42 protein-coding genes are annotated in these 49,142 nt (G+C 70.4%); 11 read left to right on the plus strand and 31 right to left on the minus strand.

The genetic code is table 11. The features are described from left to right. From ACFXK0_RS27255 to ACFXK0_RS27265, 3 genes are all read left to right on the plus strand, one after another. The coding region (locus ACFXK0_RS27255) for an AMP-binding protein (protein ID WP_379413828.1) at nucleotides 1-737 on the plus strand (737 nt) is incomplete at its 5' end. Further along, nucleotides 734-1,405, plus strand: coding sequence for an LON peptidase substrate-binding domain-containing protein (locus tag ACFXK0_RS27260; RefSeq protein ID WP_379413829.1), 672 nt, complete (start codon nucleotides 734-736; stop codon nucleotides 1,403-1,405). The genes ACFXK0_RS27255 and ACFXK0_RS27260, both read left to right, overlap by 4 nt. A 78-nt stretch (nucleotides 1,406-1,483) precedes the next feature. Next, nucleotides 1,484-1,894, plus strand: a complete 411-nt coding sequence (locus ACFXK0_RS27265) for a ubiquinol-cytochrome c reductase iron-sulfur subunit (protein WP_379413830.1) — start codon at nucleotides 1,484-1,486, stop codon at nucleotides 1,892-1,894. A gap of 67 nt (nucleotides 1,895-1,961) precedes the next feature. Here the strand turns inward: ACFXK0_RS27265 and ACFXK0_RS27270 are convergent, their stop codons facing one another. Next, nucleotides 1,962-2,432, minus strand: coding sequence for a VOC family protein (locus ACFXK0_RS27270; protein ID WP_379413832.1), 471 nt, complete (start codon nucleotides 2,430-2,432; stop codon nucleotides 1,962-1,964). A 119-nt stretch (nucleotides 2,433-2,551) separates the two neighbouring features. Here ACFXK0_RS27270 and ACFXK0_RS27275 point away from each other — a divergent pair, with 119 nt between their 5' ends. Continuing rightward, the gene (locus ACFXK0_RS27275) at nucleotides 2,552-3,406 is read left to right on the plus strand and encodes an LLM class F420-dependent oxidoreductase (protein ID WP_379413833.1); all 855 of its coding nucleotides are present in this window, start codon (nucleotides 2,552-2,554) and stop codon (nucleotides 3,404-3,406) included. 22 nt (nucleotides 3,407-3,428) lie between these two features. Here ACFXK0_RS27275 and ACFXK0_RS27280 read toward each other — a convergent pair whose 3' ends face one another. Further along, nucleotides 3,429-4,130, minus strand: a complete 702-nt coding sequence (locus ACFXK0_RS27280) for a hypothetical protein (protein ID WP_379413835.1) — start codon at nucleotides 4,128-4,130, stop codon at nucleotides 3,429-3,431. Further along, complete coding sequence (locus tag ACFXK0_RS27285) at nucleotides 4,127-5,080, minus strand: hypothetical protein (RefSeq protein ID WP_379413836.1); 954 nt, start codon at nucleotides 5,078-5,080, stop codon at nucleotides 4,127-4,129. The genes ACFXK0_RS27280 and ACFXK0_RS27285 overlap by 4 nt, the downstream gene beginning before the upstream one ends. 87 nt (nucleotides 5,081-5,167) lie before the next feature. Here ACFXK0_RS27285 and lspA point away from each other — a divergent pair, with 87 nt between their 5' ends. From lspA to ACFXK0_RS27300, 3 genes are read left to right on the plus strand one after another with little or no spacing between them, the layout of a single operon-like run. Continuing rightward, complete coding sequence (lspA, locus tag ACFXK0_RS27290) at nucleotides 5,168-5,791, plus strand: signal peptidase II (protein WP_379413838.1); 624 nt, start codon at nucleotides 5,168-5,170, stop codon at nucleotides 5,789-5,791. Continuing rightward, nucleotides 5,788-6,714 (plus strand): RluA family pseudouridine synthase, encoded by a 927-nt coding sequence (locus tag ACFXK0_RS27295; RefSeq protein ID WP_379413839.1) that lies wholly within the window; start codon nucleotides 5,788-5,790, stop codon nucleotides 6,712-6,714. Before lspA ends, ACFXK0_RS27295 begins: the two co-directional genes overlap by 4 nt. Next, complete coding sequence (locus tag ACFXK0_RS27300; RefSeq protein ID WP_379413841.1) at nucleotides 6,707-7,444, plus strand: hypothetical protein; 738 nt, start codon at nucleotides 6,707-6,709, stop codon at nucleotides 7,442-7,444. Before ACFXK0_RS27295 ends, ACFXK0_RS27300 begins: the two co-directional genes overlap by 8 nt. A 20-nt stretch (nucleotides 7,445-7,464) precedes the next feature. On the opposite strand, the gene ACFXK0_RS27305 is transcribed toward ACFXK0_RS27300, so the two are convergent. Both ACFXK0_RS27305 and ACFXK0_RS27310 read right to left on the minus strand, forming a co-directional pair. Then, a complete protein-coding gene (locus tag ACFXK0_RS27305) occupies nucleotides 7,465-8,283 on the minus strand; it encodes a PhzF family phenazine biosynthesis protein (protein ID WP_379413842.1) in 819 nt (272 codons plus the stop codon). A gap of 79 nt (nucleotides 8,284-8,362) precedes the next feature. Further along, entirely contained in the window at nucleotides 8,363-10,786 is a 2,424-nt protein-coding gene (locus ACFXK0_RS27310) for an HAD-IC family P-type ATPase (RefSeq protein WP_379413843.1), read from the minus strand. 35 nt (nucleotides 10,787-10,821) lie between these two features. On the opposite strand from ACFXK0_RS27310, the gene rarD reads away from it, so the two are divergent. Next, a complete protein-coding gene (gene rarD / locus ACFXK0_RS27315; RefSeq protein WP_379413845.1) occupies nucleotides 10,822-11,748 on the plus strand; it encodes an EamA family transporter RarD in 927 nt (308 codons plus the stop codon). Here rarD and ACFXK0_RS27320 read toward each other — a convergent pair. Beyond that, nucleotides 11,745-12,911 carry a hypothetical protein gene (locus tag ACFXK0_RS27320; RefSeq protein ID WP_379413846.1) on the minus strand — a complete coding sequence of 389 codons (1,167 nt, stop codon included), beginning with the start codon at nucleotides 12,909-12,911 and terminating at the stop codon, nucleotides 11,745-11,747. The genes rarD and ACFXK0_RS27320 overlap by 4 nt on opposite strands. A gap of 120 nt (nucleotides 12,912-13,031) precedes the next feature. On the opposite strand from ACFXK0_RS27320, the gene ACFXK0_RS27325 reads away from it, so the two are divergent. Continuing rightward, entirely contained in the window at nucleotides 13,032-13,952 is a 921-nt protein-coding gene (locus ACFXK0_RS27325; protein ID WP_379413847.1) for an ADP-ribosylglycohydrolase family protein, read from the plus strand. 116 nt (nucleotides 13,953-14,068) lie between these two features. Here the strand turns inward: ACFXK0_RS27325 and ACFXK0_RS27330 are convergent, their stop codons facing one another. The 3 genes from ACFXK0_RS27330 to ACFXK0_RS27340 form a co-directional block, all read right to left on the minus strand. Then, a complete protein-coding gene (locus ACFXK0_RS27330; RefSeq protein ID WP_379413848.1) occupies nucleotides 14,069-17,305 on the minus strand; it encodes an arabinosyltransferase domain-containing protein in 3,237 nt (1,078 codons plus the stop codon). Between the two features lie 107 nt (nucleotides 17,306-17,412). Further along, the gene (locus tag ACFXK0_RS27335; protein ID WP_379413849.1) at nucleotides 17,413-17,913 is read right to left on the minus strand and encodes a hypothetical protein; all 501 of its coding nucleotides are present in this window, start codon (nucleotides 17,911-17,913) and stop codon (nucleotides 17,413-17,415) included. A gap of 58 nt (nucleotides 17,914-17,971) precedes the next feature. Continuing rightward, complete coding sequence (locus ACFXK0_RS27340) at nucleotides 17,972-19,270, minus strand: DNA polymerase IV (RefSeq protein WP_379413871.1); 1,299 nt, start codon at nucleotides 19,268-19,270, stop codon at nucleotides 17,972-17,974. A 170-nt stretch (nucleotides 19,271-19,440) separates the two neighbouring features. Between ACFXK0_RS27340 and ACFXK0_RS27345 the strand changes: the two genes are divergently transcribed. After that, nucleotides 19,441-20,316 carry a UTP--glucose-1-phosphate uridylyltransferase gene (locus ACFXK0_RS27345; RefSeq protein ID WP_379413850.1) on the plus strand — a complete coding sequence of 292 codons (876 nt, stop codon included), beginning with the start codon at nucleotides 19,441-19,443 and terminating at the stop codon, nucleotides 20,314-20,316. Nucleotides 20,317-20,319: 3 nt separating this feature from the next. Here ACFXK0_RS27345 and ACFXK0_RS27350 read toward each other — a convergent pair whose 3' ends face one another. The 9 genes from ACFXK0_RS27350 to ACFXK0_RS27390 all read right to left on the minus strand — a co-directional run bounded on the left by ACFXK0_RS27350 (nucleotide 20,320) and on the right by ACFXK0_RS27390 (nucleotide 31,554). Next, nucleotides 20,320-20,835, minus strand: coding sequence for an NlpC/P60 family protein (locus tag ACFXK0_RS27350; protein WP_379413851.1), 516 nt, complete (start codon nucleotides 20,833-20,835; stop codon nucleotides 20,320-20,322). 351 nt (nucleotides 20,836-21,186) lie between these two features. Continuing rightward, the gene (ileS, locus tag ACFXK0_RS27355) at nucleotides 21,187-24,336 is read right to left on the minus strand and encodes an isoleucine--tRNA ligase (protein WP_379413852.1); all 3,150 of its coding nucleotides are present in this window, start codon (nucleotides 24,334-24,336) and stop codon (nucleotides 21,187-21,189) included. A gap of 272 nt (nucleotides 24,337-24,608) precedes the next feature. Beyond that, entirely contained in the window at nucleotides 24,609-24,809 is a 201-nt protein-coding gene (locus ACFXK0_RS27360) for a hypothetical protein (protein WP_379413853.1), read from the minus strand. An 87-nt stretch (nucleotides 24,810-24,896) separates the two neighbouring features. Further along, entirely contained in the window at nucleotides 24,897-25,757 is an 861-nt protein-coding gene (locus ACFXK0_RS27365; RefSeq protein ID WP_379413854.1) for a DivIVA domain-containing protein, read from the minus strand. A gap of 60 nt (nucleotides 25,758-25,817) precedes the next feature. Continuing rightward, nucleotides 25,818-26,120, minus strand: coding sequence for a YggT family protein (locus ACFXK0_RS27370; RefSeq protein ID WP_379413855.1), 303 nt, complete (start codon nucleotides 26,118-26,120; stop codon nucleotides 25,818-25,820). An 89-nt stretch (nucleotides 26,121-26,209) separates the two neighbouring features. Further along, the gene (locus ACFXK0_RS27375) at nucleotides 26,210-26,965 is read right to left on the minus strand and encodes a cell division protein SepF (RefSeq protein WP_379413856.1); all 756 of its coding nucleotides are present in this window, start codon (nucleotides 26,963-26,965) and stop codon (nucleotides 26,210-26,212) included. 107 nt (nucleotides 26,966-27,072) lie between these two features. Then, nucleotides 27,073-27,804 (minus strand): YggS family pyridoxal phosphate-dependent enzyme, encoded by a 732-nt coding sequence (locus tag ACFXK0_RS27380; RefSeq protein WP_379413857.1) that lies wholly within the window; start codon nucleotides 27,802-27,804, stop codon nucleotides 27,073-27,075. Beyond that, the gene (pgeF, locus tag ACFXK0_RS27385; RefSeq protein ID WP_379413858.1) at nucleotides 27,801-28,532 is read right to left on the minus strand and encodes a peptidoglycan editing factor PgeF; all 732 of its coding nucleotides are present in this window, start codon (nucleotides 28,530-28,532) and stop codon (nucleotides 27,801-27,803) included. Before pgeF ends, ACFXK0_RS27380 begins: the two co-directional genes overlap by 4 nt. Before the next feature lie 94 nt (nucleotides 28,533-28,626). Then, complete coding sequence (locus tag ACFXK0_RS27390) at nucleotides 28,627-31,554, minus strand: LuxR C-terminal-related transcriptional regulator (protein ID WP_379413859.1); 2,928 nt, start codon at nucleotides 31,552-31,554, stop codon at nucleotides 28,627-28,629. Between the two features lie 167 nt (nucleotides 31,555-31,721). On the opposite strand from ACFXK0_RS27390, the gene ACFXK0_RS27395 reads away from it, so the two are divergent. Then, nucleotides 31,722-32,264: a hypothetical protein gene (locus ACFXK0_RS27395; protein WP_379413860.1), complete on the plus strand. Its 543-nt coding sequence runs from the start codon at nucleotides 31,722-31,724 to the stop codon at nucleotides 32,262-32,264. 72 nt (nucleotides 32,265-32,336) lie between these two features. On the opposite strand, the gene ftsZ is transcribed toward ACFXK0_RS27395, so the two are convergent. The 13 genes from ftsZ to mraZ form a co-directional block, all read right to left on the minus strand. Next, a complete protein-coding gene (ftsZ, locus tag ACFXK0_RS27400; RefSeq protein ID WP_379413861.1) occupies nucleotides 32,337-33,596 on the minus strand; it encodes a cell division protein FtsZ in 1,260 nt (419 codons plus the stop codon). Between the two features lie 132 nt (nucleotides 33,597-33,728). Then, complete coding sequence (locus tag ACFXK0_RS27405) at nucleotides 33,729-34,406, minus strand: cell division protein FtsQ/DivIB (protein ID WP_379413872.1); 678 nt, start codon at nucleotides 34,404-34,406, stop codon at nucleotides 33,729-33,731. Between the two features lie 8 nt (nucleotides 34,407-34,414). After that, the gene (gene murC, locus ACFXK0_RS27410) at nucleotides 34,415-35,926 is read right to left on the minus strand and encodes a UDP-N-acetylmuramate--L-alanine ligase (RefSeq protein WP_379413862.1); all 1,512 of its coding nucleotides are present in this window, start codon (nucleotides 35,924-35,926) and stop codon (nucleotides 34,415-34,417) included. Continuing rightward, nucleotides 35,923-37,062, minus strand: a complete 1,140-nt coding sequence (murG, locus tag ACFXK0_RS27415) for an undecaprenyldiphospho-muramoylpentapeptide beta-N-acetylglucosaminyltransferase (protein ID WP_379413863.1) — start codon at nucleotides 37,060-37,062, stop codon at nucleotides 35,923-35,925. Before murG ends, murC begins: the two co-directional genes overlap by 4 nt. Continuing rightward, entirely contained in the window at nucleotides 37,059-38,474 is a 1,416-nt protein-coding gene (gene ftsW / locus ACFXK0_RS27420; protein WP_379413864.1) for a putative lipid II flippase FtsW, read from the minus strand. The genes murG and ftsW overlap by 4 nt, the downstream gene beginning before the upstream one ends. Further along, nucleotides 38,471-39,907, minus strand: coding sequence for a UDP-N-acetylmuramoyl-L-alanine--D-glutamate ligase (murD, locus tag ACFXK0_RS27425; RefSeq protein WP_379413873.1), 1,437 nt, complete (start codon nucleotides 39,905-39,907; stop codon nucleotides 38,471-38,473). The genes ftsW and murD overlap by 4 nt, the downstream gene beginning before the upstream one ends. Nucleotides 39,908-39,957: 50 nt before the next feature. Continuing rightward, nucleotides 39,958-41,034, minus strand: coding sequence for a phospho-N-acetylmuramoyl-pentapeptide-transferase (gene mraY / locus ACFXK0_RS27430; RefSeq protein WP_379413865.1), 1,077 nt, complete (start codon nucleotides 41,032-41,034; stop codon nucleotides 39,958-39,960). A gap of 52 nt (nucleotides 41,035-41,086) precedes the next feature. Then, nucleotides 41,087-42,583, minus strand: coding sequence for a UDP-N-acetylmuramoyl-tripeptide--D-alanyl-D-alanine ligase (gene murF / locus ACFXK0_RS27435; protein WP_379413866.1), 1,497 nt, complete (start codon nucleotides 42,581-42,583; stop codon nucleotides 41,087-41,089). Continuing rightward, nucleotides 42,580-44,172, minus strand: coding sequence for a UDP-N-acetylmuramoyl-L-alanyl-D-glutamate--2,6-diaminopimelate ligase (locus ACFXK0_RS27440; protein ID WP_379413867.1), 1,593 nt, complete (start codon nucleotides 44,170-44,172; stop codon nucleotides 42,580-42,582). Before ACFXK0_RS27440 ends, murF begins: the two co-directional genes overlap by 4 nt. 102 nt (nucleotides 44,173-44,274) lie before the next feature. Then, on the minus strand, nucleotides 44,275-46,155 hold the full coding sequence (locus ACFXK0_RS27445) for a peptidoglycan D,D-transpeptidase FtsI family protein (RefSeq protein ID WP_379413868.1): 1,881 nt from the start codon (nucleotides 46,153-46,155) through the stop codon (nucleotides 44,275-44,277). Further along, nucleotides 46,152-47,120 (minus strand): hypothetical protein, encoded by a 969-nt coding sequence (locus tag ACFXK0_RS27450; protein WP_379413869.1) that lies wholly within the window; start codon nucleotides 47,118-47,120, stop codon nucleotides 46,152-46,154. Before ACFXK0_RS27450 ends, ACFXK0_RS27445 begins: the two co-directional genes overlap by 4 nt. Further along, complete coding sequence (gene rsmH / locus ACFXK0_RS27455; protein WP_379413870.1) at nucleotides 47,117-48,115, minus strand: 16S rRNA (cytosine(1402)-N(4))-methyltransferase RsmH; 999 nt, start codon at nucleotides 48,113-48,115, stop codon at nucleotides 47,117-47,119. Before rsmH ends, ACFXK0_RS27450 begins: the two co-directional genes overlap by 4 nt. A gap of 185 nt (nucleotides 48,116-48,300) precedes the next feature. Further along, nucleotides 48,301-48,732, minus strand: a complete 432-nt coding sequence (gene mraZ, locus ACFXK0_RS27460; RefSeq protein WP_336086006.1) for a division/cell wall cluster transcriptional repressor MraZ — start codon at nucleotides 48,730-48,732, stop codon at nucleotides 48,301-48,303. Nucleotides 48,733-49,142 lie beyond the last annotated feature (410 nt).

Here is a 49,142-nt window from a genome sequence, read left to right on the forward strand (position 1 = left end):
AAGTCATCGGCGCAGGCACAACCCCCATCGTCGACACCTGGTGGCAAACCGAAACCGGCGCCATCATGATCTCGCCCCTGCCCGGCGTCACCACCCCCAAACCGGGTGCCGCCATGGCCGCCCTGCCCGGGATCTCGGCCAAGGTCGTCGACGACGACGGCAGGCCGCTCGGCAAGGACGAATCCGGTCTGCTGGTACTGGATCGGCCGTGGCCGTCGATGCTGCGCGGCATCTGGAACGACATGGACCGCTACCGCGAAACCTATTGGCAGCGTTTCGCCGCCGACGGCTGGTACTTCGCCGGGGACGGCGCGAAACTCGACGCCGACGGCGATCTGTGGGTGCTGGGCCGGGTCGACGATGTCATGAACGTCTCCGGGCACCGGATCTCCACCGCCGAGGTCGAATCCGCGCTGGTGGGTCATCCGGCGGTCGCCGAGGCGGCAGTGGTCGGCGCCGCCGACGACACCACCGGCCAGGGCATCGTCGCGTTCGTCATCCTCACCGGCGCCGGCGTTCCCGGCGACGCGCTGGTGACCGAATTGAAGGCGGCCGTCTCACTCGAGATCAGCCCGATCGCCCGCCCGCGCGAGATCCATCTCGTGCCGGAACTGCCCAAGACCCGCAGCGGCAAGATCATGCGGCGACTGCTGCGTGACGTGGCCGAAGGCCGCGAACTGGGCGGCACCTCGACACTGGTCGACCCGACCGTCTTCGAGGCGATCGCCAAACCATGACGGACTTCGCACCCGGCAGCGGGCATGCTGTGACGGTGGAGATGCCTATGTTCCCGCTGGGTGCGGTGTTGCTGCCCGGCGAGCCGTTGTCGCTGCAGATCTTCGAACCGCGCTATGTCGCGTTGCTCGAGGACTGCCTCGACGGCCGCCGGGAGCCGGAGTTCGGCGTGGTACTCATCGCGCGCGGACACGAGGTGGGCGGTGGCGACGTGCGCACCGATGTCGGTGTTCTCGCCCGGATCACCGATGTGGTGGAGCTGCGCGGTTCCCGGTTCCGGCTGCGCTGTCTGGGCACCGACCGGATCCGGGTCGACAGCTGGCTCGACGACGCGCCGTATCCGCGCGCGCGGGTCACGCCGTGGCCGGACGGTCCGGCCACCGAGGACGCCGATCTGCTGGCCGGGCTGCGCGAACGCGCCGACCGGCTGCACGAGCTGACCGCCGGTCTGGCCCGCAAGTCCGGTCTCCGCAGGCCACCGCCGTCGGCCTCGCTGGACGGGCTCTCCGCCGACCCGAGTGTGCGGTCCTTCGAGCTCGCGGCGCGGCTGCCGATCGGGCAGACCGACCGGCAGGCCGCACTGTCCGCGCCCGACCCGCGGGCCCGGCTGGACACGCTCACCACCGCCATGGACGACGCGATGGCGGTCATGGAGTTCCGGCTGCTCTGAACCGTGTCGAACCGTGGGCGCTCGCTGCTCGTTGACCTGAGAAGAAGCGAGTCAGGGCGCACAGAGAGCGACACGGCGATGGATGGCAACGAGTTGGCGGTCGACCGGCGGACGCTCTTCGCCGGCGTGGCGGTACTGGCGGGCGCGGTCACCCTGCCTGCCTGCGCCGAACGGGACGCGCCCGCGCCCGCGGCGGCCGAGCCCGCCCCGGACGGGGCGTTGACGACCATCGCCGCGGTACCGGTCGGCGGCGGGGTGGTGGCCGGTGACACGGTGGTCACCCAGCCGGCGGCCGGGACCTTCGTCGGCCTGTCCTCGACCTGCACGCACGCGGGCTGCCGGGTGACCACGGTGGCGAACGGCACCATCAACTGCCCCTGCCACGGCAGCCGCTTCACCCTCGACGGCGCCGTCCACAACGGCCCGGCCCGCGACCCGCTCCCCCCACGCCCCGTCCGCGTCGACAACAACGCCATCTACCCGGCCTGATCCGGACGGGCGCTCCGGTGGCGGCATCGCCTCAGCGGCGGACGCCACCGGAGCGTGGTGATCTCGATCAGCCGGCGGACTCCATCATGGCGTCCATGCGGCGTTGCATCTCGGCGGGTTCGATGTCTTCGATGTGGGTGGAGACGGTCCAGCGGTGGCCCCACGGGTCGGTGAACGAGCCGGTGCGGTCGCCGTAGAACTCGTTGGTGAGCGGCCTGTTCTCGGTGGCGCCCGCGGCGAGCGCGGCGGCGAAGGTGGCATCGACATCGGGGACGAAGACCATCAGGTCGACCGGGGAGCCGCCGACTGTTTTCGGGTCGAGGAAGCCGAGATCGGGGACGGGGTCGCCGACCATCAGCACCGCGTCGCCGATGAGTAGTTCGCTGTGCATGACGGTGCCGTCCGGCCCGGCCATCCGCATGCGTTCGGTGGCGTCGAAGACGCTGAGATAGAAATCGATCGCCGCGGCCGCGCCCGCGCACGCGATACCGGGACAGATTCGCGGGTAACCGGCGGGAATGGGGGAAACTTCGGACATCGGGTACCTCCTGGTCGAAGGTGACGCACGGACGGTTCCGAGCCTATTCCTCTTACCTTCACCGCGAAAGGCTGGTAGAACTTGTTCTAGTTTTAGCTGTCTAGCCGGAGGTTCGGGGCATGCGGTACGGGGTCGTGTTGTTCACCAGTGACCGGGGCATCGCCCCGGCCGACGCGGCGCTGGCCGCCGAGAACGCGGGATTCGACGCGTTCTACGTGCCCGAGCACACCCATATCCCGGTCGTGCGGGCCGCGGCACATCCACAGACCGGCGACTCCTCCCTGCCCGACGACCGCTACCTGCGCACCATCGATCCGTGGGTCGCGCTGGCCGGCGCCGCCGCGGTGACCGAGCGGATCGCCCTGTCCACGGCGGTGGCGCTGCCCGCCGAACACCACCCGATCACCCTGGCCAAGACCATCGCCTCACTCGATCACCTCTCGGGTGGGCGCGTGGAACTCGGGGTCGGATTCGGCTGGAACACCGACGAACTCGCCCACCACGGCGTGCCGCCGAAGAAGCGGCGCACGGTGCTCGCGGAGAATCTCGCCGCCATGCGCGCACTCTGGTCGCAGGAAGAAGCCGAATTCGACGGTGAGTTCGTGAAATTCGGGCCGAGCTGGTCGTGGCCCAAGCCGGTGCGCGCCGGCGTGCCGGTGCTGCTGGGCGCGGGCGGCACCGAGAAGAGTTTCGGGTGGCTGGCCAAGCACGCCGACGGCTGGATCACCACCCCGACCGAGGGCGACCTCGACGAGAAGATCGCCCTGCTGCACCGGGTCTGGACCGAAGCGGGCCGCGAGGGCACGCCGCGGGTGATCGCGCTCGCCGGTCGCCACAATGCCGAGCAGCTCGCGCAGTGGGCCGCGGCGGGCGTCACCGAGACCGTGTTCGGGCTGCCGGACAAGTCGGCCGACGAGGTCCGCGGCTACATCGGCTACCTCGGCAGCAAACTGACCGCCGCCGCGGCGGTCTGATCGATACTGCCGCGCCAGGTGGTCAACCGCGCAGTTTGCGGACCTGTGCGGCGGTGAGATCGGTGAGCACGCCGGGGTCGACCTCTTCGGGTGCGGTGACCACCACCTGGACCAGCGTGTTGCCGACCTGGACGAGCGAGGTCGCGGAGGTGAGGGTGAGGCCGTCGCTGGTGGCCGTCAGGGTGAACGCCGAACTCGCGTCGCCGGCCGGCGGCTGAGCCAGCGGTGCGGTGCGGTAGTCGATGTGCACGCCCGCGTCGTCGCCGGTATAGGTGGCGCAGCGGCGGACCTGGGCCTGGAGCGCGTCGAAGGCCTGCGCGAGCGCGGTGTCGAGGTAGCTCGCCGCGTCGATGTCGATGGTGGCGAAACTCGGTCCGGCGAACTGCACCGAGGCCGAGGCCGCCGAGCCGGGCCACTGTGTCGCGATCGGGGTCAGCAGGCGGGCGCAGTCGGCGGGGTCGGTCAGGGCCGCGGGCGGAACCGCGGTGTCGTCGGTGTCGTCGCGGGGTGGGACGGCGGCGAAGGCGCCGGGCAGGTCGGGCGCCGCGAGCAGGGCCGCCGACAACTTCGCCGAATCCCGCACGGGCGTCCCCGATCCGGGGGCCGCGGTCGCGGCGGGCGGGAAGGCGGCGGGCGCGTCGTCGGAGCCGCAGGCGGCGACCCCGGTCAACGCGGCACAGGCCGACGCGGCCGCGCTCACGCGCAGCAGGGCGGCACGCATCATTCGGTCCAGGACAGGCGCGTCGACTGCGTCTGCACCAGGGTGCTCACACTGCGCTCGTCCCGGTAGATCTGCTGACCGCCGACCTCGATCGCCCCCGACACCGGCAGCGGCAGACCGAGATCGACGATGATGGTGCCGGTGCCCTCCATGACGTAGCCGTCGATGTCGAGCGCGCCCGCGTCGTTGGGCAGCATCCAGACCGTGTCGGTGGGGGTCTGGCTCACCTGCAGGTCGATGGTGAGCCGGTCGCCCTCGCGGCCGACGAGGGTGGCGGTGGTGATCTGCTCGAGGGTCACCCCGCCGGTGATCTCCTGGCTCACCGTCCACACCGCGCCCACCCCGACCGGTTCGTCGGGGAACGCGATCGAGCGGTACACAGCCTGGTAGAACGCCTGTTCCAGGGCGGCGCGGGCCGAATTCGGGGTCTCCGGCGACGGGGCCATCCGCAGTTCGGTGATCGCGCCGAGATCGCTCATCTCCAGCCCGGCGTGCGAGCCGTCGGCGGCGGTGAACGCCTTGTTCAGGGCCGGGTCGGGCGTGGTGACGGTGCCGACGGTGACATCGACACCGTCGGGGCCCGCCACGGCGGTCATCGGGATGGTCAGCGCGGCGGGTGAGAAGTCGCGCGTCGGCTGATCGTTGACCTGTTGCTGGATCTGATAGTCGGTGCGCAGGGTCACCTCCTGCGTGGTGCCCAGCGGATAGCTCGGGCGCAACGCGGCGCGCGGTTCCTCGCCGGGCGAGATCATCGTGGTGACCGCCGCCGAGATCGGCACGGTCACTTCCTTGCCGATGCCCAGCGGCTCGGTGCCCTCGGCATCGGCGGGCGCGGACGACCGGTCGGCGCACCCGGCACCGAAGGACGCGAACCCGAGCACGAGCGCCACGAGCAACACTCCGGGACGCGCGATGCGGGGTAAGCGAGGACTAGACAACACCGTCACAGCCATCAGGGTACGACCGCTTCCTGAGTAACACCTGGGACCGCCTCACCCACCGCGGCGCAGCGCCGATCACGACTAGGGAATGATGGACGCGTGAGTGAAGACCGGCCCACCGACAACGCTGCCGACCCCGAGACGGGCGAGGGCTCGCCGGCCGCGGCTCCCGACGCCGTGCCCGAGCCGGCGAAGCAGGCCGAACCCGCCGGTCGCCGCAGGTTGACCACACTGCTGGCGATCGCCGTCGTGCTGTTCGGCCTCGACCTGCTGACCAAATGCCTCGCCGTCGCCTTCATCGACCCGGGCGAATCGGTCCCGATCATCGGCGATTTCGCGCGCTTCACCCTGGTGCGCAACCCGGGCGCGGCGTTCTCGATGGCGACCGGCATGACCTGGCTGCTGACCCTGATCGCGGCCGCGGTGGTGGTCGGCGTGATCCGCATCGGTTCCACCCTGCGCTCGCTGTGGTGGGCGATCGGGCTGGGCATGGTGCTCGGCGGGGCGCTGGGCAATCTGGTCGACCGCCTGTTCCGCTACCCCGGCCCGCTGCAGGGCCACGTGGTCGACTTCGTCGCCATCGGCTGGTGGCCGGTGTTCAATGTCGCCGACTCGGCCATCGTGTGCGGCGCGATCCTGCTGGTCGCGCTCACGGTGTTCGGCTTCGAACCCGACGGCACCCGCACCGGCCGCAAACACACCACCGGCGAGGAGACCCGATGAGGGAGACCAGGACGATGCCCGTACCCGACGGGCTGGACGGGATGCGCGTGGACGCGGGCCTGTCCCGGCTGCTCGGGTTGTCGCGCACCGCCGTGGCCGCGCTCGCCGAGGAGGGCTCGGTGCAGCTCGACGGGATCGCCGCGGGCAAATCCGACCGGCTCACCGCGGGCGCCTGGCTGGAGGTGATCTTCCCCGAACCCAAGCGGGAAGTGACCGTCGAGGCCACCCCGGTGGACGGGCTGAACATCCTCTACGCCGACGACGACATCGTCGCGGTGGACAAGCCGATCGGCGTGGCCGCACATCCCGGCGTCGGCTGGACCGGACCGACCGTGGTCGGTGGCCTGGCCGCCATGGGTTACCGCATCTCCACCTCCGGCGCGCACGAACGCCAGGGCATCGTGCACCGCCTGGATGTGGGCACCTCGGGGGTGATGGTGGTCGCGCAATCCGAACACGCCTACACGATGCTCAAGCGCGCCTTCAAGGAACGCACGGTCGACAAGCAATACCATGCACTCGTGCAGGGACACCCGGATCCGAGCAGCGGCACCATCGATGCCCCGATCGGGCGCGCACGCGGCAACGACTGGAAGTTCACGGTCACCGGCGACGGCAGGCCCAGCGTCACCCACTACGACACGATCGAAGCCTTCCAGTCCGCCAGCCTGCTCGATGTGCACCTCGAGACCGGCCGCACCCACCAGATCCGGGTGCATTTCTCCGCGGTCCGCCACCCCTGCGCCGGTGACCTCACCTACGGCGCCGACCCGACCCTGGCCAAGCGGCTCGGCCTGGAACGGCAGTGGCTGCACGCGCGTCAGCTCGGCTTCCACCATCCCGCCGACGGCCGCTGGCTCGAGATCACCAGCGAGTACCCCGCCGATCTCGCGGGCGCACTGGACGTACTACGCCATGCCTGAGGACCCGCGGTCGTCCACTCCGGCGCCGGATGCGGCGCCGGACGACCGCGGGGATGCCGGCCACGACTTCGACCGGAACCGGATCATCAAGACCGTTGCGCTCGGCGCGGCGGCGGTCCTGGCGGTCGTCCTGCTGGTGTTCGCCTTCACCGCCCCCCACCCGTCCTCGGGCGTGGCGACCGACCGGCTGGGCCCCGCACCCGGCGAGCAGGTCGAGGAGTACCTGAACCAGGCGCGTGCCTCCCTGGACGGCACCGACACCGATCTGCACTGGGCCCTGGTCTCTTTCACCGAATACCTGACACCCCAGCAGATTCCGGCCGCCGCCGACGGGCTGCGCGTCGCGGGCGTGATCCAGCACGTGCCGATCGACCGCGTGCAGACCCCGGTGATCACCGTCGCCACGCCCGCAGGCGAGGAACCCGCGGTGAAGTCGGCCGAGGCGGCGGCGGGTTTGCTCGCCGCCCAGGAGTTCCACGACGAGCGCAGTGCCGAGATCGCCCGCGTGGTCGAGTCCCGGCTGCGAGCGGGCTGCGCGTGCACGGCCGGTCTAGTCGTGCGCGGCACTCTCCCCCAATTGCGTGCGTTGGCAGCGCAACCCGGCGTCCGGGCAGTGCAGGCACTCCCCGCCGACGCGCTCGCCGGACGATTCGCGGTGAGCCCGTTGCTGCCGGGCACCATCGGCACCATCACCCCCACCCCCGACGACGGACCGGTACCCGCCGAGTAGGCACCGACCCGGGGCACCGTTCAGCACGGCAGCGTGACGACTCCGTCGAGATAGCGGCGGCAGCGGCCCAGCAGCAGGACGCGGTCGTCGGCGAGTTCGGCGCGCAGGGTGCCACCGCGGCGGGAGAGCTGGCGCGCGGTGAGGGTTGTGCGGCCGAGTTCGCGGCTCCACAGCGGGACGAGCTGGGCGTGCGCGGAGCCGGTGACGGGGTCCTCGGCGACACCGACGCCGGGCGCGAAGAAGCGCGAGACCACCTCGACCCGGTCGCCGGCGGCGGTGAGGATCACACCGCGCCGCAGCTCCGGGAAGGCACCGAAATCCGGTGTCGCGGAACGCACTTCGTCCTCGGTGCCGACCACGATCACCTCGTCCTGGCCGGTGTAGGCGCGCACCGGGGTGACCCCGAGTGCCGCGACCAGGGCCGGGTCGGGGTCGACCCGCACCGAGGCGAGGGCGGGCAGGTTCAGCACGTATTCGTCGTCGTCGGTGCGGTCGACGTGCAGCCAGCCCGAACGGGTGTAGAAGCTGACCCGGTCGTGCTCGGGATGGCGGTCTTCGATGATCTGGGTGGCGGCGGCGAGGGTGGCGTGCCCACACATGTCCACCTCGACCGCCGGGGTGAACCAGCGCAGGTGGAACGCGGGCCATTCGCCGGGCGGGCCACCGGCGTCCGGGGGTAACTCGGAGATGTAGAACGCCGTTTCTGCGAGGTTGTTCTCCTCGGCCAGCTGTTGCAGCAGCGTGTCCGGCAGCCAGGTGCGCAACGGCATGACCGCGGCCGGGTTGCCCGAGAACGGTGCGTCGGTGAACGCGTCGATCTGGTGCAGCAATACCTCCATGTGCGCAAAGGTACTCCAACACCGAATGTTCATCCGGCGCAAGGGTTCTCGAGGCGGACCCGGCCTGGTCAGCGGTGGCTCAGGCGCCCTGGGCGCCGACCGCGGGGACGAGCTTGCCGGGGTTGCCGGACAGCTTGGCCTGCACCCACCACGCCAGCTCGACCAGCACGATCCCGACCACGCCGCAGACGAACGCGGCCAGCGTCAACCGGGGATTGGACGGGTCGAGTTTGAAGAACTCACGGGTGAACGGAATGGTGAACAGCGCGATATAGGCCAGCACCGACACCGCGATCAGCACCACCTTCCACCACACATACGGCCGGGCGACCAGCGCCAGCACCCACACCGCGATCATGATCAGGGTGATCAGCGCGGTGGTGCCCGCCTGCACCCGCTGGGTCTCGGTGGCCTCGGGACCGGCGTAGGCGATCAGATAGGCGATGAAGGTCGCCACGCCGATGACCACGCCCGAGGGCACCGCCAGGCGCATCACCCGGCCGACGAAACCGGAACGGGCACGCTCGTTGTTGGGCGCCAGCGACAGGATGAACGCGGGGATGCCGATGGTGAACCAGGCCGCGATCGTGACATGGCGCGGCAGGAACGGATAGCCGATCGGGTCGTAGCCGAAGATCTGCGAACCGACCCCGGCCAGGCCGACCAGGAAGGCCAGCAGCACCGAGTACACCGTCTTGGTGAGGAACAGATTCGAGACCCGCTCGATATTGCCGATCACCCGGCGGCCCTCCCCCACCACATACGGCAGGGTCGCGAACTTGTTGTCCAGCAACACGATCTGGGCGACCGCGCGGGTGGCCGGGCTGCCCGCGCCCATCGCCACGCCGATATCGGCGTCCTTGAGGGCGAGCACATCGTTGACGCCGTCACCGGTCATGGCGACGGTGTGCCCGCGCGACTGCAGGGCGCCGACCATGGCGCGCTTCTGATCCGGGCGCACCCGGCCGAAGGTGGTCTCCTCGGCGAGGACGTCGGCGAGGGCGGCCTGGTCCTCGGGCAGTCCGCGGGCATCGACCGGGTGGTCGCCGCCGGGCAGGTCCAGCGAGGAGGCCACGGCGCCGACCGAGACGGCGTTGTCGCCGGAGATCACCTTGATCGAGACCTGCTGGCTCGCGAAGTACTCGAGGGTGCCCTTGGCGTCGGGACGCACCTTCTGTTCGAGCACGACCAGGGCGGCGGGCGACACGGTGCCCGGCGCGTCGGCCGCGTCGACCGGGCGGTCACCGCGGGCCAGCAGCAGCACCCGCAGGCCCGAGGCACCGAGTTCCTCGGCGCGTGCGGCCGCGTCGGTGGTGGGGTCGAGCAGCACATCGGGGGCGCCGAGCAGCCAATCGCCCTGTGCGCCATAGGAGATGCCGCTCCACTTCTTGGCCGAGGAGAACGGCGCGACGGCGGTGCTGGTCCAGCCGGGCGCGTCGGGCAGCGCCTCGGCGATGGCCTGGACGCTGGCGTTGGGGCGGGGATCGTCGCCGGCCAGGGCAGCCAGCGCCTGCCGCACCTGCGCGGCGTCGAAGGAACCGAGCGGCTCGATCTGCGCCAGGCGCATGCCGTTCTCGGTGAGGGTGCCGGTCTTGTCCGCGCACACCACGTCGACGCGGGCCAGGCCCTCGATCGCGGGCAGTTCCTGCACCAGGCAGTTGCGCTGACCCAGCCGCACCACACCGACGGCGAAGGCGATGGAGGTCATCAGCACCAGGCCCTCGGGCACCATCGGCACCAGCGCGGCGACCATGCCGGTGACGGCGGGCCGCCAGGACTCCCCGCTCGACACGAGCTGGTTGTAGATGCTCAGCGCGCCGGCCGGAATGAGCAGGTAGGTGATGAATTTCAGGATCTTGTCGATACCCGAGCGCAATTCGGAGTGCACCAGGGTGAACTTGCTGGCCTCCTCGGCCAGTTTGGCCGCGTAGGCGTCCTTGCCGACCTTGGTCGCGCGGTAGGCGCCCGAGCCGGACACCACGAAACTGCCCGACATCACCGGCGCGCCGATGCCCTTGTCGATCGGGTCGGCCTCACCGGTCAGCAGCGATTCGTCGATCTCGAGCGCCGCGGCCTCCTCGACCTCGCCGTCGACGACGATCTGGTCGCCGGGACCGAGTTCGATCAGGTCGTCGAGGACCACCTCGCCCGGAGTCACCTGCTCGGCGACGCCGTCGCGGCGCACCGTCGGCTTGGCCTGGCTGACGATCGCCAGCTGATCGAGGGTCCGTTTGGCGCGGACCTCCTGGATGATGCCGACCGCGCTGTTGGCCACGATGAGCAGGCCGAACATGCCGTCGATGATCGAGCCGGTGGACAGCACCAGTACGAACAGCACGCCGAGGATGGCGTTGATGCGGGTGAACACGTTCGCGCGGACGATCTCGCCCACCGAACGGCTGGCTCTGGCGGGGACATCGTTGGTGCGTCCGTCGCGGCGTCGTTGGTCGACCTGTGCTGCCGTGAGCCCGGTGGCCGCCGGCTCCTGCACGGAAATGGACATGCTCGTCAGGCTACGTCAGACGTAACGTGGGATGAATGCAGCGCAGTGCGTCTCCGCCGGGTGTCGTCTTCGGAACCGGCGCCTACCTCATCTGGGGTCTGTTCCCGGCGTTCTTCGGGCTGCTGGCGTTCGCCTCGGCGGCCGAAGTGGTGGCGCAGCGGATCATCTGGACGCTGGTGGTGGTGCTGGCGGTGCTGACGCTGACCGGGCGGCTGCGGGAGATGGCGGGCATCGACGCGCGGACCTGGCGGCTGGCGGCCGCGGCGTCGGCGGCGATCTCGATCAACTGGGGCACCTATGTGTACGGCGTGATCAGCGGGAATGTGGTGCAGTGCGCGCTCGGGTATTTCATCAATCCGCTGGTCACCGTGGCGTTCGGGGTGGTGCTGTTCCGTGAGCGGCTCACCAGGGCGCAGTGGCTGGCGCTCGGGCTCGGCGCGCTGGCGGTGGTGGTGCTGACCGTCGACTACGGCAGGCCACCGGTGATCGCGCTGGTGCTGGCCTGTTCGTTCGCCACCTACGGGCTGGTCAAGAAGGTGATCCGGCTCGACGCGCTGCGCGGTATCGCCGCCGAGGGCATGGTCGCGGCGCCGTTCGCGCTGGCCTTCGTCATCGTGCTGCTGGCCACCGGCCGCAGCGAATTCGCTTCCAGCCCCGCCCATGTCGGTCTCATGCTCGCCACCGGCCCGGTCACCCTGGTCCCGCTGCTGCTGTTCGCCGTGGCCGCGCAGCGGGTGCCGCTGTCGACCATGGGCATCCTGCAGTACCTCACTCCCGCCCTCCAGATGGTCTGGGGTGTCGCCGTCATGCACGAACCCATGCCCACCTCCCGCTGGATCGGGTTCGCCCTGATCTGGGCGGGGCTGGCCGTGTTCACCACCGACGCCCTCCTCCGCTCGCGCCGCACCCGCGCTGCGCGCCCGGAACCCGCCGAGCTCGCCCGGGACGCGGGCCCGGCCTAGTCACCGCCGACGAACTCCCAGCTCACCCCGTGTTCGGTCAGCGTGGGCACGAAGTTCGTGTCGAACGGTGTGCCGTGCTCGATGCTGTCGGCCAGGTCGGCGAGCAGCGCGGCGAGCGAAGACCACCCGGGCGCGGACAGGTCGGCGGTGTCCTTGCCGAATTCGGTGACACAGCCACCCAGCGGACCGGGCCGGGTATCGCAGACCAGCATGGTGCCGTCGCGTTCGGCGACCGGGACGAACTCCGGCAGGAACCGCCCCGCCTCCGCACTCGCCGGGGCGTGCTCGTCGGCCCCGGGAAAATCCGGATCCTCGGCGGCGAGTTCACACCAGATCGCGCACTGCATATCGTGCAACTCGAGCATCTCGTCGACTCCGAGCAAGGTCATCCCCGGCAGCAGATCCGCGCTCGCGCCACCACCGTGCACCAGAAACCATTCCCGCAGCTGCGTGGGCCAGCCGACACCGGTGCGCGTTTCGGCATCATCGACGGCGTTCGACCCCGTCCCCGACCGCACCAGGCTCGGCCACACCCCGCGATCGCACCGGTTCATGATGGTTGCCCGGATGCGCACCCACTGATCGGTGACCGAGGTCGCCGTGGTGGCCGAGACCGGTGGCCGGGGCGGCGATGTGCTCGACGCGGAGCCGGTGGGTGGTCCGGCCGCCGGTACCCGGAGATCGACGGTGTCCGCGTGCTTGAGACTGCGGACCGGCGCGGGGTGACCGAGCGGCCACAGCTGGATCAGGATCGCCCCGTCGGTGCGACCACGGTCCCGGCCGCGGGCACTGACTGTGATCCCGTGCAAGCCCGTCGGCAGGGGCACCAGCTGGTCGCGTTCCGGCGGGCTCGCCGACGCGAGCGGTGTGCGGGTGAGGGTGGCGCGCGCGGGCAATTCGATGGTGCCGGTGTCGACGGTTTCCCAGTCCCGGAGGTCACCGAGAATCGGTGCGGTGTCGCCGAGCTCGATGCCGAGCTCGACGGTGCAGGCGGTCCGGCCGACACGGATGCGGCCGTGCTCGATACCGTCGGGGTCCCGGTGGACGCTCAGCAGAGTGCCGGTGCCGCCGGTGCCCGCCGTCGGTGGGCCCGGCTGGTCGGCCGGTTCGATGTACAGCTCCGGGTGACGCAGTTCGACGGTGTACCAGCGACGCTCTCCCATCGCTCCACTGTGCCGCGCCGCGACAGTCTCCGTGTCACCGCGGGCGAAAAGGCGTTGGCACACATGCCGACCGGTAGGGTTTGCCGGGCGGATAGTGGTTCGCCCGGAAGGAGTGGGGCTGTGCAGGGTTCGGGGTTCTCCGATCGGGTGGCCGGGGTGCTGGTGGGCGGGGCCGCCGGGGACGCGCTGGGGGCGGGGTACGAGTTCACGCGGCCGGGGCCGGCGGCGGAGATCAGGATGATCGGGGGTGGGCCGTTCAACTGGGCGCCCGGGGAGTGGACCGACGACACCTCCATGGCACTGGCGATCGCGCTGGCGGCGGCGCACGGGCCGGGGATCGACATGGACGCGGTGGCAGCCGGTTTCGTCGCGTGGTTCGATTCCGATCCGCCCGATATCGGTAACCAGACCCGTCAGGTGCTCTCGGCGCGGTCGTCCTCGGCACTGGCCATGCAGGCGGTGGCGATGTCGCTGACCGGCCGCACCGGCGGCAACGGGTCGCTGATGCGGACCGCGCCGGTCGCGCTGGCCTACCTCGACGACGCCGAGGGCTGTATCGCGGCGGCGGGGCGGATCGGGATGCTCACCCACTACGACGAGTACGCGGTCGACGCGTGCAAGCTGTGGACCTACGCGATCCGGCACGCGGTGCTGTCGGCCGATTTCGGGGGCGTACGCGAATACGTCAGCCGCTCACCGCAATCCGCGTACTGGACCGAACGACTCGACGAAGCCGAACAGGGCACCCCCGCCGACTTCCCGAACAACGGCTGGGTGGTGCACGCCTTGCAGACCGCCTGGTGGGCCATCGCCACCACCGACGCCACCACCCCCGAACACCTGCCCCTCGCCTTGCAGGCGTGCGTCCGCGCCGGCAACGACACCGATACCACCGCCGCCATCGCCGGCGGCCTCCTCGGCGCCCGCTGGGGCGCCTCCGCGGTCCCCGCCGAATGGCGCGCCATCCTGCACGGCTACCCCGGCCTCACCGGCGCAGACCTCCCCGACCTCGCCCTCCGCATAGCCACCGCCGCACACTGACCACCCCAAGGACACCGAACCGCGACACCGACCTGGACAAGCGATCACCAGGCCACTACGTAGGCATCGCCCGAGAAGGAAAATCCCTCAGTGCCTGGTGATCAGGTGTCCAGGAACTACCAGACGGTGATGGTGGGGCCGGGGGTCCAGGTGCCCCAGCGGTTGTCGGAGTGGATGTCGACGTGGGCGGGGGTGGCGGTGGGGTCGCGGGGGAGGTAGCGCTCGATCGAGCCCCAGTCGCGGTCCCAGTCGTTGTTCAGGTAGGTGGGCAGGGTGCGGGCGGTGAACAGGAGCTGGGTCCAGCCGAGTGGGCCGCCGCCGTCGTGGCCCTGCCACAGGTTGGTGATGGTGGCGCCGTTGCGGTCCGGGAGGATCCGGTATTCGGGCAGCTCGGCGACGCCGTTGTAGGTCGGCAGGTGGTTCTGGCACGGGAAGTGCAGGCCCACCGCCCAATCCAGCAGGACCGGGGTGTCGCGGCCGACGAGCGCGTTGAGCGTGGTGGTCTGCGGCATGCGCGGCGGTGTCACCGCGAGCCACTGGTCGGGGCCGAGGTCCTTGTCGGTGGCGACCAGGCGCACCACGGAGGTGGCGGCGGGCAGCTGATCCAGCGGCACGCGCAGATTGCGCCAGGTGGGGGCCGGGCCGATGTCGATCGGGACCACCTGGCCGGTGATCGTCACCGCGCCGTCGGGACCGGCGGTGCCGTATTCGACGACCAGGTCCTGACCGGGGTGGACGATGCCGTCGGCGTCGACCGAACGGATCCGTCCCGCGACCGCGATCGCGAGCAGCGGACCACGCGGGCCCTCGGGCAGCCGGAACCAGCCGGTGGTCAGCGCGGCGGGTTCCTGGGCGCCGGCGCGGTAGCTGCCGAGGACCGGGGTACTCGCGGGGTCGAGGCCGAACGGGAGCTGTAGCGAGCCCTGCCGCGATTCCGAGCCGGCCGAGGTCGACGCGTCGCGCAGGGTGTCGGGATCGTCGGACACCGAATTCGCCTGGCCCGTGGTCGATTCCACCTCGTCGGAGGTGAGCACGGGGGCCACACCGTCGGGACGGAAACCGGTCGACTCACCGGTCAGCGCGGTGGTGATGTCGCCGGTGAGCGGAGCCAGCATGGAGGCGTTGGGGTCGGTTTCGACCAGGACCTCGTCGGCCATGCCGCAGCCCCCGGCGAAGGCGGCCTCGAAGTTGGAGCTCGCCAACGAGTACGCCGGGTACTGGGCGATCGTCGCCTTGGCGAAGGAGGCCAGCTCGAACAGCACCATCATCGCGGCCGCCACCGCCAGCACGGGCAGCCCGGCCAGCCGGGTCGCGCGGGGCTTGGGGTTCGGGTGGATGTGGTACCAGGCGGCCACGGCCAGCGCGAGCACGGTCAGGCCGACGAACACGGTGGACACGCCGTAACCGGCCACGGTCGGCGGCTTGTCCCACCACGGGATACCCCACGAGGACACATACCAGTAGCCGTTGGCGCCGACGAAGGTCATGGCGAGGACGAAGAACACCGCCGCCGCGAACAGCGCGCGATTGCGCAGCGGGCGCAGCACTTCCGAGCTCACCGCGACCGCGGTCACCGCGGCGACACAGGTGGCCAGACCGGCGAACACGCCGAACTGGTGGGTCCACTTGGTCGGCGAGAACATCATCAGCACCATGGCGGCGACGGTGATGCCGAGCATGCGCCGGGTGGGGCCGACCGCGATGCCGGGGATGCGGCCGCCGCGGCGCAGCAGGGTGACGGTGCAGGCGAGCAGACCCAGCAGCATCACGAACACCCCGAAGCGGCGGGTCAGCCAGCCGTCGGCATTGAGCTGCAACAGGTACTGGTAGCGCAGGAACTCGAAGAACCAGGACTCCCCCGGCCCGATCCCGCTGTGCACGGCGAACATCTCGCGCACCCCGGCGAAGGTCCGGTCGGCGAACACGACCGTGAGCACCACCGTGCCCGCGGCCAGGATCGGCAGCAGCTGCGCGAGATACCCGACCGTCTTGGCGCGGTGCACGATGACGGCGGTCACCGTGCGGGCGCCGGCGACCAGCGCGCCGAGGCAGATCAGCCCCGAGGGCGCCCCGGTGAGCGTGAACGCCGCGACGATCACCGCGATCGCGAACGGCAGCAGCCGCCGCGTCGCGATGGCCCGCTCGACGGAGACCCAGGTGACCAGGACACCGAGCGCGACCACGAATTCCGCGCGCAGGCCGTTGTTGTAGGGCAGCCAGAACGCCAGGAACACCAGCGCCGCGGTCCAGGTGACCACCGGGCTGCGCCGCATCGCGACACCGAGCCGGGGCAGCACCTCGCGGCTGATCAGCCACCAGGTGAGAATGCCCGCGCCGAGGGCGGGGAGCCGGACCAGCGGGCTGACCGCGGAGATGTGGGTGAGCCAGCCGATGATGTCGGTGTAGGGGGTGTAGAACGGGCCCTCGTCGACGCTGAACCAGCGGTAGTAGTTCGACATGTTGCCCGAACTACGCGCACCCCTGGCCATGCCGAGGATGTAGCCGTCGTCGGAGGTGTTGGCGCCGATGAAATGCCAGACGACCAGCACCGCGAACACCAGCCAGTCGACCGGGCGCAGCCGCCACCAGCGCTGCGGCAGGAACCGGCGTGGCGACCGGCCGTCCAGGGTGTCGAGGCGGTGCAGGGCGAACAGCGACAGCGCGGTGGCCAGCAGGCACAGCACGATCACGGCCAGCTTGGGCCAAGCGGGCGAGGTGGTGTAGCGGGCGTCGACGTCGACGCGCACCGACAGGTCGGTGGGCGCGGCCCCGGTCAGCTCACTGAAGACCCCGACGACCTGGGGACGCCGATCGCCGGGCACGGTGGCACCGGACGCGCCGAAACCGGTGGTGGTGACCACGGATTCCGTCGGGGTGAGCGAGACGGTCAGCGCGCAGGCGCGGTCGATGGTCTCGGCCAGCGGCGCGCTCCACAGCAGCGTCGACCGGGAGACCACGTCCACGCGGCCCGGCCGCTGCTCGGTGTCGGCGACGACCTTGACGACGAAGCCGTACCGTTCCATGTCGGCCGACTGCCGCGGCACCGTGGACACCGCGACCCCGCCCTCGGCGGCGAGCGAGCTCAGCGCACTGCACGGCACCGTCGCGCTCAGCGCGGCGGGCGCGTACGCCACCAGCGGCGCCTCGACCGCGGCGGGCGAACCCTGCTGCGGCCAGGAGACGGTGGCCGCGTCGACACGCACCGGCAGAAACGGGATCGCCACCGCGGCCAGTACCGCGATCAGCCCGGCGACGATCGCGACGATCCGCGCCCAGCCGCCGCGCGCGCTCCCGCGCACCGGCTCCGAAGCATCCCTGGGCGGATGCCCCTGCCGCACGATCGTCTCTACCACGGGGCCCGATAGTAGCCGCGCCCCCGAACCGCGTTACCGTTCGGCCGCTGCAACGAACGAACCCCGGCCGGACACACGGTCCGCCGGGGTTCGTCGCAGGTCTCACCTCACCCGCAGGCGACCGACTGCTGGCCCAGGTTGGTCAGCATGGTGCAGGCCCATGTCTTCTGGACCTTCCACTTGCCGTCCTCGGCCACGAACGGCACGTCGACGACATTGGTCTGGCCGTTGATGGTGAAGTCGGCCTTGGCGTTGACGCTGTCGCCGAAGGAGGTCACCTCGGTGACCTGCACCTGCACACCGGCGTCCTGCGCGGCCTGGGCGAGCCGGTTGGGCAGTTCGGGGTCGGCCTCGCCGCCCTGCACGAAGTCCAGCTTCTCCTCGTTCGGGACCGACGGGTCGAGGGCGGTGGTGAGCTGCTCGTTGAGCTCCTCGACGGTCGGTACCGGCGGCAGGTTCGCCGCGGCCGCGTCGGTGGTCGTGGCGCTGCTGGTGGTGGTCTTGGCGGCGGGTGCGTCACCCTTGTCGTCGCTGCACGCGCTCAGCCCCAGTGCGGCAACCACCGCCAGGCCGGCGATCGCGACACGTCCGGTCGTACGAAGCTTCAACTTCTCGTCCTTTGCGTTCGAGTGGCAGTGAATCCATCGCGGTAGCCGAGGCTACTCCTCAGGCGAGGCTGTCGAGCGGATCTGCCCGCGACAGCCCGTTGTCGTCGGCTGGAAAGGTACGCGCCGGGCCGGGACCTGTCGAGCTGGTCTCGAACCGCACTGTCACCACGCCGTATCCGGCCCCCTGCACCCAGCCGTGCCCGAACTCCGGATGCGAGACGTCCATGCCAGGAAACCAGTGCCCGGCAGGCGGATTCCGCGGCGCTTCGGGTGCCGGGGCGGGCTCGGCCACCGTGCGCAGATCCTCGGGCACCGACTGGTCCAGTTCGGGGAACAGCGATTCCTGGCGGACCAGCGACAACCCGCCGTAACCGACACCGACCAGCCGGATCGGGCCCAGTTCGGCCGGGTCGATGGCCGAACGCTGCGCGGCCGCGGCGAGAGTGGCCGGGTCGGCGGTGGCGTAGGGCAGGGTGAACGACCTGGTCACGATGCTCATATCGGATTTCTTGAGCTTGAGCACGACGGTGCGCGCGGCGCGGCCGTCTTTGTCGAGCCTGCGGTGCGCGGCGGCGGCCATCGCGGCGACGGCGGCACGCAGCTCGGCCATCGTGACGATGTCGCGTTCGTAGGTGTTCTCGGCGCTGATCTGTTTGGCCTCGGCGCGTTCGGTGACCGGGCGGTCGTCGATGCCGCGGGCCAGCCGGTGCAGGGCGGTGCCGAGACTGCCGCCCAGGATCGAGGCGGCTTCCGATTCCGGCAGCGCGGCGAACGCCCCGACGGTCTCGATGCCGAGGCCGCGCAGCCTGCCCTCGGCCACCGGCCCGATCCCCCACAGTTTGCGCACCGGCAGCGCGGCCAGCAGCGCGGCCTGTTCGGTGGGCGAGATGACCCGCATCCCATCGGGTTTGGCCAGACCGGAGCCGATCTTCGCGAGCTGCTTGCCGGTACCCGCCCCGATCGAGGCGGTGAGCCCGGTGCGGGCGCGCACCAGGGCGCGCAACATGGCGCAGTAGCGTTCGACCTCGGCGACGCCGGCGCCGGCCAGTTCAGCGGGTTCGGCGAAGGCCTCGTCGAAGGACAGGGTTTCCAGTACTGGGATCCGGCTGCGCAGGGTGTCGAACACCTGCGCGCTGAGGACCGAGTACACCGCGCCGCGCGGCGGCACCACCACCGCCGAGCCGCCGACCAGCCGCCGCGCCTGATGCATGGGCATGGCCGAACGCGCGCCGAATACCCGCGCCTCGTAGCTGGCGCCGGCCACCACCCCGCGCTGGCCCGCGCCGCCGACCAGGACCGGCCTGCCGCGCAGCGTCGGGCGGGTGAGCTGTTCGGCCGAGGCGAAGAAGGCGTCCATATCGATGTGCAGCACCCAGCGCCGGGCCACGGCCGCGGCATCGGCCCTGGCCACAACGTCGGTGTCGGTGCTCACCTCGCGCAATCTACGCGCAGGCACCGACAACTCTTCGACCCCACTTGACAGCCATGGCCCAGCGATCGCACAGGCTGATGTGTGATGATCGGGGGATGAAGATCCGTAAGGCAGTCATTCCGGCGGCGGGAATCGGCTCGCGGCTCCTTCCGCTGACCAAGGCGACGCCCAAGGAGATGCTGCCGGTCGGGGACAAGCCGGTCATCGAGCACACCGTCCGTGAGCTGGTCTCCTCGGGCATCACCGACATCACCATCGTGGTCAGCGGCGGCAAGTCGCTGATCCAGGACCACTTCCGGCCGAATCCGGCGCTGGTCGCGCAGCTGCGCGCCGACGGCAAGGCCGCCTACGCCGACGCGGTCGAGGAGGTCGGCGAGCTCTCGCGCGCCGGGCACATCACCTACCTCGACCAGCACGGCCCCTACGGCAACGGCACGCCGGTGCTCAATGCCGCGCGCCATCTCGGCGACGAGCCGATGCTGGTGCTGTGGCCCGACGACGTGTTCGTGGCCGAGGTCCCCCGCGCCCAGCAGCTGATCACCGCCTACGAGTCCACCGGCTGCCCGGTGCTCGCCCTGCTGCCGATGTCGCCGGGCGAGTCGCAGCGCTACGGCGTGCCGGTGGTGCGCGAGGACCTCGACGACGGGCTGCTGCGCATCTCCGGCCTGATGGAGAAGCCCAAACCCGAGGACGCGCCCTCGGCGTTCGCGGCGATCGGCGGCTATGTGGTGACCCCGGGCATCATCGACGAACTCCAGACCCAGACCGACAACTGGTACACCCACCAGACCGGCGAGGTCTACCTGACCGACGCGATCAACAACTACGCCGCCAAGCACGCGGTGTACGGCCAGGTGATCCAGGGCCGCTGGTACGACACCGGCAACCCGGCCGACTACCTGGTCGCCCAGTTCGCTTCGGCGCTGGCCCATCCCGAATACGGGCCGCTGTTGCGTCAGCTCGTCGACTAGGCCTCAGAACCGCCTGATCGCGAAGATGTCCATTTCGCGCAGGGGGTGCAGGCCGACCGGAACGCCCCAGTCGTGGGCGTCGAGGATCTGGCCCATGCCCGCGTAGATGCCGACGTGGGAGCCGTCGCCGTTGAGGATGACCACGTCGCCGGGGGCCAGGCCGCCGAAGGTCACCGGCAGCCCGACCTCGGCCTGCTCCCAGGTGGTGCGCGGCAGGATGACACCCACCTGCCGGAATGCCCACTGCACCAGGGCCGAGCAGTCCCACGCGTGCGGGCCCGTCGCGCCCCACTCGTAGGGTTTGCCGATCTGGGTGGCGGCGGCGGTGAGCGCGCCGATACCGGTGGCGCTGGGGAACGGGATCATGCCCGAGCCGCTGGAACTGCCGGTGGAGGACCCTGATTCGCCCGAGCCCGAGGAGCTGCCGGTCTGCGACCAGGCGGGACCGGCGAGCACGAGCGTGGTGGCGAGGGTGGCGGCGAAGCCGAAGGCCAACCGCCGTAGTACTTTTCGTCGCACAGGAACGCCCTTCCGGTTACCGGGGGGCATCGCCTGGTCCATCGGGTGAGCCACCCACGTGTACCGGTGTCGCGCCGAGCGTGTCGCTACCCTCGACGCGGCACCGTTTCCACAGGACAATCGTCACGAACAGTCACTGCCGCCTCAGCGGGTTCCATGCGCATCAGCAGTAACACCGCTGATTGTGCGTGACGAACCAGCGAATGTCAGCCATTTCAGCAAACTTCCAGCATTATGGTTCGCCGCCCCGGGATTCCGCCCGGTCGTGGGTATGAAGCACCGGAACTCACCGGGCCGGCGGCGTGTCGGTAGTCGACACGTGGCCGTACCCGGTGAGTTGCGCGTGGGCACCTACGCCTTGGCCACCTCGGCGCGGACGCCGCCGGTGAGGTCGGCCGCGCCGGCGCCCGCCGGGCCGAACTCCAGGCTGGTCGCCAGGATCTCACCGGCGATCAGGTCGCGGTGCGTCCGGGCCCAGGTGAGCCGTTCGGCCGGGACCTCGAGCAGCACCGTGATCCGGTCCGACACCTCGAGGCCGCGGGCCTTGCGGGTCTCCTGCAGGTCGCGGATGAGGTCGCGGGCCCAGCCCTCGGCCTCCAGCTCCTCGGTGACCACCGAGTTCAGCACCACCAGACCGGCATTGCCGGGCAGCGCGGCGGTGGACTCGGGTTCGGCGGCCACCAGGCGCTGGGTGTACTCCTCGGGCAGCAACGCGATCCCGGCGGCACTCACGACGCCGTCGGCCGATTCGCTCCACTCCCCCGCCTTGACCGCCTTGATCACCGTCTGCACCTGCTTGCCCAGGCGCGGGCCCGCGGCGCGTGCGTTGACAACCAGCTCGAACCGGCCGTGCGCGTCGACATCGGTGGTCAGGTCGACCTTCTTGACATTGACCTCGTCGGCGATCAGCTCGGTGAACGGCGCCAGCCGCGCGGCGTCGGCGGCGGCGATGGTGGTCTCGGCCAGCGGCAGCCGCACCCGCAGGTTCTTGGCCTTGCGCAGGCTCAGCACCGTCGAACAGACCGTGCGCACCTCGTCCATCGAGGCCACCAGCTCGCTGTCGTGCGGCAGCTCGGACTCGCCCGGCCAGTCGGTCAGATGCACCGACCGCTCACCGGTGAGCCCACGCCAGATCACCTCGCTGATCAGCGGCAGCAGCGGTGCGGCCAGACGGGTGACCACCTCGAGCACCGTGTGCAGCGTGTCGACGGCGTCGCGGTCCTCGGACCAGAACCGCGAACGCGACCGGCGCACATACCAATTGGTGAGCGCGTCGGCGAAGGCACGCAGTTCCTCGGCGGCACCGGCGATGTCGTAGGACTCGAGCGCCTCGGTCATCACGTCGCGGGTGACCGCGAGCTTGGCCAGGATGTAGCGATCGAGCACATTCGCCGAATCCGTGCGCCACACACCGGGCTTGGAGGCGTAGAGCTGCAGGAAGGTCCACGCGTTCCACAGCGGGCGCAGCGCGTGGCTGACACCCTCGCGGATCCCGCGCTCGGTGACGATGAGGTTGCCGCCGCGCAGTACCGGCGAGGCCATCAGGAACCACCGCATGGCATCGGAGCCGTCGCGGTCGAACACCTGGTTGACGTCGGGGTAGTTGCCCTTGGACTTGCTCATCTTCAGGCCGTCGTCGCCGAGCACGATGCCGTGCGCGACCACCGATTTGAACGCGGGCCGATCGAACAGCGCGGTCGAGAGCACGTGCAGGTTGTAGAACCAGCCACGGGTCTGCCCGTTGTACTCGACGATGAAATCGCCGGGGCTGTGCGGCGCCTGATCGGCCGAGCCCTCGAACCACTCCTTGTTCTCGAACGGGTAGTGCACCTGGGCGTAGGGCATCGACCCGGACTCGAACCAGCAGTCCAGCACCTCGGGAACACGGCGCATCATGGACTTGCCGGTCGGGTCGTCCGGGTTCGGGCGCACCAGATCGTCGATGACCGGGCGGTGCAGATCGGTCGGGCGCACCCCGAAGTCGTGCTCGAGCTGATCGAGCGAACCGTAGACGTCCACGCGCGGGTACTCGGGGTCATCCGACATCCACACCGGGATCGGCGCGCCCCAGTAGCGGTTACGGCTGATGTTCCAGTCGCGCGCGTTCGCCAGCCACTTACCGAACTGGCCGTCGCGGATGTGCTCGGGCTCCCAGGAGATCTGCTTGTTCAGCTCGACCATCCGGTCACGGAACTTGGTCACCGCGACGAACCAGGACGGCACCGCCATGTAGATCAGCGGCTGACCCGAACGCCAGCTGTGCGGGTAGGAGTGCTCGATCGTCTCGTGCCGCAACAGTTTTCCGGCGGCCTTGAGATCCTTGATGATCACCGGGTTGGCGTCGAAGACCATCAGGCCCTCGTACGGCGGCACCATCGAGGTGAACTTGCCCGCCGGGTCAAGCGGCTGCACGATCTCGATGCCGTTGGCGGTGGCGACGTCCATGTCCTCCTCACCGAAAGCCGGTGCGAGATGGACGATGCCGGTGCCGGAGTCGGTGGTGACGTAGTCGGCGGTGAGCACGCGGTGCGCGTTCGGGTGACCGACGAAGAAGTCGAACGGCGGGGCGTAGGACAGGCCGGCCAGCGCCGCACCGTCGTACTCGCCGAGGACATCGGGCTCCTCGCCGAATTCGCGCGCGTAGTGCGAAACCCGTTCGGCGGCCAGCACATAGCGTTTACCGTCGGTGCCGCGCAGATGCACGTAGCGCACGTCGGGGTGCACCGCGATCGCCAGGTTGGACGGCAGGGTCCACGGCGTGGTGGTCCAGATCAGCGCGTTCGCGCCGTCGAGGGCGACCAGCGGATGCTCGGCGGGCACACTCAGCAGCATGTCGACGGTGACCGCCGGGTCCTGGCGCATCCGGTAGGCGTCGTCGAGGCGCGCCTCCTGGTTCGACAGCGGCGTCTGCTCGTACCAGCTGTAGGGCAGCACGCGGAAGCCCTGGTAGATCAGGCCCTTGTCGAACAGCGACTTGAACGCCCACATCACCGACTCCATGAAGTCGAGATCGAGGGTCTTGTAGTCGTTGTCGAAGTCGACCCAGCGGGCCTGGCGGGTCACATAGTCACGCCACTCGCCGGTGTAGCGCAGCACCGAGGACTTACAGGCGGCGTTGAACTCGGCCAGCCCCATCGCCTCGATCTGCGACTTGTCGGTGATGCCGAGCTGCTTCTCGGCTTCGATCTCGGCGGGCAGGCCGTGGGTGTCCCAGCCGAAGCGGCGGTCGACCTTCTTACCGCGCATGGTCTGGAAACGCGGGATCAGGTCCTTGACGTAGCCGGTGAGCAGGTGGCCGTAGTGCGGCAGGCCGTTGGCGAAGGGCGGGCCGTCGTAGAAGACGAACTCGGGGTCGCCGTCGCGGTTGTCGATGCTGGCACGGAAGGTGTCGTCGCGGGCCCAGTAGTCGAGCACCTGCTGTTCGAGTTCCGGGAAAGACGCGCCGGAACCCGCACCGAAATCGACCCGGGGGTATGCACCGGTGGTTGTCTCGTCCGCCATCGCGGAATCTGCTCCTCGTGCCGCCGCGCCGTCAGCGCGTGTGTGGGCACGGGGACGATGCCGGCGCCGGTGCGCCGTGACCGCGGTACCACCCCGCTTGCCCGTTTCCCGGAGGAAACGAGCCTCTCGTTGGGAGCTGTGACGGGCTCACCCGTTCGGTTCTACTGAGCGTGAACGCCGTTCTTCCGAAGACTCCCCGGTGATGGCCGGATCAGCGCCGTGTGTAGTTCGATTCTAACCGGGCCCGTCCACCGGTTATTCCGCGGCGGGGGTCAGTCGTGCCGGGCATGGCGGCCGGGTGGGACCGAGTCGCTCTCGGGTTTTCGGGTGGACAGCGCGCTGACCAGCAAGGTCGCCGCACCGAAGAGACAGATCAGAATGCACCCCCACGCCCACAGCACCGAACCGGTGGCGAGCGCAGCGACGAGCAGACCGAAACCGATCGCCGCGAGGACAAGCGTCAAGACGAGCATGCTGACTCCCAAGCCAACCGAGCAGCCCGACGATAACTGGGCGTTCCCGAGCCACGCGGCGCTGGTGCCGCGCGACCCGGGTCCAGTTTACTTGGCGCCCTTGGCGAAGGAGGCCGGAGCGAGACTGTTGGCCGAACCGTTGGTTTCGCCGGCGAATTCGCCACCGTCGACCGGAACGGCCGAACCACGGTTCTCCAGCTCTTCCAGCTGCGACTCCAGGTAGGACTTCAGGCGCACGCGGTACTCGCGCTCGAAGGTCTTGAGCTGTTCGATGCGGCTCTCCAGCACCGTGCGCTGCTGGGTGATGGTCGCCATGATCTCGGCGTGCTGACGCTCGGCGTCGGCGGTGAGGGCCTCGGCCTTGTCCTTGGCCTGCCGGATCTGGGTGTCGGAGCGGTTCTGCGCGTCGGTGAGCATCGCGTCGGACTTCTGGCGCGCGTCGGAGATCATCGCTTCGGAGCGGGTGCGGGCGTCGCCGACAAGTCGCTCGGAGTTTGCCCGCGCGTTCGACAGCAGGCCCTCGGCCTCGGTCTTGGCGTCGGTGGTGAGGCGATCGGCCATCTCCTGCGCCAGCGTGAGCACCTTCGCGGCCTGCATGTTCGCGTCCGGACCGGAGTTGTCACGGACCGGTGCGGCGACCGGCATCGGCGCGGGCGGCGCCACCGGAACCGGCGCCGGAACTGGTTCGGGAACGGGCGGCGGGGCCTGCTGGACAGGGGCCTTGACCTGGGGCGCAGGGGCCGGGCCACGGTTCTTCTTGGCGTCGGCCAGCTCGGTGTCGAGTTCGGCGACCCGCTGACGCAGGTCGGCGTTCTCCTCGATCAGGCGCGAAAGCTCCTGCTCGACGAGATCCAGGAAGGCATCGACCTCGTCCTCGTTGTAGCCGCGCTTACCGATCGGCGGTTTGCTGAACGCGACGTTATGCACATCGGCAGGAGTCAGCGGCATCGAAGGATCCCTTCACGCGTCTTTTGGAGATCTAGCAAGCGGTCTTCTCGATTCAGTATGTCACACGGAGGTCACGGGCTGCCCGAGCCTACCCACGATGGACATCAGGATGAACACCACGAAGAGCAAGACCATAATCGACAGATCGAGCCGGATACCCCCTAGATTCACAGGAGGTATCAACCGCCTCAGCAGTTTCACCGGCGGGTCGGTCACGGTGAAGATGACCTCCAAGATGATCACCACCACACCGGTCGGGCGCCAGTCACGCGCGAAACTGCGAATGAACTCGACGATCACCCGGCTGATCAACAACAGCCAGAAGACGAAAAGTACGAGGTACAGAACCGCGAACAGGGCCACGGCTTCACTCTGCCGCAAAAACGGCAGTGTGCAAAATGGCCGCGCCGCGCGATGCGCGGGCGGCCATCCGCCGTCACCAGGGGTTGTCGCTATTTCTGGTTGTAGAAGCCGTTTTCGGCGATCCGGCGGCGTTCTTCCGCCGATACGTCGACATCGGCCGGTGAGAGCAGGAACACCTTCGTCGCGACCTTGTCGAACGAACCGCGCAACGCGAACGCGAGCCCGGCCGCGAAATCGACCAGCCTTTTGGCGTCGGCATTGCTCAGGTCGACCAGGTCCATGATGACCGGATTGCCCTCGCGGAAACGCTCACCGATGATCCTGGCCTCGCTGTAATCGCGCGGACGCAGCGTGGTGATCTTGGACAAGGGACCTCCGTCCTCGAAGATCCCTGGCCGCCGCGCGGGCGCGGGCTCGGGGCGCAAGCGCTCCTCCAGCCTGCGCTCCTCGGCGTCGGGATCGACCGCGAGCGCACCACGAGTGGAGCCACGCATACCGGGTGCGACACCGCCGGCGCGGAACGACCGTCCCGACGACGGCGCCGTCTCGATCCTGGTCGGGCGCCGCGGTGTGTCGTAGCGATCGTCGGCGTAGGTGTCGGCGACATAGTCGTCGCGACGGGCCTGGTAGGCCGACTTGTAGGCCGGCTGCGGGTAGTCGTCGGCCTCGTCCTCGAAACGGTCGGCGCCGTAACGGTCTTCGGCGTAGCGGTCGTAGCCGCGCGGCCGGGCACGGCCGGCGCGCTCCTCGGCGCCGCGGGGGGCGTGATCGTCGACGTAATCGTCTTCGTACTCGTCGAGCGGAACCATGCCGAAGTACGCCTTGAACTTGTGCAGCGTGCTCATCTGGACGACCTTCCTTCGGCCCCGGTGGCGGCCGGGTGTTGAAGTTCTTGCTCAGCGCCTCTTCGGCCCAATCGTATGTGTCGAATGTGACTGATGAGGTTTCTTTGCTACGCCGAGGTTATCGGTCGGGCGCCCATCAAGGCGGTACCGACACGCACACACGTCGAACCGTGTTCGACCGCCTTCTCCAAATCACCCGACATACCTGCAGAAAGTTCGGTGGCATCGGCGTGTTGGACGAGCAGCGAAGTGTGCAAAGTCGCAAGCTTCGCAAAGGACGCATGAGTATCGGCGTCAAGGGGCGGAATCGCCATCAGACCGGCCAGATGCAGGCCGGGGGCCTTCGCGACGAGGTCGGCCAGGGCGGGCAGATCGGCCGGTTCGACACCCCCGCGTCCGGGGTCGGCGTCCAGACTCACCTGCAGCAGCACACGCAGGGGTTCTGTGCGTTCGCCCGCGGCCAGCGCGTCCTGCGCGGCACGGTCCAAAGCGGTAGCCAGACGTTCGCTGTCGACCGAGTGCGCGGTGTGCGCCCAACGCGCCACCGCGCGCGCCTTGTTGCGTTGTACACGGCCGATCATGTGCCATTCGGCGTCGGGGTAAGCGAGTTCGGCGACCTTGGCCGAGGCCTCCTGCTCGCGCGATTCGCCGAACGCGCGGCGGCCGAGGTGATAGAGGATGTCGACATCGGTGGCGGGGAAGAACTTCGTCACCGGGAGCAGGCGGACCGAACCGGCCGGTCGGCCCGCGGCCGCGACGGCGGCGTCGATCCGGGCGAGCAAGCCGTCGAGGGCCGTCGAGAGCGCGGTGACCCGGGCAGGATCGTGCCGACCGCTCATGCGGTGGGATCCATCCAGATCACGCCGGCGATGCGGCCGGTCGGGGCACCGCGGCGGTGGCTGAACAGGGTCTTGTCCTCGATGGTGCAGCGCGGGTCGACCGCGACGCCACCGATGCCCGCCTCGGTGAGCTGCCTGCGGATCCCCGCACGCAAGTCGAGTCCTGGGGTCTTGCGGACCGTGGTGGTCGCGCTGCCGGGCAGGTGCGCCTCGACATCGGCGCGCATGGCGGCGGGCACCTCGTACTGGCGGCCCGAGGCGGCGGGGCCGAGGAAGGCGCCGATCCGGTCGAGGCGGGCACCCACCGAGACCATCGCGTCGAGCACGCGCGGCACGATCCCGATCCGGGCACCGACGCGACCCGCGTGCACCGCGGCGATCACGCCCGCTTCGTCGTCGGAGAGCAGGATCGGCACGCAGTCCGCGCTCAGCACCACCAGCGCGAGATTCGGCACCGTGGTGACCAGGGCGTCGGTCACCGGCACCGGCTCGGTGCGCGGACCGTCGACGATCTCCACCGCGCGTCCGTGCACCTGCTCCATCCACACCAGCCGGTCCGGGGTGAGCCCGATCCCCTCGGCCAGGCGAACCCGGTTGCGGCGCACGGCTTCCGGATCGTCGCCGACGTGATCGCCCAGGTTGAACGAGTCGTACGGGGCGGCGGAGAAGCCACCGGCGCGGGTGGTGGTCACCCGGCGCACAGTCACGGTGGGAGGCGCGGAAGTCATGGCATCGAGGGTAGTGCGGCCGGGGTGGTGCGGGTCGACCGCGCCCGGTGAGATCGATCGCCCGCTGCCCTCGCCGCGCGAGGACCCGGCGCGATCAGTCGGGTGCGCCGACGGTGTCGAGTACGTCGAGCTTGCGGGCGATGCCCGCCCGGCCGGTGAGGCCGAGTTTGCGGAAGATGCGGCTCAGGTGGTCTTCGACCGTGCGGGGGCTCAGAGAGAGATGGGCGGCGATGTCCTTGTTCGAGTGGCCGTGCGCGGCCAGCTCGGCGACCTCGCGTTCGCGCCGGGTCAGCAGGTGCGCGGCACCGGCGCGGCGGCTGCCCGCCAGACTGCGCTGCGCGGCGGTCGTCTCGGCGAGCAGCCGATGCGCGCCCGCCGCGGTGAAGACCGCACGCGCGGTCGCGAACCTGCTGGTCGCCGCCCCGAAATCACCGTGGCGCCCCGCGATGATCCCGGCCAGCAGTTCGGCCTGCGCGCCGCTGACCACCATCCCCGCCCGCGCGAACGCCGCGCTCGCCCGCGCCGCGGCCTCCGCCGCCTCGACCAGATCACCGACAGCCGCCGCATAGTCGGCACGCGCCAACGCCGCCGCACCGACCTGGCTGGCGGGTATGTGAGTGACCGGCACGCCGTCGTCCGGTGCATGTGTGGCGGGCATGCAGTCGGCCGGCAGGCCCGCGGCCTGTTCGGCGCGGGTGACCAGATGGGCGGCGGTGGTGAGGTCGCCGGTGGCGACGGCCGCGTGGGCGGCACGGGCGAAATGGGTGGGGGTGAGCGGGCCGGGGCGGTCGTCGACCGGGGCGGCGGGGGCGGGAAGGCCGAGGGGGCGGGCGGTTTCGGCGAGGGTGGTCTCGACGACGCGGCGCCACCAGCGCACGGCGGGGCGGGGCAGGGCGGCGACGGTGTCCCACTGGGCGGTGACGATGTCGGTGGGGGCGGTGAACTGGAGGGTGCGGAGTTTGACGGCGCCGGCGAAGGCGAGCAGGTCGGGGTAGTGGAAGGTGGTCGCCGATTCGGTGGCGTCGTCGGCGGCGGCGATCGCGTCGGTCAGGCGGCCGAGTTTGGCCAGGGAGTAGGCGCGCACGGTGTGCAGTTCGGCGAGGGCGTAGCTGCGGCCGAAGCGGCGGCTCACCTCGATCGCGCGGTCGAGATGGCGGAGGCCGTCGGCGTCGTGGTCGAGGAAGTAGGCACACCAGCCGAAGGCGGGGGCGGCGTGGACCACCTCACGCAGGCCGATGTCGTCGAGCTGGTCGAAGGCGGCGGCACTGAGCCGATAGAACCCGGCCGCCTCGGTGAAGTGGGCGTCGGCGAGCAGACTCAGGCAGCGCAGCGCGGTCGCCGCGGCGGCGACGGCCGGGTCGGCGAGGGCGGCGGAGGTGAACAGCGCGGCCAGCCTGGCCTGGCCCTCGGCGTCCTGGTGGTCCTGCATCTCGAGGATGGCGAGTTCCAGCTGGATCGGCCCGTCACCGGGGCGGCGCGGCAGACTCGCCGCGGCGGCCAGCAGGGTTCTGGCCCGGTCGACGCGGCCGAGCATGCGCGCGCACCGCGCCGACAACAGCAGCGCCTCCAGCTGATCCGGGCCCGCGGCGGCCGCGACCGCCGCCAGCTCCTCCCGCGCCCGCGCGGCCGCACCTGAGAGCAGCAGCGCCCGGCCCAGCGCCAGCGCGTCGGCCTGCGGGTCGGCGGCGGCCGGGGCGATGCGCTGGGCGGCGGCGAGCCAGCGCGCGCTCGCCTCGGGGGCGTCGGCGAGGACCTGCGCGGCGGCCAGCCGCAGCTCGCGGCCCGCGTCGTCGTCGGCGCCGAGCAGCGCGTGTTCGAGGTGTCTGGCTCGCGCGGGCATCGGGGCGTTCCGGGCGCGCAGGGTCAGCGCGGCTCTGCGGTGGGCCATGGCGCGCCAGCCGTGCGGGGCCAGCCGGTAGGCGGCGGTGCGGATCAGCGGGTGAGCGAAGGCCACGGCACCGTCCGCTACCCCGGCCACCCCGCGCGCGACCAGGCCGTCCAGCGCCGCGACGACCATCTCGGGGCCGAGATCGGCGGTCGCGCACACCAGTTCGAGATCGGGCGGTACCCCGCACACCGCGACAGCCTGCGCGACCAGCCGTTCGACGGCGGGCAATTGGGCGAGTTCGGCGCGAATAGTCCGGTCCAGCGCCGCGTACTCGTTCGACGCCGGGTCCGGATTGTCCCCGCGCAGCGCCCGTTCCAGTTCCCGCTCGGGCAGACCGGCCAGCAGCGACAGGTACAGCGGATTCCCCCGCGACGCGCTCAGCAACCGGGCCCGCCTGCGCCGATCCTCCGCCGGCAGCAGCCCGGCCACATCGGACTCGGTGAACGGCGGCACCGGCACGTGCACCGCCCGCACCCGCGGCGCCCGCAGCAGCCGGGTGATCGCCGCCGGGCAGCTCCCGGCGCGGAACGCGAGCACCAGGTGCAGCCCCGGCGGACGGTTCCGGACGAGAGCGGTCAGCACCCGCTGCGATTCGGGATCGGCCCACTGCACGTCATCGACGACGAGCAGAGTCTCGACCGCCCCCAACCCGCACCGCAACCACCGCGTGTAGCCGGCGTCCGCCCCGACGCCGGTCACTGCGAGCACGTCACCGCCGGCGCCACCAGCGACGACAACAGGAGTGGCACGAGCGGCGCGGGCACCCGCGACGGCAGGGGGCATCTCAGCGGTAGCAGCGCCCGCACCAGCGACGACGGCAGCAGCTCCGACGACCGTTCCGGCAATGGGACCTGTACCGGCGGCAGGGGCATGGGTGGCGGCCTGGTTTGCCAGGTCGGTGAGTTGTTCGGCGATGTCGTCGGCGAGGTAGCGGGGGTGGGCGCGGGCGTCCTCGGCGCCGGTCACCACGAGCACGCGGCAGGGGGCGGTGTGGGCGAAGTGGGCGATCAGGCGGGACTTGCCGATTCCGGCGGGACCTTCGACCAGCAGCAGCCAGGGGGCGTCGGGTCCGGTGAATGTCGTGTTCAGGGCGGCCAGTTCGGCGGTGCGGCCCACGAAATCGCGATCGATCACGGCGCCTCCCCTCACGCTCGGCCGGTGTGAACGGATCAGAGCCTAACGCGGACACCAGGTCGGAGAATCCCGTGGTTTCCCGGATGCTCATTCGGCACCGGTGCGGTTGGGTGGTCGGGGCCGATCGCCGCCGAAGTGCGGTGAGGTATTTCAGAAAGAAGGTTCGCATGACGTTCACCGGCAAGGGAATGGTTTCGCGGTTCGCGCTCGCACTGCTCGCGGTCACGGCACTCGGTGCCGCGGGCTGCTCGGCCGTGGACAAGGTCGCCGATGTGGCCAAGGACGCGAGCAAGTCCGATACCGCCCGGGCGAAGGTCGGCGACTGCATCAACGTGATCTCGGCGTCGGTGGTCGACTCCGAGACCGAGCCGGTGTCCTGCTCCGCCGAGAACGCGGTGTACAAGGTTGTGCAGGTGCACGATCAGAAGGTCGAGTGCCATGAGGACTACACCTCCTACGAGGAGACCTACGGCAGCGGCGGCACCATCGCCTTCCTCTGCCTGGCCCCGAACTTCAAGGAAGGCAGCTGCTACAACGAGGGCATGATGACCGGCTACAAGTTCGTGCCGTGCACCGCCGCCGACGCCGACTTCAAGGTGGTCAGCCGCATCGACGGCCAGGTCGACGAGCAGCTGTGCACCGAGGAGGCCGACCAGGTGCTCGTGGTCAACGAACCCAAGACCACCTACTGCCTGGGCCCGGTCGCCTGACCCACCCGCGCGGAAACGCGAGAAGCGCCCGGACTCCGTGGAGTCCGGGCGCTTCTCGCGTGTGCGGGCCGCCTAGCGGCGCATGAAGATCGGCACCTCGATGTCGTCGTCATCGTCGCCGTCGTCGCGCTGATCGGGGTTGTTGACCCGGTTCATCGCAGCCTCGGTGACCCGCTGACGCTCGGATTCGCGGTACCGCTCGGTGTCGCGGTAGTTCGGTGCCGCGGCCCGGCCGCCGGAGACCCCGGCGGTGGCGGGCTCGGTGGGACGCACCGGCGCCTCGGTGGCGCGGCTCTGCCCGATCTCCCCCGCCCGGCCGGAGCTGATCGGGCTGTTCGCGCTGCGGGCAGCCGGATTGGTGTTCTCGAAGCTGCGCCGCGCGGGCCCGCCGCCGTCGAAGCCCGCGGCGATCACGGTGACGCGCACCTCGTCGCCCAGCGAATCGTCGATGACGGTACCGAAGATGATGTTGGCCTCGATGTGCGCGGCCTCCTGCACCAGCGAGGCCGCCTCGTTGATCTCGAACAGACCCAGATCCGAACCGCCGGCGATCGAGAGCAGCACGCCGTGCGCGCCGTCCATCGACGCCTCGAGCAGCGGCGAGTTGATCGCCGTCTCGGCGGCCTTCACCGACCGGCCCTCACCGCGCGCCGAGCCGATGCCCATCAGCGCCGAACCTGCGCCGGACATGACGGACTTGACGTCGGCGAAGTCGACATTGATCAGGCCAGGGGTGGTGATCAGGTCGGTGATGCCCTGAACACCGTTGAGCAGCACCTCGTCCGCGGAACGGAACGCGTCCATCAGGCTCACCGCCGCGTCGCCGAGCTGGAGCAGCCGGTCGTTCGGGATGACGATGAGCGTGTCGCAGGATTCGCGCAGCAGGTTGATGCCGACCTCGGCCTGGTTGCCACGGCGCTTGCCCTCGAACGAGAACGGGCGGGTGACGACACCGATGGTCAGCGCGCCCAGCTTCCGGGCGATGCTGGCGACGACGGGGGCGCCACCGGTACCGGTGCCACCACCTTCGCCCGCGGTGACGAAGACCATGTCGGCGCCCTTGAGCACCTCTTCGATCTCGTCCTTGTGGTCTTCGGCGGCCTTGCGGCCGACTTCCGGATCGGCACCGGCGCCGAGGCCGCGAGTGAGTTCGCGGCCGACATCGAGCTTGACATCGGCATCGCTCATGAGCAGGGCTTGGGCGTCGGTATTGACCGCGATGAACTCGACTCCCTTGAGTCCCTGTTCGATCATTCGGTTGACGGCGTTCACGCCGCCGCCGCCGATACCGACGACCTTGATCACTGCAAGGTAGTTGTGCGGGGGCGTCATGGGCTCTCGCCTTCCTTCGATCTAAAAACCCTCAACCTCAACCATAGGGTTGGCGTTATGTCAAGTATCCGACTGCTGCGGAACGCTATTCGCAGCGAGCGTGATCCCGGCGCAGGCGCGCCGACGTTTCGCTCACTTTACCGTGACCAGATTCGGACTCGATACGTCGAACACGGTCCCCTCACGGGTCAACAGCGGCAATACGACGGCAGCTTTGCGCTCGCCGTCGCCAGTGCCGCCCCACACTACCTTCCTACCATCGCGAAGGTTCAGTGAGACATCCGAAATCGACCGTGCGACAACCTCACCCACCTGCACCGACAGTGCGGGTGGCAGCGTGACCAGCACATCCACCGCGGCCCTGGTCGCGGCCGGACCGGTGAAAGAACCTTCGGTGACCAGCTTCGGCACCCCGATCGGGGCCACCGGTTCGATCGCGAATTCGACGCTCTCCGCGTCGATCAGGTGCGCGCCGTCCGGAGATTCCGCGTACACCACCGGCGTTCGCTCCACGACCGTGACCAGCACCGTGGACGGGAATTTGCGCTGTACCCGCACCGAACGCACCTTCGGAATCGCCGCGACCCGCTGGGCGATCGAGTTGGTATCGATGCGCAACATCGAACGGCCGTCCGGGATTTCGAGCCGGGAACGGACTTCCTCCTGGGGAACCGCGGATAAACCGTCGATCCGTACGGTTCGGACCGACAGGACCGGGGTGAACCATGCCAACAGCACCAGCACGGTCACCGCGACCAGCCCGACCGCCGTCCAGAGCCGGTAGCCGCGCCACCCGCGCGCGGCGGGCATCGGCAATCTCACCGGCCGCCCTGCTGCGGCCGGGCCCGCAGGGCGTCGAGAATCTGGATGCCGAGCATGGTGACATCGCCTGCGCCCATGGTGATCACCACGTCACCGGGCTCGGCCAGCGCGGCCACCTGCCTGCCCACCTTGGACATGTCCGGCTGGTAATGCACCGGCGTGGTGACCGCCTGCGCCACCAGCGCGCCGTTGACACCGGGCAGCGGCTCCTCGCGGGCGCCGAAGACATCGAGCACGACCACTTCGTCGGCCAGGCTCAGCGCGGCGCCGAACTCGGTGGCGAAAGTCGCGGTGCGGCTGTAGAGATGCGGCTGGAACACCACGACCACCCGGCCCCGCCGGGCGCGCGCGCCGTCGTCGGCCTCCTGGGCGACCAGCTGGGCGGCCGCCTCGAGCACCGCGCGCACCTCGGTGGGATGGTGGGCGTAGTCGTCGAAGACACGCACGCCGTTCTCCCGGCCGGTGAACTGGAAGCGGCGGTGCACGCCACCGAAACCCTCCAGGCCCTGCACGATCTCGTCGACATCGGCGCCGGTGGCCCTGGCCGCCAGCAGCGCGGCCAGCGCGTTGAGCGCCATGTGCCTGCCCGGCACCGCCAGCCGCACGGTGCGCGGTGTGTGCTCGCCCGCCAGTTCGAATTCCACGATGCCGCCGACATCGCGCGGACGCCAGTCCAGCAGGCGCGCGCCGACCGGCACCGGGGCCGCGGACAGATCGCCGGAGCCGTACCCGAGCACCTCGACGCCGCGCTCGCGCAGCCGCGGCGCGACCCGGTGGGCCAGGGCCAGCGAACCGGGATCGTCCAGGCACACCACCAGCAGGCCGCCGGGGGCGAGCCGGTCGGCGAAATCGTCGAAGACCTGCACGTAGGCCTCGTCGGTGCCGAAGAAGTCCAGGTGATCGGACTCGATATTGGTGACCACCGCGACGTCCGGGTCGTATTGCAGCAGTGAGCCGTCGGACTCGTCGGCCTCGGCGACGAAGACGTCACCGCTGCCGTGGTGGGCGTTGGTGCCTGCCTCGTTGAGCTCGCCGCCGACCGCGAAGGACGGATCGGCGCCGCAGTGCTGCAGCGAGACGATCAGCATCGAGGTGGTGGAGGTCTTGCCGTGGGTACCCGAGACCAGCAGCGTCTTGTGCCCGCGCATCAGCGCGGCCAGCACGGTCGGGCGCAGCAGCACCGGGATCTTGCGCCGGTTGGCCTCGACCAGTTCGGGATTGGTCTTCGGGATGGCGGCGTAGGTGGTGACGACGACGGTCGGGCCGCCGGGCAGCAGGTCGAGGGCGTCGGCGTCGTGGCCGATGCGCACCTGCGCGCCACGGGCCCGCAGCGACAGCACACCGCGGCTCTCCTTGGCGTCGCTGCCCGACACCGCGCCGCCGCGCGCCAGCAGGATGCGCGCGATACCGGACATGCCTGCACCGCCGATGCCGACCATGTGGACTCGTTCGAGCTCGGCGGGCAGGGTGGCGCCGGTGGATTCGCCGATCTCGGCCGGGCCGCTCATCGGGCGACCTCGGTGACGATCCTGGCCACCGTGCCTGCGGCGTCGCGATGCCCTGCGCCTGCGGCGGCGCGGCTCATCTCGGCGAGTCGGGCGGGGTCGAGCAGCAGCGGAATCACCTCATCGATCACGTATTTCGGGGTCAGCTCGGCGTCGGCCACAATTCTGCCACCTCCCTGGGCGACCACCGGGCGGGCATTGAACTCCTGTTCGCCGTTGCCGTGCGGCAGCGGCACATAGAACGCGGGCAGCCCGACCGCCGAGACCTCGGCCACGGTCATCGCCCCGGAGCGGCACACCACCGCGTCGGCGGCCGCGTACGCCAGATCCATCCGCGACAGATACGGAACCGCTGTATATACGGCGGCTGGCGCCGCGGGTTCTCGGCCTGGAAGCCTCGAGTTGTCCACCACCAAGCTGTTCTTGGGTCCGTGCGCGTGCAGCACCGAGATGCCGGCGGCGGCCAACTGCGGGGCGGCGCCGGAGACGGCCTCGTTGAGACTGCGCGCACCCTGGGAACCACCGAACACCAGCAGCACCGGGCCGTCGGCGGGCAGGCCGAAGTGGGCGCGAGCTTCCCGGCGCAGCGCGGCGCGGTCGAGTTCGGTGATGGCGGCGCGCACCGGGATGCCGACGACCTCGGCGTTCGCCAGGCCCGAATCGGGCACGGCGGCGAGCACTTTGGCGGCGAACCGGGCGCCGACCTTGTTGGCGATGCCCGCCTTCGCGTTGGCCTCGTGCACGATCACCGGCACCTTGCGCTTGCGGCCGAACAGGCCACCGCGCGCGGCGAGATAGGCAGGCAGCGCGACATAGCCGCCGAAACCGATGATCACATCGGCCTGCACGTCGTCGATCACGGCCCTGGTCGCTTTCACCGAGGCGCGGACCCGGCCCGGCAGGCGCAGCAGATCGACGGAGGGCTTGCGCGGCAACGGCACCGGCGGGATCAGCGCGAGCGGATAACCACGATCGGGGACGAGCTTTGTCTCGAGTCCACGCTCGGTGCCCAAGGCGGTCACCCGGATCGACTCGTCGAGCCGGCGCAGCGCGTCGGCGACGGCCAGCGCGGGTTCGATGTGGCCTGCGGTACCCCCGCCTGCGACGATCACCGACAACCCGGATCGCGGGTTACTCACTTGGATCTACCTCGTTCTCTTGCGTGTGGCATCGGATAGGTCGGTTCCCATGCTCGGGTCGACCGTAGCGAACTGGTGCCGCGGCTCTGCGGTGCGCGGCGCCTGCGTTCGCCGGGCGCCGGGCGGCGCGGGGTCTGGCGTGGGCGTTCGGCTTTCGCGCGGGACGCGGGCTTGCGCGGCGCGTCGGCCCTGGCCGGGTTGTACACCTCGGGGATCGGCAGCCGCAGCAGCCGGCTGACCCGCCCGTCCTGCCCGGACTGCAGGGCCGAGACCGCCTCCGGTTCGTGCCGGGCGGCATTGGCGATGATGCCGAACATGAACAGCGTGATCGCCAGCGAGGAGCCGCCGGCCGAGACCAGCGGCAGCTGCAGGCCGGTCACCGGCAGCAGCCCGACGACATAGCCGATATTGATCAGCGCCTGCGCGGTGATCCAGGTGGTCGCGGTCGCGGTGAGCAGCCGCAGGAACGGGTCGACCGAGCGCAGCGCGATCCGGATGCCCGCGTAGACGAACAGCGCGAACAGCGCCAGCACCAGCATGCAGCCGAGGAACCCGAGCTCCTCGCCGATGATGGCGAAGATGAAGTCGTTGTGCGAGTTGGGCAGATAGCTCCACTTGGCCCGGCTCTGGCCCAGGCCACGGCCCCAGATGCCGCCGTCGGCGAGGGAGTACTTGGCCTGGCGGGCCTGGTAGTTCACGCCCTGGGGGTCGTCACCGGGGTTGAAGAAGGCGCGCACCCGGTCGGAGCGATAGCCCGCCGACAGCGCCAGCACCGAGGCGGCGACCAGGCCGGTCACCATGATCCCGACGAACAGCCGCACCGGCAGCCCACCGAACCACAGCAGTGCCATCAGCACGATGCCCAGCGCGATGGTGGTCGACAGGTTCGGTTCCAGCACCACCAGCAGGCACACCAGCAGCCCGGCCGGCACCAGCGGCACCAGGATGTCCTTGAGCTGGCCGCCGCGGCGCGAAGCCAGCAGATGCGCGCCCCACACCACCAGCGTCACCTTGACGACCTCGGAGGGCTGGATGGACAGCGGGCCGATGTCGAACCAGCGCCGCGCGCCGCCGTGCACCGAGCCGATGCCCGGGATGAGCACCAGCACCAGCGCCAGCACCGAGATGCTGAAGATCGGGAAGGACCACTGCCGCACCATCCGCAGCGGCAGGCGCAACGCGATGTAGAAGGCGACCGCGCCGAGCGCGGCGAACATGGTCTGCTGGATGAACAGCGAATACGCCGACCCGCCACCGGCATAGGCCTCGACGCTGGAGGCGGACAGCACCATCACCAGACCGAGCACGGTCAGCAGCGTGGCGATGGTGACCACGAGATGGAACGACGCGAGCGGACGTGCCAACCAGGCGCCGAAGCGCTCCCCCGCCCACGTTCGCCGCGTCTGTGTCATAGCGCCCGCCCGATGTCACCGTCTTCCAGTGCCGTCACCGCGTCCACGAAGCAGCGTCCGCGGTGGGTGTAGTCGTCGTACATGTCCAGGGAGGCGGCCGCCGGCGCGAGCAGGACGGTGTCCCCGGCCCTGGCCATTCCCGCCGCGGCGCGGACCGCGCGGCCCATGACCGCTTCGGCCCGCTGCGATCTCGACGACTCCATGTCTGCATCGTCTCCCGTATCCAGCTCGATGACCGGGACTTCGGGCGCGTGTCGCGCCAACGCGGCGGCGATCACCGGCGCGTCGGCCCCGAACAGGACCGCGCCGACGAGCCGGTCGCCGATCTCTTCGATGAGATCGTCGACGGTGGCGCCCTTGAGCAGACCGCCCGCCACCCACACGACCTGCGGATGCGCCAGGATGGCGGCGCGCGCGGCGTGCGGGTTGGTGGCCTTGGAGTCGTCGATGAACTCGACGCCGCCGAGTTCGCGCACGAACGCGGTCCGGTGCGGGCCGACCCGGTGCTCGGCCAGGCCTTCCTTGACGAACTGCGGGGCCACGTCGATCGCCCTGGTCAGCGCGGCGGCGGCGAGCGCGTCGGCGATGCCGGCCGGGCCCTGCGGGCTGATGTCGGAGGTCTCGGCCAGGATCGCGGCCTTGGTGAACGCGCGGTCGAGCAGCTTGCCGTCGACCACGCCCAGCTCGCCGTCGGCGGGCACGCCGATGCGGAAGCCGACCGTGCGCCGCGCCTTGGCCTTGCGGGCGAGCGATCCGGCCACCGGGTCGTCGAGGCCGACCACGCCGACCCGGCCGGTCAGCGCGCGGGCCTTGGCGGCGGCGTAGGCGTCCAGGCCGCCGTGCCAGTCGAGGTGGTCCTCGGCGACATTGAGCACCACGCCCGCCTCGGGACGCACCGAGGGCGCCCAGTGCAGCTGGAACGAGGACAGTTCGACCGCGAGGACCTGCGGGCCGGGGTTGCGGCGCAGCGCGTCCAGGATGGGCAGGCCGATATTGCCGCAGGCCACACTGGCGATCCCGGCGGCGCGCAGGATCGAGTGCGTCATGTTGGTGGTGGTGGTCTTGCCGTTGGTGCCGGTGATCACCAGCCATTTGCGGACCGGGCCGTAGATCCTGGCCTGATCGACCCACCAGGCGAATTCGACGTCACCCCAGACCGGGATGCCCTCGGTGACCGCGGAGACCAGCACCGGCGAATCGGGGCGCCAGCCGGGGCTGGTGATGACCAGGGCGAACCGGCTCAGGTCCGCGGATTCCAGCTCGACGCCGGTGGCGACCTCGAGCCCGAGTTCGGCGGCTTCGGCCAGCGCCTTGGCACCGTTGTCGGTGACCACCGGATGTGCGCCGATATCGCGCAGCGGTTCGATCAGCGAGCGTCCGGAGACGCCCCAGCCGGCGACGAGCACGTCGCGGCCGCGCAGGAATTCCAGCATCGGGCCCGGCGAACGCAGGGCACGGGGAGAGTGTTCGACCATGTCCGTGCTCACCCGACCTGTGACAGATATTCGCTGTAGAACAGGCCCAGACCCACGGCGGCGGCGATGCCGGCCAGGATCCAGAACCTGATGATCACCGTAGTCTCGGCCCACTTGCTCAATTCGAAGTGGTGGTGGAACGGCGCCATCTTGAACAGCCGGTTGCGGGTGGTCCGGAAGACCACGACCTGCAGCACCACCGACGCCGCCTCGGCGACGAACAGCGCGCCGATGACGACCATCAGCAGCTCGGTGCGGGTGGTGATGGACAGCCCGGCCAGCAGACCGCCCAGCGCGAGCGAGCCGGTGTCGCCCATGAAGATCTTGGCCGGGGCCGCATTCCACCACAGGAAACCGATGCAGGCCGCCGCGGCCGCCGCGCAGACCAGCGCGAGGTCCAGCGGGTCACGCACGTTGTAGCAGCCCGCCTCGGGGCTGGTGGCGCAGGCGTTGCGGTACTGCCAGAAGGTGATGATCACGTAGGCGCCGAGCACCAGGCTCATCGAACCGGCGGCCAGGCCGTCCAGGCCGTCGGTGAGGTTGACCGCGTTGGACCAGGCCACCACGAGCAGGCAGACCATGATGACGAACACCAGCGCGCCCATCGAGACCGTCGACCAGTCCCGCACATAGGAGATGTGCTTGCTGCCCGGTGTCAGCCCGTTGGGTGCGCGGAACTGCAGCACCAGCACCGCGAAGATGACCGCGGCGCTGATCTGGCCGATGTACTTGCCGGCCGCCGAGAGTCCCAGGTTGCGCTGTTTACGCAGCTTGATGAAGTCGTCGAGGAAACCGACCACACCCAGCGCGGTGGTGAGCCCGAGCACGAGCATGCCCGAGGCCGTCGGCCCCTCGGCGTCGTAGCCGATGCCGATCAGGTGCGAGCCGAGGTACCCGGCCCACATGCCGATGAGGATGGCGACGCCACCCATCGTCGGGGTGCCGCGCTTGGCCTGGTGACTGGCCGGGCCGTCGACCCGGATCTCCTGGCCGAAGCCCTGCCGGGCGAACACCCGGATCAGCAACGGCGTCAACAGGATCGACACCGCCAGGGCGATTCCCGCCGCGAACAGAATCTGCCTCACGCGCGCGCCTCACTGACGCCCGGTTGCGGCGTGCCGCCGATGGCCGCTGTTTTCATGCCTGCGTACTACCTTCCCCTGCCCTGGTCAGGTGCTCGGCGACGGCCCACAGACCGACCGCTTTCGACGCCTTGACCAGTACCACATCGCCTGCGGCGATCTCGTCGTCGAGCAGCGCGATCGCCGCGTCGATATCGGGAACGAGGACCGACTCCTCGCCCCATGAGCCTTCCATCACCGCACCCTGGTGCATGCCCCGGGAGGGTCGTCCGGTGCCGACCACGATCAACCGGTCGACATCCAGGCGTACCGCCAGGCGTCCGATCGCGTCGTGTTCGATCACCGAGTCGTCGCCGAGCTCGCCCATCTCACCGAGCACCGCCCAGCTGCGCCGCGGCTGCTCACCGGCCTTGGCGAGGGTGACCAGCGCCTTGAGCGCGGCCCGCACCGAGTCGGGATTGGCGTTGTAGGAGTCGTTGACGACGGTGATCCCGTCGGGCGTGGTGCGCACGTCCATCCGGCGCGCCGAGGCCGCGGTGGCCCCGCCCAGCGCGTGGGCGACGGTGGCCAGGTCGGCGCCGCACTCCAGTGCGACGGCGGCCGCGGCCAGCGCGTTGCCGACCTGGTGTTCGCCGTGCACGGCCAGCTCCACCGGCACCGACTCGCCCCCCGCGTGCAGGGTGAAACTGGCCCTGGCCTGGTCGTCGGTGCGCACGTCGGTGGCGCGGATGTCGGCGTCACCGGACAGGCCGACCTTGACCACGCGCGCCTTCGTGCGCGCGGCCATGGCCGACACGTGCGGGTCGTCGGCGTTGAGCACGGCCAGGCCCTCGGCGGGCAGTGCCTCGACCAGCTCGCCCTTGGCGACGGCGATGGCCTCGCGGCTGCCGAACTCACCGAGATGCGCGGTGCCGACATTGAGCACGACGCCGATGCGCGGCGGCGTGATCCGCGCCGCGGCGGCGATATGGCCGACACCACGGGCCGACAGTTCCAGGGCGAGGAACCGGGTGTCCAGACCGGCGCGCAACGCCGTCCACGGGTGGCCGAGTTCGCTGTTGAACGAGCCGGGCGGGGCGACGACCGATCCCAGCGGCGTCAGCACCGCGGCCAGCAGGTCCTTGGTCGAGGTCTTGCCGGAGGACCCGGTGACCCCGACGACGGTGAGCCCGGTGCGCTCGGCCAGCCGCTCGGTACTGACCCGCGCCAGCTCCGCCAGCGCGGCCAGCACGGCCGCCCCGGAGCCGGCGCTGTCGTCGTGGCTCAGCGCGACCGAGGTCGCCGGGACCGCACCCGGATCGGGCGCGACGACGATCGCGGGCACGCCGACCGGGCGGGCCGCCAGCACCGCGACCGCGCCCTGGGCCACGGCGCGCGCCGCGTAGTCGTGACCGTCGGCGTTGGCGCCCGGCAGCGCGAGGAACAGATCGCCGGGACCGGCGCGGCGCGAATCGAATTCGACCGACCCGGTCACCAGTGCCTCGGGGTCGGCGACGTCGTGCAGCTCGCCGCCGACGATCTGCGCGATCTCCCGCAGTGTCATCTCGATCATGAAACCGTCAAGTCCTCCGAGTCGGAGTGTGGACTGTGTTGTGGCGGTAGCGATTCCAGCGCCGCGGCGACCACGTCACGGTCGTCGAACGGGTGCTTGACGCCCTGGATCTCCTGCCCCGCCTCGTGGCCCTTGCCCGCGACGAGCACCACGTCACCCGGGCAGGCCCAGGCGACCGCGGCCGCGATGGCCGCCGCCCGGTCGCCGATCTCGCGGATCTCGCCGCGCTCGCCGGCCGGGAGTTCGTGCGCGCCCGCGATCACGGCGGCGCGGATGGCGGCCGGATCCTCGGTGCGCGGATTGTCGTCGGTGACGATCACCAGGTCGGCCTCGCGCGCGGCCGCCGCACCCATCAGCGGGCGCTTGGCCGCGTCCCGGTCGCCACCGGCGCCGACGACGACGGCCAGCCTGCCGCGACCGGCCTCGGTGAGATGACCGCGCAACGTGGCGACCACGGATTCGACGGCGGCGGGCTTGTGCGCGTAGTCGACGACGGCGAGGAAATCCTGACCGCGGTCCACCCGCTGCATCCGGCCCGGCACGTCCACCGCGGCCAGCGCGGGAGCGGCCACGGCGGGGTCGACCCCGGCCGCGGCGCAGGTCGCCACGGCCAGCAGCGCGTTGGCGACGTTGTAGCGGCCGGGTAGCCGCAGCCGCACCGTCAGCTCGCCGTCGGGGCCGGCGGCGGTGAACTCCTGCTCGCCGCCGGTGGCCGTCACCTCGCCGGCGACCCGCCAGGCGGCCGCACCGCGGGTCGAGACCGTGATCGGCGCGGTCAGCTCGGTGGCCAGGCGACGGCCCCACTGGTCGTCGACGCAGATCACCGCGGTGCGCGCGGCGACCGGCGAATCCGCGTCGAACAGTTTGCGCTTGGCGGCGAAGTAGTCCTCGAAGTCGGCGTGGAAATCGAGGTGGTCCTGGGACAGGTTGGTGAACGCGCCGACCGCGAACCGCACACCGTCGACCCGGCCCAGCGCCAGCGCGTGGCTGGACACCTCCATCACGACCGCCTGCACGCCCTGCTCGACCATCGCGGCGAACATCGCGTGCAGCTGGGGCGCCTCGGGCGTGGTGAGCGCGCTGGGCACCCGCTGCCCGCCGATGCGGGTCTCGATGGTGCCGATCAGCCCGGTGGCCAGCCCGGCCGCGGCCAGCCCGGCCTCGACCAGATAGGACGTGGTGGTCTTGCCCGAAGTGCCGGTGATACCGACGATGCGCAACTTGTCGCTCGGGTGGCCGTAGATCTCGGCCGAGAGTTCACCGAGGACCGCGCGCGGCTGTGCGCGCACGAGCACGGGGACGGCGACCTCGCCGATCAGGTCGGCGCCCGCCGCGTCGGTGAACACCGCGACCGCGCCGCGCGCGATCGCGTCGGCGGCGAAACGGGCACCGTGGGCGTTGGCGCCGGGCAGCGCGGCGAACAGGTCGCCGGGGCGGACCGCGTTCGATCGTTGCTCGATACCGGTGACGGTCACCTCGGCGGTCACCGGGGCGGTGACCGAGGCGCCGGAGAGGTCCAGCAAGGCCTGCAGCGACGTCGACGGCGGGGTGGTCGGCCGGAGCGCGTGCGGGCTGGACTGCGCGGGCACAAGGCTCCTCTCTGAGAGTGATCGGGCGCGTGGTCGAGACGAGCAGTCAGGGTACCGACGCGCGGAGTCGGACGGACAACGCGGGTTGGGCAAGTCGAGGAGTTAGAGCTCCGCCTCCAGGACGAGCCGCTTCGGTTCCGGCGACGGCGGCACCCGGTCGCGCTGCAGGGCCCAGGAGGCGATGTTGTGGAACAGCGGCGCGGCCGATCCGCCGCCACTGCCGTCGGAGCTGCGCACCGGCGCGTCGAGCATCATGCCGATCACGTACCGGGGGTTGTCGGCGGGCGCCATCCCGGCGAAGGTGATGTAGAACGACGAGGTCGAATAGCACCGGCAACTGGGGTCGACCTTCTGCGCGGTACCGGTCTTGCCCGCCACCTGGTATCCCTCGATCGCGGCCGGCCCGCCGGTGCCCATCTGCACACCCATCGGGTCCTTCTGCACGGTCGCCTGGAACATCGTGCGCAAGGTCTCGGCGGTCTCCGGGCTCACCACCCGCACACCGTCGGGCTGCAGTTCCTCGGTGCGGGTGCCGTCGGGGGCGATCCTGGCCTTGACGATGCGCGGCGGGATGCGCAGCCCGTCGTTGGCGATGGCCTGGTACATGCCGGTCATCTGCAGTGTCGTCATCGACAGGCCCTGTCCGATGGGCAGATTCGCGAAGGTGCCGCCGGACCACTGGTCGCGCGCGGGCACCAGACCGGGGCTCTCACCCGGCAGGCCGATGCCGGTGCGCTTGCCCAGGCCGAACCGGTCGAGCATGTCGGCGAAGCGGTCCTCGCCGACCCGCTGGGCGAGCATGAGCGTGCCCACATTGGAGGACTTCCCGAACACCCCGGTCGTGGTGTAGGGCGCGACATCGTGCTGCCAGGCGTCGTTGACGGTGACCCCGGCCATCCGGATCGAACCGGGCACCTGCAGCACCTCGTCGGGGGTGGTGACCCCGTACTCGATGGCCGCGGCCGCGGTGACGATCTTGTTCACCGAACCGGGTTCGAAAGGTTCGGAGACCGAGGGGTTGCTCATGTTCGCCGAGGCCCAGTGCTGGGGTCCCAGTGCGGGATTGAACGTGTTGTCGTTGGCCATCGCGAGCACCTGGCCGGTCTTGGCGTCGAGCACCACCGCCGAGGCCGACGCGGCGCCGGAGAGCTGTTTGGCCTGCTGCACCTGCTGCTGCACGTAGTACTGCAGGTCCTCGTCGAGGGTCAGTTCGATGCCGTAGCCGTTCACCGGCGGCTGCTGATCGCGGTGGCTGCCCGGGATCACCGCGCCGTCGGAACCCCGGTCGTAGGTGCGCGATCCGTCGGTGCCCGCCAGCACCGAATCCAGTGCGGATTCCAGGCCGATCTGGCCGTGCCCGTCCCAGCCGGTCGCGCCGACCACATTGGCCGCCAGTGCGCCACCGGGGTATTCGCGCAGATCCTGGCGTTCGGCGCCGACCTCGGGGAACTCGGTGGTGATCTCGGCGGCGATGCGCGGATCGACATTGCGGGCCAGATAGTGGAAGGGCTTGTCGCTGCGCAGCTTGTCGAGCAGCTCCGCTTCCTCGGGGCCGCCGTCACCGAGCTTGTCGTGGATGAACTTCGCGATATCGATCAACCGCTGATCCGGATCCGGCGCCTTGGGTTTGGTCTTCTTCGCGTCGGCCAGCTGCTGGCGCACCCGGACCGGCTGGAAGGTCAGCGCTTTGGCGGTGATGGTGAAGGCGAGCCGGTTGCCGTGCCGGTCGGTGATGGGACCGCGCACGGCCGCCTGGGTCTCCTTGTGTGTGCGCTGCGAGGCGGCCTGCGCCGAGAGCGCGGGCGCGGCCAGACTCTGGATGTAGAGCAGCTGCAAGGCGACCACGGCGAGCGTGGCCAGCAGGGTGACCCGGCCGATACCCAGCCGCAACCGGATCGGGCGGTCCGGCGAGAGCGAACCGGAGCGACGCCTGGACGACGCCGGCCCACGCCGCCGCGGCGACGCGGACCCGCTCTGCCTCATCGGGCGCCGCCCTCCGTTTCGACGATCTGCGGCGCCTCACCCGGCGCGACGGGACGCGGGGACGGCGGTGCGGCCGCGACTCCCGGTGTGGGCGACGGCGTGTCGACCGGGGCCGGCGGGACGCCGAGGCCCTCGGGGGCGACGGCGACGTCCGCGCGGTCGGGAACCAGCGTCGGCGTGGGGACCGGAGCCTGACTCGGCACCGGGGCAACGGGAGCCTGCCCCTGCACGGGCGCCTGGCCCTCGACCGGGACGACGGGCGTCTGTGCCTCCGGCGCTCGGTTCTCGACCGGAACCTCAGCGGAGGCGGGGGTCTGCGGGGCGGTGGTTTGTGGGGCTACCGCAGGTGCGGGGGCCGGGACGCTGTTGGTCGCGGCGCGGCTCGGGGCGGCGGCGCCCGGCTGGACCGGAACCACTCGCTCACCCAGCGCCTGCGCGTTCGGCGCGGGGTTCGGGGTGGTGGTCGGCGGGCCGTTCAGCGGTGGCGCGGGCGCGCCCTGCGCAGGCGACGGCGTGCCGACGACGGTGATCTCGCCGTCCGGCCCGATCACCAACCGGGCCGGGTCCTTGGCCGGGATCATGCCGAGTTCGCGTGCGCGGGCAGCCAATTCGGGCGCGGAATCGGCGGCGGCCACCTCGCGCTGCAGCGCGGCGCGCTCGTCGGCGAGCCCGCGGTTGACCGCGCGGGCGTCACCGAGCTGGTAGCTGTCCTCGGCCGCGCGAGTGGTCAGCAGCAGGGTCAGGGCCAGGCCGCAACCGAGCAGTCCGATGATGGCGGTGACGAACGGGATCCGTCCGGCCATCGTCGAGGCCCGTTCCGGCAGTTCGATGCCGTCGAGCAACTGGGCTCTGGTGCGCTTGCGCGCGTAGGCCCGCTGCGCGGCACCGGATTTGACTCGTTCGGCCGCCTCGACGCGACGGGCGGTACGCCCCGGCACGGCGACGGTGCTCGTCCGCACGCTCATCGTGTCCCCTCCTGTGTCCTCCCTGATCTCTCCGCGATCCGTTCCGCGGCGCGCATCCGCACCGGCGCCGATCGCGGGTTGACCTCGATCTCGGACTCCGTGGCTTTCTCCGCGCCCCGGGTGAGCATCCGGAATTCCGGTCCCATGCCGGGCAATTCGACCGGCAGGTCCATCGGTGACCGGGACACGATCCGGGGCGCGAACTCCTGCTTGACCAGCCGGTCCTCGAGCGACTGGTACGACATGACGCAGATCCGCCCGCCGACGCGCAGCGCGTCGAGCGCGGCGGGCAGCGCGGCGCGCAGCGAATCGAGCTCGCCGTTGACCTCCACCCGCAGCGCCTGGAACGTGCGCTTGGCGGGATGCCCGCCGGTGCGCCGCGCCGCGGCCGGGATGGTGTCGTAGAGCAGCTCGACCAGCTCGGCGCTGGTACTGAACGGACGGACGGCGCGGCGGCGCAACACTTCCGAGGCGATCTTGCCCGCGAACCGTTCGTCGCCGTAGGTCTTGAGAACCCGGGCCAGATCGCCGTGGCTGTAGGTGTTGAGGACATCGGCGGCGGTGGGTCCGGTGGTCGGATCCATCCGCATGTCCAGCGGCGCGTCCACCGAGTAGGCGAAGCCGCGGTCGGCCTCGTCCAGCTGCATCGAGGACACCCCGAGGTCCATGAGAATCGCTGAGACGGAACCGATTTCGTCCAGTCCGGCCTCGGCCAGCGCCGCCGCGATGCCGTCGTAGCGGGTGTGCACCAGGGTGATCCGGTCGGCGTAGGGCGCGAGCCGCTCGCCGGCCAGTTTCAGCGCGGTGGTGTCGCGGTCGAGTCCGACCAGGTGCGCGTCCGGATAGGTGCGCAGGAAATGTTCGGCGTGCCCGCCGAGGCCGAGGGTCGCGTCGAGGTAGACCGCGCCCGGCTCGCTCAGCGCGGGGCCGAGCAGATCGTCGGCGCGCTCGAGCAGGACCGGCACATGACGGGGGTTCTCGGTGTCATGGTTCACCTCGACCTCCCGGGATAACTGCCTCGCGTCGCAGACGAGTCGTCATGCCACACAGTGCTTTTCGAATGAGATTTGCGGTTCGCGAATGCGTCGAGGTCTCTGACCGAGGCGCGGCACCTGGCGTCGGGGAAGTACGTCAGGGTCCGCGCCCGGGCAGAGGCCTCGCAGCACTCGCGTGCTCCGGGCTAGAAGATTCCGCCCAGCGACTCGTCTCTGGCTTGCGCGTAGTCCTCCTCGTGCTCGTCGAGGTAGGACTCCCACGCTTGCTTGTCCCATATCTCGAGGAAGTCGACCGAACCGATGACCACGCAATCTTTTCCGAGATTGGCGTAGCGCCGATGGTCCGGCGACAGCGTGATCCGGCCCTGTGCGTCCGGACGTTGCTCGTCGGTGCCCGCGGCCAGTGCTCGAACGAAAGCCCTTGCCTGCGGGTTGCTTCGAGACGCCGCCGCGGCCCGCCGCGCGAGCGCGGTGAACTCGTCTTTCGGATACACGGCGAGGCTGTGGTCTTGACCCTTCGTGACCATCAACCCTCCCGCCAGTTCGTCTCGAAACTTCGCGGGCAACGTCAGTCGCCCTTTGTCGTCCAATCGGGGGGTGTAGGTACCGAGAAACACTCGGCCACCTCCCTACTGGATCACCTCGCCGTAACGGCCTCTCCTGTAGTGCGCGACCCACATTACCCCACTTTCCCCCACTTTCAATCGAAACCCTGGGTGATCCTGCTCCCCGCCAACACAATTCCGCAGGTCACCCCAGCTATCACCGAGATTCGCGGTTATCGCGTGTTCGGACAACCCGCGCGGGTCGGCAACCCCCGCTTCCGACAACGTTCAGCAAACTTCGCAGGTACCGGCGGGTAATACGGCGGGACCGGGCATGTGGTGGGGCACGGTGGGGAATCGCGGGGACGGTGGGGGAAGCGCCCTGACCGGCCGGGTGCACGAGGCGGCCCGGGTGGAAACAGGCGAAGGCGGCGCCGCACCAGGGGGGGTAAGCGGGCGGGCTGATGTAGGGGGGAACACCC

It is taken from the genome of Nocardia sp. NPDC059177 (genome assembly GCF_042755165.1).
GTDB lineage: Bacteria > Actinomycetota > Actinomycetes > Mycobacteriales > Mycobacteriaceae > Nocardia.

Excerpts from the sequence above, each read along its gene's own strand:
- ACFXK0_RS27260 (WP_379413829.1), top strand. The coding sequence starts at position 734 with ATGACGGACTTCGCACCCGGCAGCGGGCATGCTGTGACGGTGGAGATG.
- ACFXK0_RS27265 (WP_379413830.1), top strand. The coding sequence starts at position 1,484 with ATGGATGGCAACGAGTTGGCGGTCGACCGGCGGACGCTCTTCGCCGGC.
- ACFXK0_RS27270 (WP_379413832.1), bottom strand. The coding sequence starts at position 2,432 with ATGTCCGAAGTTTCCCCCATTCCCGCCGGTTACCCGCGAATCTGTCCC.
- ACFXK0_RS27275 (WP_379413833.1), top strand. The coding sequence starts at position 2,552 with ATGCGGTACGGGGTCGTGTTGTTCACCAGTGACCGGGGCATCGCCCCG.
- ACFXK0_RS27280 (WP_379413835.1), bottom strand. The coding sequence starts at position 4,130 with ATGATGCGTGCCGCCCTGCTGCGCGTGAGCGCGGCCGCGTCGGCCTGT.
- ACFXK0_RS27285 (WP_379413836.1), bottom strand. The coding sequence starts at position 5,080 with ATGGCTGTGACGGTGTTGTCTAGTCCTCGCTTACCCCGCATCGCGCGT.
- ACFXK0_RS27295 (WP_379413839.1), top strand. The coding sequence starts at position 5,788 with ATGAGGGAGACCAGGACGATGCCCGTACCCGACGGGCTGGACGGGATG.
- ACFXK0_RS27300 (WP_379413841.1), top strand. The coding sequence starts at position 6,707 with ATGCCTGAGGACCCGCGGTCGTCCACTCCGGCGCCGGATGCGGCGCCG.
- ACFXK0_RS27305 (WP_379413842.1), bottom strand. The coding sequence starts at position 8,283 with ATGGAGGTATTGCTGCACCAGATCGACGCGTTCACCGACGCACCGTTC.
- ACFXK0_RS27310 (WP_379413843.1), bottom strand. The coding sequence starts at position 10,786 with ATGTCCATTTCCGTGCAGGAGCCGGCGGCCACCGGGCTCACGGCAGCA.
- rarD (WP_379413845.1), top strand. The coding sequence starts at position 10,822 with ATGCAGCGCAGTGCGTCTCCGCCGGGTGTCGTCTTCGGAACCGGCGCC.
- ACFXK0_RS27320 (WP_379413846.1), bottom strand. The coding sequence starts at position 12,911 with ATGGGAGAGCGTCGCTGGTACACCGTCGAACTGCGTCACCCGGAGCTG.
- ACFXK0_RS27340 (WP_379413871.1), bottom strand. The coding sequence starts at position 19,270 with ATGGACGCCTTCTTCGCCTCGGCCGAACAGCTCACCCGCCCGACGCTG.
- ACFXK0_RS27345 (WP_379413850.1), top strand. The coding sequence starts at position 19,441 with ATGAAGATCCGTAAGGCAGTCATTCCGGCGGCGGGAATCGGCTCGCGG.
- ileS (WP_379413852.1), bottom strand. The coding sequence starts at position 24,336 with ATGGCGGACGAGACAACCACCGGTGCATACCCCCGGGTCGATTTCGGT.
- ACFXK0_RS27360 (WP_379413853.1), bottom strand. The coding sequence starts at position 24,809 with ATGCTCGTCTTGACGCTTGTCCTCGCGGCGATCGGTTTCGGTCTGCTC.
- ACFXK0_RS27365 (WP_379413854.1), bottom strand. The coding sequence starts at position 25,757 with ATGCCGCTGACTCCTGCCGATGTGCATAACGTCGCGTTCAGCAAACCG.
- ACFXK0_RS27375 (WP_379413856.1), bottom strand. The coding sequence starts at position 26,965 with ATGAGCACGCTGCACAAGTTCAAGGCGTACTTCGGCATGGTTCCGCTC.
- ACFXK0_RS27380 (WP_379413857.1), bottom strand. The coding sequence starts at position 27,804 with ATGAGCGGTCGGCACGATCCTGCCCGGGTCACCGCGCTCTCGACGGCC.
- pgeF (WP_379413858.1), bottom strand. The coding sequence starts at position 28,532 with ATGACTTCCGCGCCTCCCACCGTGACTGTGCGCCGGGTGACCACCACC.
- ACFXK0_RS27395 (WP_379413860.1), top strand. The coding sequence starts at position 31,722 with ATGACGTTCACCGGCAAGGGAATGGTTTCGCGGTTCGCGCTCGCACTG.
- ftsZ (WP_379413861.1), bottom strand. The coding sequence starts at position 33,596 with ATGACGCCCCCGCACAACTACCTTGCAGTGATCAAGGTCGTCGGTATC.
- ACFXK0_RS27405 (WP_379413872.1), bottom strand. The coding sequence starts at position 34,406 with ATGCCCGCCGCGCGCGGGTGGCGCGGCTACCGGCTCTGGACGGCGGTC.
- murC (WP_379413862.1), bottom strand. The coding sequence starts at position 35,926 with ATGAGCGGCCCGGCCGAGATCGGCGAATCCACCGGCGCCACCCTGCCC.
- ftsW (WP_379413864.1), bottom strand. The coding sequence starts at position 38,474 with ATGACACAGACGCGGCGAACGTGGGCGGGGGAGCGCTTCGGCGCCTGG.
- murD (WP_379413873.1), bottom strand. The coding sequence starts at position 39,907 with ATGCTGGAATTCCTGCGCGGCCGCGACGTGCTCGTCGCCGGCTGGGGC.
- murF (WP_379413866.1), bottom strand. The coding sequence starts at position 42,583 with ATGATCGAGATGACACTGCGGGAGATCGCGCAGATCGTCGGCGGCGAG.
- ACFXK0_RS27445 (WP_379413868.1), bottom strand. The coding sequence starts at position 46,155 with ATGAGGCAGAGCGGGTCCGCGTCGCCGCGGCGGCGTGGGCCGGCGTCG.
- ACFXK0_RS27450 (WP_379413869.1), bottom strand. The coding sequence starts at position 47,120 with ATGAGCGTGCGGACGAGCACCGTCGCCGTGCCGGGGCGTACCGCCCGT.